Here is a 46,989-nt window from a genome sequence, read left to right as displayed (position 1 = left end):
GCAGCGGCGAACCTGGCCGTGCTGCTGCTGCCCGAGGCATGGGAGCACCCGGAGCCGGCGACGGCACGGGGCGATGCCAGACGCGAACCTGTGGCCGCGGCGGGCCAGGGTCACTCGGAGGCCGGCTCCAGGGCAGCGGACGGCAGGCAGCCGGAGGAATGCTGACCCGGTGTCGGCCCGCGCCGTTGCCTCAAAGAAGGCGCGCTGAACACGGACCCGCGCCCGCGTCAGCTGCGCCGGCCCCTCAGTGGCCGGCGCTGGCAGCGGGCAAGGCGGCCTCCGGCCAGCGCGCCCCGGCCGGGAACCCAATCCACCAAGCGGGCAGGGTCAGCGACGGCCGAACAGACCGCGACTCTTCCCCTGCCTCCTGGCGGTGGCGCTCCACTGGGCACCTGGTCCGGGCGAGGGATCAGCGGGCCGGTGTGATGGTGACGGGTACGTTCGGACAGCGGCCAAGGACCCCGGTGATCACGGCCTGCCCGTGGGTGTCGACGCTCAGGGCCCCAGCGCATCATTGTGGCCACCCAGCCGGTGACGTACTGGCAGCGATAGCCGGCAGCCGACGGAAGCCACGTGGACGGGTCCTGGTCGGCCCTGGACCGGTTCGAGGCAGCCGACACCGCGATCAGCGCGCGCTCGTCACCGAGGTCGTTGGCGTAGGCCTCACGTTCCTTCGCGCTCCAGTCGGAGGCGCCGGAGTCCCAGGCCTCGGCGAGCGGGACCAGGCGGCCGATGTCCACACCGCCCGGTTCCTGGATGAAGCAGTCGTCATACGCCGAGAACCAGGCTCCCCCGCTCAGCCGGCAGTTCGCCCCCTGCTCCGGGGCGACGACGGCTTCGGCCTTCAGCACCTCGGCGCGGGTTATCTGCACCGCCCCCCAGAACTGAGTCACATGCGTCACAGGTGCTCCTACTGAGGTTTTCGTGGTGGGGTCGGGTGGTGACGGTTCATGATCCCTGCGATATGCCGGTGGTGTGCGTTATCCGGAGGGTGGGGGCCTGACCGCTGAGCGTCGGGCATTTCGGGAGAAGATCCGGTTCCGGGCCGGTGAGAGGTTCGCGGCGGGCGAGAAGACCGCGGTGATCGCGAAGGACCTGCGGGTGAGTGTCCGGTCGGTGGAACGCTGGCGCGTGCCTGGCGCGAGGGCGGCATGGAGGCCTTGCGTTCTGCGGGCCCAGCCAATTCTCCGACCGTCACCGATGCGCAGTTCGCCGTGCTCGAGGAGGAACTCGGCAAGGGCCCGTCAACGCACGGCTTCGACGATGAGCGTTGGACTTTGGCCCGGGTCCAGACGGTGATCCGCCGGTATCTGAGGCTGAGCTTGTCGGTGGCGACGGTGTGGCGGCTGCTGAAACGGCATGGCTGGTCATGGCAGGCGCCTGCCCGCAGAGCACTGGAACGCGACGAGCACGCCGTCGAACTGTGGAAGAAGGAGGTGTGGCCGAGGGTAAAAGCCTCGCGGCGGCCCACGGGGCCCGGATCGTCTTCGAGGACGAGTCCGGATTCTCCATGACGCCGCCTCGCGCCCGCACCTGGGGCCGGCGCGGACACACCCCCGTCATCCGAGTGAGAGGCCGCTCCCGCCGCAGGACCTCGGTCGCCGCCCTGTGCTGCTACAAACCGGGCGTGCAAAGCCGTCTCATCCACCGGCCCCGCAACCACCTCCTCCTCAAAGGCGCCCGCAAGAGCTTCTCCTGGCAGGACTACCGCGACCTGCTCGTCCGCGCACACATCCAGCTCGGCGGCCCGATCGTGGTGGTCTGGGACAATCTCAACACTCACCTGGCGGTCGGGCTGAAACGCTACGAGTCCGAGCACGACTGGCTCACAACCGTCCGCCTCCCACCGTATGCACCCGACCTGAACCCCGTCGAGGCCGTCTGGTCACTGGTACGCCGGACCATGGCCAACACCGCCTCCGACACACCCGACGACCTCGACCGGCTCCTCCGCCGGCAGTTACGCAGGATCCAGCTCCGGCCACACCTGATCGACGGCCGCCTCACCGCCACCGGCCTGAACCTCACACCACCGACCCCACCACGAAAACCTCAGTAGGAGAGCACTTTGCCTGCCCGTCTCCTGCCCGCGCCCCTCACCAAGGGCGGCCGCGTCGGCATCGTCGCCGTCTCCGCTCCCGAACCGGCCGCCCACCCCGACGTCTTCGACCGGGGCCTGGACCGTCTACGCAGCCGCGGCTACGAGCCCGTCATCGCCCCGCACGCCGCCAACCGGGACGGCTACCGCGCCGGCAGTGAGACGCAGCTCGTGGACGACTTCCACGCCTTCATCGCCGACCCCGGCATCGACGCCGTGGTGCGCGCAGGTGGCGGCAAGACCGCCAACCGGCTGCTGCGCGGCCTCGACTACGAGCTGATCGCCGAGCACCCCAAGCCGATCGTGGGGGTGAGTGACCCGAGTCTGCTGCTGAACGCGATCACCGCCCGCACCGGCCTGATCACCTTCCACGGCCCCGCCGTGCTGTGGGACTTCGGCGCGGAGGAGCCGCCCGCCGCGACGGGAGACCACTTCGCCGCGGTCCTGGCCGGCGACGCCGCGTCCGCGCGCATCGACGCCCCGCTGACCTGGGCGCGCACCGGCACCGCTCGGGGGCATCTGGTCGCGGGCTGCCTGTCCTCCCTGCGCTGCCTGCTGGGCACGGTGTGGGAGCCGGACTGGAACGGCGCCGTGCTGGCGTGGGAGGACGCCTTCAAACCGGTCGAGCAGCTGGACCAGGCCCTGACGCACTTCCGCGACCGCGGTGTCCTCGACCAGATCGCCGGCATGGTCGTCGGCGAGCTGGTGAGCTGCGAGCCCTCCGGCGGCGTGTCAGCGCACGAGATGGTCATGGACCTGTGCGCCGAGTACGACTTCCCCGTCGCCTTCGGACTGCCCTTCGGGCACACCCCGCTCAAGCACACCCTGCCCGTCGGCGCGGAAGCTCTACTGGACTCCGACGCCGCCCGTGGCCTGACCATCACCTCGCCGTGGACCGCGCAGGGAGGTGAGGAGGGGTGACGATCGCCCCGGACCAACGGCGCCTGTACGGGACCCTGCTCAAGCAGTACCCCGCCGAGAGGGACCTGCTGCTGACGAAGGCGGACCTGATGCGCGCCATGCGCGCGTGGCTGCACGAGACCGGATACACGGAGGTGGCCGCCCCCGTCCTGTGCGCGGCCCGGGAGAGCGCACCGATCCCGCAGTTCTCCACCAGCCACCCGCTCACCGGCGACACGTACCACCTCAAGCACTCGGCGGAGGAGCACCTGCGTCGCCTGGTGATGAGCGTGGCCCGCGTGTACGACCTGAGCAAGGCCATCCGGGCCGAGCAGGCGGACGAGACCCACGCGATCGAGTTCACCATGCTGCAGACCGCCGCCCGGGACATCTGCCTGGACGACGGCTCAGGCTGGTGACCGAGCTGGTCCAGCACACCGTCCAGGCCGCGTTCGCGTCGCTGCAGACTCCGGGCGGGATCGACTTCTCCGTCATCCCCCGCCGCGCGGTCGACGACGCGCTCGCCGAGGCGCTCGGCCTCAGCCGCGCCCCGAGGGGGCCGAGCTCGTCGCGGCCGCGCAGGCCTGGCTCAAGGACCACGGCCTGCCGGCCAGTGACTCGCGCTGGGCGGTGATGGAGGAGTTCGTCAAGCACGCCGTGGAAGCCGCCGTCACCACCCCCGTCGCGCTGTACGGCTTCCCCTCCGAGCTGCGGCACAACTCCCGCGTCGACGCCCATGGGCGGGCCCAGCGGTTCTCCCTGATAGCGGCCGGCGTGGAGCTCTGCGACGGCGGGGTGAAGCTGCGGACCGCCGACGACTACCGGCCGATGGTGAAGACCAACATCGCCTTGCGCACCCAGATGCACGGCGTGCCGGCCGACGAAGGACCGGTCGACTTCTTCGCCGACATCGACTACGACCCGGCGGACGTCTTCACCTTCGGCCTGGGCATCGAACGGCTGCTGGCACTGTGCACCGGCCGGACCGTCTTCGACACCCTGACCTTCCCCTACCACTAGCCCAAGAGGACCCGACGTGCCCAAGCCCACCCTGCGCGCGGTGGTGATCACCGAAAGCCTCACCGGCGGAGCGCTCCCCGCGGCGTTCTCCGGCCTGGAGGACCGCCGCTACGCGCATCTGCTGGACGAGCAGACCCCCATCGAGATCATCGAGCTCACCGTGCCGGCCGACCGCGCGCCGGCGCTGGCGCTGGAACTGGCCGCCGTCCTCAAGCCGCGGCTGTTCTACGCGCACCTGCTCGACGGCGAGCGCATGCTGGTCGCGTTCCCGCACACCGTGGTCGCCATCCGGCGCGGCGATGCGGCGGCCATCGCCCACGCCCAGGCCGTGGGATCCCTCTTCGGCATCCCCGACGAGCAGATGCGCTTCGCCGAGATGTTCGACACCGACCACCCCGACGCCCCCGCACAGCCGGAGGCCACGGCCCGGTGACGTCTCACCCGTCCTCCAGTGCCCCGCTGGCCGTTGTCACCGGCGGCAGCGGGGCGCTGGGCACCGCGATCCGCAGCCGCCTGACAAATGACGGCTGGCGCGTCATCTCCACTTACCGCACCCGGCCGCCCGAGCCCGCCCCTCCCGTGGGGCACATCACCTGGGTGCGGTTCGACACCGCCGACGACACCTCCACCGGGGCGCTGCGCGAGGCCGTCGCCGCCCAGCCGGGCCGGCTGCACGCGGTGTTCGCCTGCGTCGGAGCGCCCTCCAGCAAGCGCCCGGTTGGCGAGACGTCCCTCAGCGAGTTCGCAGCGGTCCACGCGGCCAACGTCCTCAGCCTGGTGAGCACCTGGCACGCGGTGGCCGACCGCGCCCGCCGCGACAGCACCGCTGTCCTGGCAGTCGGCTCCGACGCCGGGCAGGCCGCCCGCGCGAACAACGGCCCCTACAGCGCGGCGAAGGCGGCCCTCGAAGCCCTCGTCACTACCCTGGCCAAGGAAGAGCACCAGCACGGCGTCCGGGTCAACCTGATCGCCCCCTCGCTCATCGACTCCCCCCTCGCCGCGCACGTCATGGCCCTCAAGGGTGTCACCGATCCCGACGAGTACTTCGCGCAACTGCCCTGGGGCCGGCCCCTGACCCTGGAGGAAGTCGCCGCGGCCTGCGTCGAGCTCGCCACCGCCGCGCACTGGTCCTACGTCACCGGTCAGGTCTACCCGCTCGGAGCGCTGCGCTGATGGTCGACCCGGCCCGGGCGCGCCAACTGAGCATCGTCCACGTGCTCCGCAGCCGCACCACCGTGCCCGCACGGGACCTCGCCAGCCGCTTCGGCGTCTCCGAACGCACCATCTACCGCGACATCACCGCTCTCACCGCCCACGGCATCCCCATCCAGGCCACCCCGGCAAGGTCGGCGGCTACCGCCTCGCACCCGAGAGCGCCCTCGACCCGCTCACCATCGACTCCGACCACGCCCTGCGGCTGTACGTCCTCGGCTTCCTCGACACTCCCGACCAGAGCGCAAGCGCGGAAGAACGCGCCCGCACCGCAGGCGTCAGCGACAGCGTCCAGGACGTCATCCGCCGGCTCGCCCAGCGCATCCACTTCGACACCGCCGACTGGTACTGGCGCGACGAAGGATCCGGCCACCTGCCCGTCCTGCGCACCGCCATGCTCACCGCGACCGCGCTGGAGGCCACCTGGCGCACCAAGGACGGCCAGCACAAGACCGGCCTGCTCAAGCCCTACGGAGCGGTCTGGAAAGCCGGCGAGTGGCACATGGTCGCCGCCCACCCCACCGGCGCCCCGGCCCGCTTCCGTCTCAACCTGGTCGACCGGCTCCAGCCCACCGACCTCACCTTCGCCTACCCCGAGGACTTCTCCGTCCGCGAGTGGTGGCAGCAGACCATGGAGGACTACGGGAAAGGCGACGTCCGCGTCACCCTGCGCGTGGCCCCCGCGGCCCGGGAAGAACTGCTGCGCCTGAGCCTGAAATCCACTTCCCGAGTACACGAACACGACGACGGCTCGCTGACGATCGTCCTGTTCGTCGACCGCTGGGAATGGCTCATCCCCCTGGTCACCAGCTACGGACCCGACGTCGAGATCACCGAACCGGCCGAACTGCGCACCGCCGTCGTCGCCCAGTTACGCAGCACCCTCGCCGTCTACGACCGCGCCGTCCCCACAGGCCCGGTCCCGCCGGACGGCCTCCCCCACGACGACTCCCGCCTCCGAAGCACCCACGGCCGCCACCCAGGAGCATGACGTGCGCCCCACCCGCCTCGACCACACCGACACCCTCGAACTGCCCGTCACCGGCGACGGCCCGTTCAACGCCCTGCACACCTTCTGGAAACCCTCCCACTACCTCACCGGCCTCGAAGCCCACACCGAAACCCGCAGCTGGCGCACCTTCCGCGTCGACGACCTCGTAGCCGGCGTTCGGCTGCGCGCCAAGGGCCGCACCGTGATCGCCGACGTCTACACCGACGGCGACTACAAGCCCGCCCACCGCGAGCACCTCACCCGCCGGCTCACCACGTCCTACGGCCTGGACGAGAACCTCGCCGAGTTCACCGAACTTGCGGCAGGCGTACCACAGATGCGCGACGTCCTGCGTGATCTGTCCGGCATGCGGCAGTCCTGCCCCGAGGACTACTTCGAGATCGCCGTGATCGCGCTGCTGCAGAACGTCACCATCCACCGCACCACCCAGATGTCCCGCAACCTCCTCGTCCACCACGGCCGCCTCGTCCACTTCGACGGGATCACCCTGCGCGCCTGGTTCACCCCCACCGAGATCGCCCGCGTCGCCCCGGAGACGCTCAAGGAGCAGGACCGGCTCGGCTTCCGTGCCAAAAGCCTGCCCCACTACGCCGCGTTCTTCCGCGAGCACACCACTGAAGACCTCCAAGCGGCCGACGACCTCGGCGAGGCCGTGCAGCAGATCAAGGGCGTGGGCCCCTACACCGCCGCGGTGATCGCCTCGCACGCCTCCCGGGACCCGGCCGCCTTCGGCATCGACGTATGGAACCGCAAGATCCTCGCCCGCCGGCTCCTCGACGCCGACGACGCGGCACCGGAAGCCGTCACCCGACGCCTGAACCAGCTCTTCCCCGGCCGCGCCGGAACCGCATGCCTGTACTTCGTCGAGCACGAGTACCTCAACGCCCCCGTCGCTCCACTTCTCGACCCGGACGGCATCGACGCCTGGAACGAGGCCTTGGAGAACCCCACGCCCTGACTCCCCCGACCCCGGTCAAGGGCAGCCGCGCCCGGTGCCGCTGCCTCCCCAGCCATGCCCTCACGACCGCAGGGCAAGTCCACGAACGGGTGACACGAAGCGTTCGAGTGTCTCCCCGCGCCCGTCGAGCCGCACTGAAGCGCCACCTACCCCTCAATAGAACTTTTGTCCATGATCTGCCCCGGTCCTGCCCGTTACGGGTCCATCCGGGGGCCGTTGTTAGAGCACCAGTACCCCTCGCGCACCCATCTGGAGGACCCCGTGAATCCTGTGCCCGCCCTCGTGAATCCTCCCGCCGCATTCGAACATCTCCAGCTTGCCGTCCCGCACCTGGCGCGGCCCCGACGCCGGGTTGACGCTCTTCGCAGCGCAGCACGACCGGATACGAGGTGGGGGGCATGAACGACATCAGTGATGCAGACGGCATCCGACAGAGCGCGGTCCCCGCCCCGCGCGGCGCCGAACTTCCGCTGCCGCCCGCCGCCGTGCCGGCCGGGCCGCACGAGGGGGACATCGCCGACGGCCTGGAGGAGACGTACTGGTCCGTGTACGACGGCGCCGCGTCCAAGGCCACGGTGGGGCAGATCCTCGCGCGTCTTCCGCGGATCGTGCGCCAGATCGGCCGGCTGGCCTGGGCGGCGGACCGGACCGCGACCCTCGCGGTCGTGGTCCTGCAGCTGGCGTCGGCCGCGATGACGGCGTTCGGGCTGATGGCCTCGGTAGCGGTACTGCGGGAGCTGTTCGCTGAAGGGCCCACGCCGGACCGGGTGCGGGCGGCCATCCCCCAACTCCTCGTCGTGATCGGCTTACTGGGCGCCCGGGCGCTCCTTGAGGCGGGCGTCGCCGTCGCGCAGGCCAGGGTGACACCGAAGATCCGCACCGCGCTGGAGTGCGATTTTCTCACCCTGACCGCCCATGTGCGGCTGGAGGTCGTCGACGACGCGGACTGGCACGACGAGGCCTATCGGGCCAACGACCGCGGCTTGTTCTACGCCCGGCAGATCGTCGGCCAGGTCGTCTCCCTGGCCGCCGCGCTGCTCGGGCTCGTGGGCACCGCCGGCGTCTTGGGCGTCCTCCATCCGGCGTTGCTGCCTCTGCTCCTGCTGTCCGTGCTGCCGGTCGGCGCGGCCGCCGTACGCACCGCCCGCGCCCGCTTCCACTCCTTCAAGCGGTGGAACACCCTGCAGCGCAGGGTGCGGGTCTTCTCCTGGCTGCTGCTGGAGCGGGACGCCGCCGCCGAGCTCCGCTCCGATACCGCCCAAGGTGCGCTGTTGGAGGAGCACCGCCGGCTGACGACTCGGATCGCCGAGGAGGACACCCGCCTGGGCGTGAGCTCGGCCGGGCTGAACCTGGCGGGCCGGGCCGTCGGCGGGATCGGCACCGGCATCACCTACACGGCGCTCGGCGCCATGCTGATCGCGGGCTGGCTGCCCCTGGCCGCGGGCGCGGGCGCGGTCCTCGCCATCCAGGCCGCCCAGTCCTCGCTGACCCGGCTCGTCGACGTCTCCCACCTGGTCTACGAGCACGCCATGTGGGTGGACGACCTGCTGGCCTTCCAGGAGCGCTGTCGCACCCTCCAGCCGCGCCGCAGCGGGGCGCCCGCCCCCGAGGCAGTGAAGACCATCACCCTGGACGACGTGTCCTTCACCTACCCGGGCAAGGACACCCCGGCGCTCAACGGCATCTCCATGACGCTGCACGCCGGTCAGACGGTGGCGTTCGTCGGCGTCAACGGCTCCGGCAAGTCCACCTGCGCACGGCTCCTCGCAGGACTGTACGAACCCCAGGACGGAGGCACGGTCCGCTGGGACGGCGTGAACGTGCTCGACATGGACGCCGAATCGCTGCAGGCCCGGGTGGGGTGCGTGCTCCAGGACCCGGTCCGGTTCCCGTTCAGCGCGCTGGCCAACCTGACGGTCTCCCGGGGCACCCTCACCGAGGCCGACCCGCAGCGGGCCCTGGACGCCGCGCGGGCCTCCGGCGCCGAGCAGGTCATCGCCGGACTGCCCGGCCGGTGGGAGGCGCTGCTGTCCAAGCGGTTCCGTGGCGGTCAGGAACTGTCCGCCGGCCAGTGGGCGAAGGTCGCCGTCGCCCGCGGCCTGTACAAGAACGCTCCCGTCCTGCTGCTGGACGAGCCGACCGCCAGCATGGACCCCCGGGCCGAGCACGCCGTGTATGAGGCGGTGCTGCGGGACAACCCGCGCCCCGATCAGATCACGGTTTTGATCTCGCACCGTCTGGCGAGCGTCGTCGCCTGCGACCGCATTTTCGTCTTCGACGGCGGCCGCATCACCGAGAGTGGCACCCACCAGGAGCTGATGGGCCTTGGTGGCGAGTACGCGGCCATGTTCACCCTCCAGGCTGACGGCTACCGCGCCGAGGCCGGGGAGGCGGCGTGATGCCCGACCACGTACACCCCCGTCCCGCGTCCGCGCCGGCCGGCGCCTGGCCGGAGCACTTCACCAGCCACCGACGGGGTACCAACTGCCCGATGTGCGCGAACGACTTCGCCGCCGACGACATCGGCTGGGGCCTTCTTGTCCGGCGTGGGGAGGTCAGCAACGCCTACCTGTGGCGTAGCGGTCATGTCCGCGGGTACGCCGTGATGATCTATACCGGCCGTCATGTGGCCGAGCCCACCGAGCTGGACGAAGGGGAGGCGGCCGCGTTCTGGCGCGACGTCGTCGCCCTGGGCCGAGCGGTGGAGGCGCTCTACGAGCCGCTGAAGATGAACTACCTGCTGCTGGGGAACCAGATCCCGCACGCCCACTGGCACTGCGTTCCACGCCGCGAAGCCGGCAGGGACCCGGCGGGCGGGCCGCTGCCCTTCGAGGCGCTCGATCTCGGGCGCCAGGACGAGGAGCAGCTGCAATCGGATGCCCGAGCACTGCGCCAGCTGCTGGCCGACGTGGACTGCCGGTCGGGGGTGCGGCGATGAGCGGAGCCGAGTCGGACGTGATGGCTGTGGCGGGGATCCTGCCGCTGTTCTACCGGATCATCCCGACCGCGGTCGACGAGGGTCCTGCGGGGACCGCGACCCGTAACTACGTGGCCCGGGACAGCGACGGTGGACGGTGGTTCGTGAAGGCCTACCCGGCGGGCACCGATCGGGACGCGGAGCGCCAGGCGCTGAAGCTCTGCCAGTTCGCGCGGCTCGGCGGTCTGCCGGTGCCGGTGGTGCGGCAGACCCTGGACGGTGACCTCATCGCGGCCGCCGGCGGGATGGCGGTGTCGGTCGCGGCGTTCGTCGAGAACGCGGAGACAGCGGAGGGCGGCCTGTCCGGCGACCGGTGGGCCGCGGTGGGCGAGACGGTCGGACGCCTTCACCGGGCCCTGGCCCGGCACCCGGCCGGGCCTCCGCGCCGTGTGCCTGCCTGGGAGGTCTGCGATGTGAAGGGGGCCCGGCAGCGCCTTGGACGGCTGCTCGCCCGCTTCGCCAAGAAGCCGCCCGTCTCGGGGTTTCCCGCTTGGGCGCAGGGGACCGCCGCGCAGCGGCTCGACGCACTGCCGGCCGTGGCGGCCATGGTCAAAGAGCTGCCAGCGTCCTTGACCGTGCAGACCGTTCACGGCGATCTGGCCTCGCCCAATCTCCTCCTGCGCGGGCAGCGGGTGGCGGCATTGATCGACTTCCGGCCGCCCGGTCACCGCAGCCCCGCCTGGGAACTTGGGCGGATCCCCCTCGACCCGCGCACGGTCCTGGCAGAGCCGGACTGGCCCACCGGCCTGGCCGACGCGATCGCCGCCTACCGGGCAGCCAACCCGGTGCTGCCGGCCGACGAGCTCCTCGCCGTGCCCCGGATCGCCGCCGGATACCTGGCGTGCTCGGTGTATCCCCTGTCCGAGGTCGTCGACGACCCGGCCGCGCTCACCCCGGAACTTGAGGCGTACGGCCGCAACCGGCATGCGGCTACGGCCGAGCTGCGCGACCGCCTGACGGAAGCCGAGGAGGTGCTCCATGACCTCCTCCACTGACCCCTCGCCCTCCCCCAGCGCCCGGCCACCAGCCGCGCATCTGGCTGCGCCCAAACCCGCGGCACCGGGGGATCTGCGGCACGACCGCTCGCCGGGAGCAGGCCCGTGAGAACGGACCCGAACCCGTCCAGTACGCCGCGATGCATGCCGCTCCCCCTACACCACACCCACGTCCTGCCCCGCACTTCCCGAGGTGATCACGTGCCGCCCTCCCGCTCCCACATCCGCGCGACCGCCGAGACCTATCTCGCCCGGCATGCCGGGGAACGCGAGGCACTGAACAGGCTGCTAGCCGTCCTCGACGGTGCCGGCGAGCCGTCCAGCCGCGCCACGCTGCCCGCGCACGTCACCTGCAGTGCGGTGGTCATCAACCGCGATCGCCGCGTGCTGCACATCCGCCACCGCGCGACCGGGCTGCTCCTCACCCCGGGCGGTCATGTGGAGGTGGGCGACCGTACGCTCCTTGCCGCGGCCGTGCGAGAAGTGTTCGAAGAGGCCGGTATCCGTCCCGGTGACCTCTGCCTGACGCCACAGTTCCTCGACGCGCCGATCGACGTGGACCTCCACGACATCGGCCCCAGTCCGGCCAAAGGCGAGCCCGCCCACCAGCACTTCGATTTCCGCTTCGTCTTCTACCTCGCGGCCGCGCAGCCGCCGATGCTGGCATTGCAGGATAAGGAAGTTGCCGGCGCGCAGTGGCTCCCGTTCGCCGATGTGCGCTCCCCTACGCTGCGGGTCAAGCTCCTGGACGCCGAGGCGGAGGGCCTCGACGGACAGCCGGAGCCCGTCAACGCCAGCGCCTTGATCCACGACAAGGCCGGCCGGTACCTGCTCCATCTGCGCGATGACCGGGACGGCATCTGGGAGCCGTGGACGTTCGCCCTCCTCGGTGGTGGACGTGAACCAGGCGACTCCTGTCTGGAAGCTACCCTGCGCCGGGAGCTCGCCGAAGAGGTGCCCGGCCTGGAACCGGCCGGCCTGACGCCGTACGCCGTGGAGGAGGCCGCCAGCGTCGACGGCCTGGCGGTGCCCATCATGGTCTACATGGGCTGCTGGAACGGGGATCCGGACGCGGTGGATCTCCGCGAGGGTGTCCTGCTGAAGTGGTTCACCGTTGACACCCTCGACCGGCTCCGGCTCAGCCCCGGACTCGGAGACCTGATCCGCCGCCACGCGGCCGAACACCCCGCCGTGGAAGAGCCTCCGGCCGTTGCTCGTCCTCTGCCTGGCGAGGCCCCGGCGGGGACCGTGCTGCACGTGGTCGGCGTCCACCTCCACCTGGAGCACGAGGGCAAGGTTCTGCTGGGGCTGCGGCATCCGGACTCGGCGTACGCGGGAAGGACGTGGCACGCCCTCGCCGGACACCTGGAGGCGGAGGCGGCGACCGCCGGTCTTGCCCGCGAGGCGTTCGAGGAGGCCGGGCTGGTCATCGATCCGGCCGACCTCGAGCTCGTCCACACGGTGCACACGGTTGACCGGCCCGGAGCCCGGCCGAGAGTTCAGCTCTTCTTCCGCCCCCGCCACTGGGAGGGCACCCCCGAGGTACGCGAACCCGACCGGTGCCTCGCCTGGGTGTGGTGGGACGCGAAGGACCTGCCGGAGCCGATCGTCCCCTACACCCGTGTCGCGATCGAGGGCATCCGGGCCGGCCGCTCCTACAGCGAGCTGGGGTGGGAGCGTTGAGCGGCTTCGCGGCGGTCGGAGCCGCCTGCGCTGGCCCTTCGCGGGGCGCGCGGGGCCGCCTGCTGCAGGCGTCTGGGGCCCGCTGCCTGACCGTCATGCCCGTTGCGCCGGCGCCCTGCTATCCACCGCGTCAGGATGAGGACCGTCGTGTCTGCTGACCTGTCCACCACGACAGGTGCCCGCCGTGCCGCGATGGTGGAGCGTCTCGAGGCCGACGATGTGCTGACCGATGTCCGGCTGCGTGAGGCGCTGCTGTCGGTGCCGCGGGAGGTGCTGCTTCCGCACGCGTACGTACGGGTGAGTGATCCGGGCGTCGAGCCGATCGCGTGGCGCCTGCTCGACGGCGCGCACCCGGACGATCGGGAGGAATGGCTCGACCTGGTCCACAGCGGTGAGTCGGTCCTGCTGCAGCGCGACGGGGAGCAGCTCGACGCGCTCGTACGCGGGCCGGTGACCGGCGGGAACATGACGTCGATGTCGACCTACGGCCAGGCCACCGTCGAAGCTCTTCAGACGCTGCAACTGTGTCCTGGGCAGCGGTACCTGGAGCTCGGCCCGGGTCCGGGGGTCTCTCTCGCGCTCGCCGCCGCCGTCACCGGCCCCCGTCTCTCCGTCGGCGTCGAACGGGACGGCCACATGGCCGCCTTCGCCCAGCACAACCTCGACCGGCTCGGTCTGGGCGCGACGGTCGTGGAGGGCGATGCTCTCGACGGGCACCCGGCGGGAGGAGCGTTCGACCGGATCCACTCCGGCATCGGCGTGCCCTGCGTCCCACCGGCGTGGGTGGAGCAGCTCGCGCCCGGCGGGCGGCTGCTGACGACGCTCACCACCCGCACCCCGAGCTGGCCCGGACAGCTCCTGGCCACCCGTACCGGGGGCGGCGAGATCGAGGCAGTGCTGCGCGGGCGGCCGAGTGGATACCGGCCCATGCTCGGCTACCGGTGGCTCAACGCCGTAACGATGCGGCCCCGGATCAAGGCCGACCCCGGCGTACCGCGACCGACTCGGCTCGCGCCGCCGCCGGACGACGCGTACGGCTTCTGGCTCGCGGCCGCATACCTTGCGCCCGGGCTCGTCCGCGACTTCCAGGCCGAGACGATGACGATCGCCGCCCCCGACGAGGACTCCTGGGCTGTCGCCGGGCCCGGCGAGGCGACCGTCCGCGTCCACGGGCCCCGGGACGTGTGGGCCGAGCTGGAGGACGTGCACGCCCGCTGGGTCCTGGCCGGACGGCCCCACAGGTACCGGGTGACCGTGCCGGAAGGCGGCGGGCCACAGCACGTCGCCTCCGGCACCGATCTGCGCGCCCTGAAGTGGGTCCTGCCTCCGCTCGCGCCGGTACCCCACCAACCCGCCGCCTCCTACCCGACCGAGCACCACACGGAGAACGTCCTGTGAGCCTGTTCCACGCCACGGCGGATGCCTACAGTCGGCACCGCCCCGGCCTCCCCGACGAAGCCGTCCACCTGCTCGTCGGCACCGTACGCGGCGTCCGCTGTCCGGCTCTGCTCGATCTGGGCACCGGGACGGGACAGATGCCGGCCGCCCTGCTGCCTGTCCTGCCGCAGCTCACCCGCCGGCCGGGAGGTGCCCGGTGAGCGGCGGCGAGCGGCACACGGTGCCGGTGGACGTGCACTTGATCGCCGTCCGCGAGGGGAAGAAGGGGCCGGAGATGCTGCTGTCGCGGCGGGCCGGCACCGTCTACGCCGCAGGGCACTGGCATTGCCCCTCCGGCCACGTCGACGGTCCCTTCGAGGACGTCGTCACCGCGCTCGTGCGCGAGACGTACGAGGAGACGGGCCTGGTGGTGGATCCGGACGACGTACGTGCCGCGGTCACCGTCCACCACCGGGCACCGGCCGGGAGCGCGCGGGTCGGATTCTTCTTCGAGGTCCGCCGCTGGTCCGGGACGCCGGACGTCAGGGAGCCCAAGGTGTGCGACGCCATGGACTGGTTCGCGTTCGACGCCCTGCCGGAACCGATGGTCGCCTACTGCCGCGCGGGGCTGGACGCCTATCGGGCCGGTGTTCCTGTGGCGTTGCACTTCCAGGAGCCGGGCGACACGATCGGGCACGACCCGGCTGTCGACCGGCTCCGCCTCGTGCCCGCCCCGGGCTGTGGTGAGCCGCGTCCTGGGCGGGAGGTGCGGGAGTTCACCGAGCAGGCGGTCGGCCGGATCACCGCCTGGACGGACGTGTCCTGGGCCCGGACCGCCAGCCGGGTGTGGCGCGCGCAGGGCGCTTCGGGCGGGGTGTGGTTCGTCAAGATCCACCAGAACGACCGTTTCCACGGCAGGGAGGCCGCGGCCCTGCGCGATTGGGTGCCGGGGCTCGGGGGCGCCGGTCCCCGGCTGGTGGCGGCCGACGCGACGCTACGGGCGGTCGTCCTGACCGCCGTCGAGGGCCGCCCGCTGCACGGCATGGTGCTGCCACCGGACGAAGAGCGGCAGATGTTCCGGGCCATCGGGGAGCTCACGGCCCGCATCCACGCCAGCCCCCTGCCCCCGGCATCGCCCGGGACACCGCCGGCCGTCCCGTACGCGAAGCTGGAACGGCACCTGGACGGGGCGCGGCCGCATCTGAGGCCGGGTGACGAGGAGTACGTGCGGTCGGTCGTGAAAGGTGCCGTGCGGCTGCCGCCGGTCGAAGCGGTGGTGACCCACGGCGATCTACAGCTCCGCAACCTGCTCCGGGCCGGTGATGGCACCCTGCGGGTCATCGACTTCGAGCGCAGCGAACCACAGTCCACCGTGCGGGATCTGGTCCGTCTCCTCGACTACTTCGACGGCCGGGAAGACCTCTATGAAGCGTTCTTCGCCGGGTACGGCCAGCGTCTCACGGAGCCGGAAGGGGCGCGCCTGCTGGTGGAGACGGTCCTGGACGCGGTGTCCGGCATCGCCTTCGGGAACAAGACAGGCGACCCGGAGCTGGTCGAACGGGGGCGCCGCACCCTTGTGCGCTGCCGCGCCGGCGCCGCTGCGCACGCTTCCCGCACGATCGACGGAGGTGACCCGCGATGATGCACAGCTCGGACGTACCGAGCACGGGGACAAGGCCCGTTCCGCGCCTGGGCACTGCGGACGACGTCGCCGAGATCACCCGGCTGCGCTCGCAGCTCGTCCTGAACGAACCCCTCGACGAGGAGTGGCTCGTCATCTGCCGCGACCAGCTCGCACACCGGCTGCAACCCGAGGGCGATGCGCGTGCCTACGTCGTCGACGCGCCGGGCGGCGGGCTGGCCGCGTGCGCGCTCGCACTGGTCCACCCCGTCCTGCCGGCCCCGAAGTACCCCAAGGGGCTGGCCGCCCGAATCCACGTCGTGGCCACCGAACCCGCCCACCGGCGGCGCGGCCTCGCCCGGGCGGCGGGGTCCGCGCTGCTGGAAGCGTTGGAGCGGGAGGGGGTCACGCTCTACGAGCTGCATGCGAGCAAGGAGGCCGCGCCGCTGTATGAGGAGTTCGGCTTCGCGCGCGATCCGGCCCTCATGCGGATGACGAAGCTCCAGCTCCCGCAGGTCCGGGGCGGGGGCGCGCGATGACCGAGGGATGGCTCTCGCCTGAGGAGTACGTGGCGGCGCTGCCGAAGGCGGTCGTGTCCGCCAGCGTGTTCTTCACCGACGAGCACGACCGGCCCGTGCACCTCCACAGCATCTACAGCCCCGAGCACCCCTGGCAGTGGCCCGGTGGAACGACGGAGGCGGGCGAACGGCCGTGGCAGACCGCGGTCGGCGAGACCGCCGAGGGGACCGGGCTGGTGATGTCCGGGCCGCCACGGCTGCTGGCGGCGGTGTTCAGCCTGCCCGGGCCCGAGTTCCCGTCGTCGACCGTCACCTTCGTGTTCGACGGCGGGCAACTCACCGGCAAGCAGCTCGCGAACATCGTCCTCGCTCCCGAAGAGCACGACGAGGTACGGGCAATGCCGCTGGAGCAGTGGCGGGCGCTGATGCCGGTAGGTGACTTCGACCGGCATGCCGAGGAGGCGGCACGGTGAGCACGGCAGCGTCAGCGCCGGACCGGGACGGCCGCTCCCTGCCCGCTGCGTACGCTGCCGCACCCCGCCTACTCCCTCATCACCCGCCGCCTGGTCTACCGGTGGATCGACGACAAGCCGGCCTTCCTCGACCGGATCCGGCGCATTCTCGCGCCCGACGGAGTCTTCTGGGTCGTCACCGAGATCGCCGGCCGCCGCACGACCACCAACCCGGCCCTCCAGAAGCTCGGGATCTCACCCCTGGACACCGAACTGCTGACGACCGGCTGGTCCCGCGTACGGACCGCCGACCTCGACGTCCTGCGCTGCTACGCCCTGCGGCCCTGACCTCCGTGAACAGAAGGAAGCACCTGGTGCCAGATATCGAAAATCGCACCCGACAGCCGCATCGCCCGCTCGGAGCCCGGGGCGTTCCGGCAGGAGGAGGCATCGTGGACGCGCTGGTGAACGATGCCCGTTTCGCCGTCACGACGTTCTTGGTGGTCGATTTTGAAGGCCTCACCCCGGCGGGACGGCCTGCCGAGCCGATCGAGGTCGCGGCGCTGGCACTGCGCCCTGTGGGCGACAGGTTGGTGGAGGTCGGCCGGTTCGAGGAGCTGATGCGGCCGCCCGCCGACGTTCCCGTGACCGCGCGGGACGTCCAGCTCAAGGGCATCACCCAGCAGATGCTCTCCACGGCACGTCCGGCCGCCGAAGTGCTGGCGCGACTCGACGCCCGCCTGACCGCGCCGCCGTACCGGCTGATCGCCCACCACGCCTCCACAGAGGCCGGGATCATCGGCCGGCAGGCAGAGCACTGTCCCGTACTCGCGGCGACGCCGCTGCTGGACACCCTGCGGCTGGCCAAAGCAGTGGTGCCCAGGCTCGGCTCCTACGGGCTGGACGGTCTGCTCGGCTACTACGGCATCCCCAAGCCGGCCGGACGGCATCGCGCGATGCCGGATGCCGAGTCACCGCCCAGGTGCTGGCCCGGCTGCTGGACGACGGATGCGCCGACGGACGCTGGAGCACCCTCCTCGAACTGGATGCGGTCGCCGGATTGCAGCCCAACCAGCGGCCGCACGCAGCCCCTGAAGCGGAGCAACGTGCCCTGTTCTGAACCAGCACCCCGGCAGGAAGGAACGCGATGCGGTCAACCGCTTCAGGGCTGGCCCGTAGAGCCAGCCGTGACAGTCCCCTGCCCGAGGCCGTTGATCAGACTGACGCGAGATGAGGTAACTGTCCATGACCACGCTGGTGTTCACCGCCCCGGACGCCGCCGAGGACGTCGCGCGGATGCGCCGCGCGTTCGCGACAGCGGCCCACGACTTCCAGGTCACGCCGTCGGGCCGGGAGGTATGGGGGTGGCAAGGCCGCACGCTCGGACGGCGCGCCGGCACGAGCTGGCTGCGCCTCGTCTCCGCTCCGTCGGAGAGGGCCGGTGGACGACTGTGGGAGGGCACCGCCCTCGCGGACACGGCCGTACCGCGATCGGTGCCGCGCCCCCGGCTGCGCAACCTCCTGGATTGGACGTGCGGCTCGTACGCGTACCGGGCCGAACTCACCGAACTCGTCACCACCCCGGCAGTCGTCGCAGGCAGCCCCGTACTCGACCGCGATCCCGGGCTGCCGGACGCCTGGTGGCGAGACCTGCGCGCCGCATCGCGCGCGCTCGCCGCAGTGCCGACCGACCGCGAGGCCGTGCGGCAATCCTGGATCGACCGCAACTTCCGCCGCTTCCTGGGCATCGACCCGCCACGGATCAGCGAGTGCACCACCGGGCACGCGGACCTGCACTGGGCCAACCTCACCGCCCCGACCTTGATCATCTTCGATTGGGAGGGTTGGGGCCACATGCCGGTCGGCTACGACCCAGGCCTGCTCCACGCCTACTCACTGACCGTACCGGCGGTCGCCGCGCGTGTGCGGCACGAATTCGCCGACGTCCTCGACACACCAGCCGGCCGGGCCGGGGAACTCGTCGCCCTCGGACAGCTCCTCCAGGCCTGCTCCCGGGGCGTCCACCCCCGTCTCGCCCCCCTCATCGCCCACCGGGTCGAGCACCTCACCGGCGTCCCCGTCCCCACGCCCTGACCACCGCACGGCTCTCGACGGCCTGGAGGAACCTGTGCCCAACCCACGCGTGGACGTAGTCGTGTTGACCTTGAACGACCGGCCGGACGAAGAAGCCGCCGCGCAGGCAACGCTCCTGGCGCAGAAAGGTGTCGACATCCGGGTGGTGGTCGGCAACGGCTGCAAACCCGAGGTCGTCCCGGCCGGCGCGCTCACCGTGTGCCTGCCCAAGAACATCGGTATCCCCGGCGGCCGCAACGCCGGCGCCCACGCGCTGCGCAACGCGGACGATCCGGCCGACTGGCTGTACTTCCTCGACAACGACGCGGCCTTCCCCCGCCCCGATGTCCTCGCCCGGCTCGTCGCCGAGGCCGAGCAGCACCCCGAAGCCGCCTGGGTGCAGCCCCGGCTGACCGGCCCGGACGATACGACAACGCCACGCTGTTGGGTCCCCCGGCTACGCGCCTCGGCCCCGGGGCGGCCGGGGAGGGTCACGTCGATGACCGAGGGCGTCGTCCTGATCCGCCGCGACGCCTTCGACGCGGTGGGCGGGTGGGAAAGCCGGATGTTCCTGTATCACGAGGGGTTCGATTTGGCCTGGCGGCTGAACGAGGCGGGCTGGAGCGGCTGGTACGCGGCGTCGATCCGCATGCACCACCCGCTCACCATCCCGGCCCGCCACGCGCTGTACCACCGGCTCGCCGCCCGCAACCGCATCTGGATCGCCCACCGCAACCTCCCCGCCCCGCTCCTCCCCCTCTACCTGAGCGTGTGGACGGCGATCACCCTGGTCCGGGCCATGTGCGGCGGCGGGCTGGGCGAGACGCTGCGCGGCATGCGCGAAGGCTGGACCAAGCGGCGCACGCAGCCGCGGCGCCCGATGAGTTGGCGCACCGTCTACCGGCTTACGGCGGCCGGGCGGCCGCCGATCATCTGACCTCCTCCCATCCACCGCCTCGAGGAGACCCCTCCGCCATGAACCACCCGTCCCTTCCCTCGCTGCTGGGGGTGTTCGCGCACCCTGACGATGAGAGTCTTCTAGCCGGTGGTGTGCTCGCGCAGCACCACGCCGCCGGCGCCCGCACAGCGGTCGTCACCGCCACCTGGGAACCCGACAGCCGCCGGGCGCCCGAACTCGCCGACGCCCTGGCCGTCCTGGGCGCCGGCGCCCCTCGCCTGCTCGGCTACGGCGACGCCCGCAATGCCGAGGCCGCGCCCGGCCGGTCCCGGCTCGTCGACGCCCCCTTGGACGAGGTCATCGGTCGGCTCGTTGCGCACATCCGCGACTTCCGCCCCGACATCGTCGTCACCCACGACGCCCTCGGCCAGCTGACCGGCCACCCCGACCACGAACGCACCCATCAGATCGCCCTGCTCGCCGTCGAAGCCGCTGGCCTTGCCCACCTGCATCCCGAAGCGGGCCCTCCGTGGCAGCCAGCCGCGCTGTACGCCGCCACGCACCCCGAGTCCGGCATCGGCCCGCTCCGCCCACTCCTCGAAGGGGTGGGAAAGAAGGTCCTCGCGTTCCCGGACTCGTACGTGACCACCAGCGTCGACGTCACCCCCTGGGCCGACGTCAAGTGGCGGGCGATCCTCGCGCACCGCGGCGAGGTCGCGCGCGAGCGGCCCCTGCCCGGCATCCTCGCCCGCCTCCCCGAAGACGACCGCGCTCAGATCATCAACACCGAACACTTCACCCGGCTCTCCCCCGGTCCCACGAAGGGCGCCCCGGACCGGCTGACCGTCTGACGCCCCGGCCGCGTGCCGAGCATTCACCGCTTCACCGCGCACGAGTAAGAACTCACTGATCGGAGAGAGATGCCTACGACTTCTGCACCCGATGAACGTCCCCGTGTGGCCAGGAAGACCTTGCGGCTGGCGGTCGCGCAGAGCACGGTGCCGGAAGACCCCACTGATCGAGGCACGCTGCGGGCGGCCGGGCAGGAGATCCGCGCGCTGATGGCCGAAGCCGCCGAGGCGGGTGCGCGGTTGGTGCAGTTTTGCGAGGGATCGGTCACCTACCCGAGCAAGCACGTGATGGCGGCCGGTCCGGCCGGTGAGCTGGTGCCGGCTGACTGGAGCCGTGCCGCGTGGGATGTACTGCGTGAGGAAGCGGAGTCGATCGCCGCGCTGGCGGGAAAGCTCGGCCTGTGGACGGTGTTCGGATCGATCCACCCCCTCACACCGCCGAACCGGCCGCACAACAGCCTCTACATCGTCTCCGACCACGGCCAGCTGGTAGCCCGATACGACAAGCGCTTCCTGTCACACACCGAGGTGTCCTTCCTGTACTCCCCGGGGCATCAGCCGCTCGTCATCGAGGTGGACGGCATCCGGTTCGGCTTCGCACTGTGCATCGAGGCCAACTTCCCCGAGGTCTTCGCCGAGTACGAACGCATGGACGTCGACTGCGTCCTGCTGTCGGTAATGGTCGACGACGCCCCCCGGGCCCGTGTCGCTCAGGCGTACGGAACGCTCTACAACTACTGGATCGGCTACGCCATCCCGGCTCAGTTCAGCGCAACGGCGCCGTCCGGGATCGTGGCGCCTGGCGGTCGATGGCTGGCGCGCTGCCCCGCGAACGGACATCCCGCCCTGGCGATCGCGGACATCGACCTCGACTCGCAGGACGAAGACATCACCATGGCCGTTCTCCGCGCCCGCCCCTGGCGGCGCTCGGCCCGAGCCGGACTCTACGACGAACGGACGCCCGTGGGTGACCCCCGCAGCGATGTTGGCACCGCGTTCTAAGACCGCCAAACCGCCAGATTCGCCAGCCCGGGTCGAAGGCCGGCCGCTAAACGACGGCCCCGACCGTCCTCCTGCAGCAGCCCGTGCCCCACAACGTGACAGGAAAGAGCAGAGATGACGACGACTTCCGCGCCCGACGAACGCCCCAGCGTCGCGATGAAGGACGAGGCGTACGGGGCACTGCGCGCCTCGCACGCCCTGTGGGCCGGAACCTCCGTGCTGATCACCAACCGGCGAGGGCAGGTACTGCTCCAGCGTGTGACCTACCGCCCCACCCGGCTGCTGCCCGGCGGTGCCCTCGACAGGGGCGAGTCCCCCGCCCAGGGCGCAGCCCGCGAGCTGGAAGAGGAGCTCGGCGTCACGGCGACGGTCACCCGCGGGCTGGCCGTCGACTGGGTCTCCCCCACTGGCCGGGCAACGCCCCCGGCCATGAACTTCCCGGGCGAACTCCTGCACGTCTTCGACGGCGGCGTCTGGGACGACGACCAGATCGCGGCGATCCGGCCCTGTCCGGGCGAGATCGACGGCATCGAGTTCGTCGAACCCGCTGACCTTCCCGTTCTGATGGCGCCCGACGACGCCCGCCGCGCCCTGTCCGCACTCCGCGCCCGCATCAACGGCGCCGGACCCGTCTTCCTGGAGGACGGGCTCCCGCTCGCCCCCACCGTCCTCGACCGAGTCGGCGTCCTGCACACCGCCCGGGCCCGCCACCACCTGTCCTTCCACCCCATGCCCGTCCCCGCCGACCTCCCGGTCCGCCAGTCCTGGGTCTGGGCCTTCGCACCGGACGGGCGAGTCCTTGTCCTCCTGGAACCCGACACCGGTGCAGCCGTCCTGCCCGGTGGCACCCCAGAACCTGAAGACGGCGGGGACCCCGTGGCCACCGCCGTCCGTGAAGCCCGCGAGGAGGCTGCAGCGGAGCTCGCCGGTGCTCGCTACTTCGGGTACCTGTCGGACCCCGACGGCCCCTGTGCGCGGGTCCGCTACGCCGCCATCCTCATGAGCCTGGACGCGTCCCAAGTCGATCCGGCTACCGGCCGAACCTACGTCCGCATCCTGGCCACCCCCGAGCAGGCCCTGGAGTTCTTCGACTGGGGACCATCCGCGGCGGCGGACCAACTCACCACTGCGCACCGAGCCCGCGTCCTCCTCGGCATCCCCAAAGCCACTCACCAGCCCGTCACCGAACTCACCGACCCGATCTCCTGGTAACTCCCCCCGCCTCCAACGAATCGAGAAGCTGACGAACGCCGCCCTCACACCAGACCAGCCCTCCGCCCAGCCTCAGACCGGGCGGCACCCAGAGCCCGCCCGACCCGAGACCACTCGGACCGGGCACTGCCAGTGCCGCCGCATCGCCTACCAGGTCCTTGGCGAACCAATCGACCCGCACCTGTGCGCCTGCCTCGTGAGGGAGGCGCACGAAGAGGCGGGACTGGTCATCGAACCGGCTGACGTCGAGCTCGTCCACACCGTGCACATGAGGGAACTGCCCACGGACCCGCCCCGCGTCCAGTTCTTCTTCCGCGCCCTCCGCTGGGAGGGTGAGCCGAAGCGGCAGGAGCCCGACAAGTGCCTGTCCTGGCGGTGGTGGAACGTCAGGGACTTGCCCGAGCCGATCGTCGACTAAACCCGAGCGGCTATCGAGGGCATCCAGGCGGGCCGGACCTACACAGAACTGGGATGGACGCGGTGACCGGATTCGGCTCCGTGGGGGCTGCGTACGCCGCGCACTCCGACAGCGTGCGGGGCCGCCTGCGTCACGACCTAGTGGAACGGCGGCTTCTCGCCGAGCTGCCGGCCGCGCCCGCTCGGATTCTGGACGTCGGCTGCGGGAACGGCGAGATGACGCTGCGCCTCGCCGCGGCCGGCCACCGGGTGACCGGCGTCGATCCGGCCGCCAGCATGCTGGCGGCTGCGGCCGACCGTCTCGCGGCCCGGCCCGAGCTCGCCGACCGCGTCCGGCTCGTCAACGCCGGCTTCGAGTCCCTCTCCTTGGACGGGGAGCCGTTCGAAGGGGTGTGCTGCCACGGCGTGCTGATGTACCTGGACGATCCCGGTGAGGCGGTCGCCCGTCTGGCAGGGCTGGTCGCGCCGGGCGGTCTGCTGAGCCTCCTCGCCAAGAACCGCCGGGCCATCGGCATGCGCGAGGCTCTCGTCGGCGACTCCGAGACCGCGCACCGGCTCATCGTGTCCGGAGCGGACCGGAGCGTGGGCAATCTTGGCCGGGAGACCCGCGGAGACGACCCCGACGCCCTCGACCGGCTCGCCGCCGAGCACGGGCTGAGTCCGCAGCCGTGGCAGGGCGTGCGGATCTTCCACGACCACTTCGACGACATCTGGGCTCCGGATCCGGCCGCGTACGCGGCGGCACTGGAGCTGGAGTGGGCCGCGTCCTCGCGGAGTCCCTACCGGGACCTGGGTCACCTCGTGCACACCCTGGCTCGCCGACCGGAGCGGAGCCGATCGTGACGCCCACCGGCACAGTCCATGACGCGGCCGCGGAAGGAGCGGCCGCCCTTCCTCTGCGCTCCCACAGGTCCTTTCGCGCGTACTGGGTCGGCGAGGCGGTGACCCTCGCGGGGTCATCGGTCCACGGCGTGGCGCTGCCGGTGATCGCGGTGCTGGAGCTGGACGCCTCCCCCGGCCAGGTGTCGCTGCTGGCCGCAGCGGCGACGGTGCCCGCGTTCGTTCTCGCGCTGCCCGCCGGGGTGGCCGGTGACCGGTACCCGAAGAGGAAGATCATGATCGGTACGGATCTCACCGCAGCCGCGGTGGTGTCCGTGGTGCCGGTCTGCTGGGCCGCGGGAGTCCTGTCCGTGCCCGTGCTCTACGCGGTCGCCCTGCTGATGGGGGCACTGACCGTGCTGCACCAGGCCGCGTCGATCGCCATCGTGCCCGAGATCGTCGACCGCGCCCACATGCATCCGGCGAACGCGCGGATCGCCGGCGCCTTCTCCCTGGCGGACACGGCCGGTACCTACGACGGCACCCTCGTCGTGGGCCTCCTCGGTGCGGGCCGAGCCCTGTGGCTGGACTCCGTCTCGTACCTGTTCAGCGCCTGGTGCGCTTCCCGGATCCGGCCCCACGCGGCACGACGGGCGGCGGCTGACCGGCCCGCGCGGATGGGCGACGCGATCCGCGAGGGGGTCCGCTACGTGATGCGCGATCCGATACAGCGTCCCCTCGTGTTGTCGCTCGCTGGTCTCGCGTACGCCGACGGGATCGTGACGACGTACTTCGCGTACACGCTGCTGACGCGACTCGACTCCGGCAGCACCGGTCTCGGCCTGGTGATGGGCGTCACCGCTGCCGGCGGCCTCGCGGGGGCGGTGGTCGCCACCCGTCTCGTGGACCGGTTCGGGCCGGCACGCGTGATGCTGACCGGGGTCCTCGCCTACGCCGTGTGCGGCGTGCCCCTTCTGGTCGCCCGGCCGGAACCGGTGTGGCTGGGCGTGATCGCGGCCGCCGGTGCGCTGAGGACGGCGGCCGCGGTCGCGGCGGGCACGACACAGCGGTCTCTGCGCCAGCAGTTGTGCCCGCCCGAGCTGCAGTCCCGCGCGCAGCAGACCTCGGTCTGGCTGGTCACCGGGCTGCGGCCGGCCGCCGCCCTGACTGCCGGCGCCATCGCCGCGGTCTTCTCCGTACATGCCGCGCTGATCGCCGGGACGGCCCTCTACCCGGTGCCGGCAGGTCTGCTGTGGGCCTCGCCGGTCCGCCGCCTGACCACCATGCCCACGGCTGCCCCCACTCCCGCGAAGGGCCCCGATCATGCCCCTTGACCTTCACGAAGCGACGAGCCGACAGCGTGCCGGCATGGTCGACCGGCTCGCGGCCGACGGCGTTCTGACCGACTCGCTGCTGCAAGATGCGCTGCTGCGCCTGCCGCGCGAGGTCCTGCTCCCCCACGCGTACGTCCGGGTCAGCGGACCGGGAGCGGACCCGATCGACTGGCGCCTCCTCGACGGCTCCCACCCCGACGACCGTCAGGAGTGGCTCGACCTGATCCACAGCGACGAGTCGATCCTGCTCCAGCGCGACGGCGAACCCCTCGACGCCCTCCCCCGCGGGCCGGTGACCGGCGGACACATGACGTCCATGTCCACCTACACCCCCGCCACTGTCGAAGCCCTCCAAGCCATGGAACTCGGGCCCGGACAGCGGTATCTGGAGCTTGGGCCGGGCCCTGGAGTCTCCCTCGCACTCGCCGCCGCCATCACCGGTCCCGGACTCGCCACCGGTGTAGAGCGGGACGGACACATGGCCGCCTTCGCCGGCCGGAACCTCGACCGGCTCGGTCTGGGCGCGACGGTCGTCGAGGGCGACGCGCTCGAAGGGCACGAGGCCCGAGCGCCGTACGACCGGATCCACTCCGGCATCGGTGCCCCCTGCGTCCCGGAGCCCTGGGTGGAACAGCTCGCGCCGGGCGGCCGTCTGCTCACGACACTCGCGACCGGCACACCGAGCTGGCCCGGACAACTCCTCGTCACCCGCACCGCGGCCGGCACGGTCGAGGCGGTCCTGAGGGGCCGGCCGCGCGGGTACCGGCCCTTGCTCGGCTACCGGTGGCTCAACGCCCTGGACCACCGCGCCCGCATCAAAGACGACCCCGGCACGGCACGGTCCACGGGGCTCACGCCGCCGCCGGACGACGCCTACGGATTCTGGCTCGCCGCCGCCTACCTCGCCCCCGGTCTGGTCCGGGACTTCCAGGCCGAGACGATGACCATCGTCGCGCCCGAGGACGACTCCTGGGCCGTGGCCGGCACGGGCGACGGCACCGTTCGAGTCCATGGGCCGCGTGATGTGTGGGCCGAACTCGAGGGTCTCCACACTCTCTGGGAGCAGGCCGGACGGCCCGAGCGGTACCGGGTCGACCTCGGCGACACCTCCGGGGTCCAGCACGTCACCTCCGGCGCGGGCTCGAAGGCCCTGTCTTGGACGCTTCCTCCGCTCGCCGCCGTGCCCGGCAGACGTCATGACCGCGCCTTCTCGGATCGCCGTCACGCTGCACGCCCCTGACCTGATTTATTGGGCAGGGGTGGTCAGCCTGCTCAGGCCCCGCCCCGAGGTCACCCTCGTCGACGCCGCCGGATCTGCCGTGGACACCCCGGTCGCGCTGGTCGTCACGGATGCTGTCGAGGAGGTGACGCTGCGCCTGCTGCGGGAGATCAAGCACACGAGCACAGGGCGGTCCGTGCTCGTTCGTGGCGGACATCGACGAGACGAAGCTGATCGACGCGGCCGAGTGCGGCCTCGTCGGTCTCCTGCGTCGCGCCGACGCGACGCCGGACCGCCTCGTCCAGCCGTCACCACGGTCGCTTGCGGTGACGGATATCTGCCGGACGACCTCGTCAACGGTGTGCTGGAGGCGTTCAGCCATCTGCGGGCGCGCCTGCCTGGCCCCGTCGAGCAGCGGCTGACCGAGCTGAGCGACCGAGAGGTCGACGTCCTGCGATGCCTGGCCTCCGGCCTCGATACAGCCGAGACCGTGCAGAAGGTCGGCTACGCCGAACACACCGTCAAGCACGTCCTCCACGGCCTGCAGACCCGGCTACAGCTGAAGAACCGGGCGCATCTCGTCGCCTTCGCCTACCAGCACGGCTACCTCTGACAGGCCGCCCCACCGCCACACCAGCCGCACAGCAACAAGGAGTTACGGGTGCCCCAGCCACCGAACCCTCTTCACCCCCAAGCCGTCAGCCCCGCTGTGCCGTCCGGCTGGCCCGAGACCTTCCTCCGCCACCGCGCCGGCGACGGATGTCCCATGTGCGCGAACGACTACTCCGCGGACGACATCGGCTGGGGCCTCCTGCTCCGCCGCGGTGAAGTGGCCAACGCCTACCTGTGGCGAAGCGGACGCCTGCGCGGCTACTGCGTGCTCATCCACCGCGGTGCCCCGCACGTGGCCGAGCCCACCGACCTGTCCAAAGCCGACGCAGCCGCCTACTGGCGCGACACCCTCGCTCTCGGCAGGGCCCTGACGGCCTTCTACGAACCGGTCAAGCTCGACTTCTCCACGCTTGGCAACGTCGTACCCCATCTGCACAGCCACATCTGCCCCCGGTACGCCGGTGACACCGACCCGGCGCCGGGCGGGCCGCTGCCCTGGGACGCCCTCGACAACGGGCGCCAGGACGCGGCACAGCTTCAGGCCGACGCCGCTGCGCTGCGGAAACTGCTGGAGGACGCATGACCACCCCACCGACGAACGAGCCCAAGGGGCTGTTCACGTCGACGGCGGCGGACTACGCCCGGCACCGCCCCGGCATCCCGCCGCAGGCCGTCGCGCTCCTCACCGACACGGTGCGGGACCCCAACCACCCGGCCCTCCTCGACCTCGGCTCCGGCACTGGCCAGGTGCCTGCCGCTCTGCTCCCGGCCGTTCCCCGGATCGACCGCGTGGACCTGGTCGACCCGGACCAGGACGCCGCCGCCACTCTCGAACCCCTCCTGAGCAGCCGCCCTGCCGGCTTCCACCCGCTGGCGGCCGAGGACTTCATGCCCCCGTTCGACGGCTACCGGGCGGACCTGATCACCTGCGCGCGGTCCTTCCACTGGATGGCACGCCCGGAGGTCCTGTCCATGGCCGACCGGGTCGCCGCGCCGCACGCGGTCGTGGCGATCATGGGCGACGGCAGCCTCTGGACCCATGAGTCCGCCTGGACGGCCGCCCTGCGGGAGCTGATCCAGAGCTACCTCGGCGAGTACCGGCGTGCGGGCACCCGCGGCGCCTACGCCGAACCGGGCGGCCGCTCCTACGGGGACGACCTGGCCGACTCGGCGTTCAGCGAGGTGAGCGAGCACCACTTCCCCCTCTCCCGCGCCTGGACGCCCGAGGACGTGATCGGCTACCTGCGCACCACCAGCTTCGCCCGCCCAGCCTGTTCGCCGACCGCCATCACGAGTTCGAGGCCGCCGCTCTCCGGTTGCTCCAGGAACATGCCGGCGGCGGCGTCCTGGAGGACGCGGTGTTCACCGTGCTGCTCGCGCGCCGCCCCGGCGGCGCTGCGTGAACGGCGCCCAGCGGCATACCGAGCCGCTTGACGTCCACCTGATCGCCGTGCGCGAGGACGCGGCGGGGCTTGAGGTGCTGCTGTCCAGGCGGGCCGGTGACGTGTACGCGGCTGGCTGCTGGCATCTCGTGTCCGGGCATTTGGACGGCCCGTGGGAGAACATGGTCACCGCCCTGGTGCGCGAGGCCCGGGAGGAGGCCGGAGTCGTCATCGACCGGGCCGATGTCCGGGCGGCCGTGACCGTGCACCACCGAGCCCCTGCCGGTGGCGCCCGGATCGGGGTGTTCTTCGTGGTGGATAGGTGGGAGGGCACCCCGGAGGTCATGGAGCACCATGTGTGCGACGCCATGGGGTGGTTCTCCTTCGATGCCCTGCCGGAGCCGATGGCGGCGTACTGCCGCGCCGGGGTGGATGCCTACCGGGCCGGCGCGCGGATGGCCGTGCACTTCCAGGAGCCCGGCGACCCGATCGCCTACGACCGGTCCGTCGACCGGCTGGTCCTGCTCCCTGAACCCGCCACGCGCGGCACGGTCCCGGACCAGGCGGTGCGCGCGTTCGCCGAGCAGGCGGTCGGCCGGATCACCGAGTGGACGGACGCGTCCTGGGCGCGGGAGGAGAGCCGCGTCTGGCGGGTACGCGGCGCCGAGGGCGGCGAGTGGTACATCAAGATCCACCAAAACGCCCGGTTCCACCATCGTGAAGTGGACGCCCTTCGCAGCTGGGTCTCCGGCCTCGGGGCGGCCGAACCTTGCACGGCGCCCTCCACCCGCCCGAGCAGCAGCGCCTCGTCTTCCACCGCATCGGGCAACTCGCGGCAGCCATCCACCACAGCGCCTCGCCCCGGCCAGCCGCCGACGGCCTGCCGCTGGCCAAGTTGGAGCGGCACCTGGCCGGTGCCCTGCCCCACCTCGCTCCCGGCGACGAGAAGTTCATCCGCGCCACCACCGAGAGGGCCGCCGGCCTGGCCCCCTTGGAGACCGTGCCCACACATGGTGACTTCCAGCTCCGCAACCTGCGCTGGGACGAGACCGCCGACGCTGGCTCTGGGCGCGCTCAAGGCGTCCATCGACCGCATGCCGGACCCGGCCGCCGCGCCGAGGCCGCCGCCCTGGAAGCCGAACTCGCCACCGTCCACGGGGTCCGGCACGCCATCGCGGTCTCCTCCGGCACGGCGGCGCTGCACACCGCCCTGGTCGCCTGCGGCGTCGGCCCCGGCAACGACACTTCCCGCCCAACAGCGCCACGGCCAAGGTGGGCACCCGGATCCTGGAAGGTCCTGAGGCGACGACCACCGTGCACACCACCTGGGACCCGGCGACTGCCCGGCTCAACAGCCGCATGTCCACCCGTTACAAGGGCGGCCACGTCGAGCCGTTCCACAGCTCTTCGCGCCTCTACACCCCGGAGGACCTCCGGACGGCGTTCGCTGAAGCCGGCTTTACGGTTCACGGCATGTTCGGCGCCGTGATCGGCACGATCCTCGTCATCTGTGCCAACAAGATCGCCCACCGGCTCGGTCATGAAGGGGTGTACCGCGGTGCTGACCGTTGAGACGACCACGGTGAAGGCGCGCCGCGTGCGCGCCGGCCGACCCGCACCCGCGGCGGGAGAACCGCGCCCGTCCGGCGCCCGGCCCCCGTGGATGGAGAAAACCACCCGGCTCGGTCTCGTCCTCAAGGGCCTCGCCCTGGTGATCATCGTGGACCTGGTGGCCTACCCCCTGCTCGGCGTGATCGGCACGAGCTTCGCCTCGCAGAGCGTTCCTTGGGTTCGGCGGCTTTCTCTACGGCCCGGGACGCCCATGTGACCGCCGCCGTCGACCGGCTCACGGCGTTCTTCACCACGCACCTGACCCGCTGACCGCCCCTGCCGGCCCGCGCCGCCCAGGTCGGCCTGCCGGAGGAGCCCGTGTCCGACAGAGACCACGGGCTCCCGGCGACGGGGACCGGCCGGGTCCTTTCGTCGCACGGCAGGACCCGCCACGCGGCAGGACCTGGCGACCGCGGGGCCGGTCAGCCGGTGGAGCGCTGCTCCAGCATGCTCCGTGCCTCGGCGACCACCGCCGGGTCGGTGACGAAGTGCGTGTCCTGCTCGGCGGACGCGCCGGCGGCGCCGAGCGGGATCCACGCGCCCCCGCGCCGGGGTGCGGCGCGGCGCTTGGCGGAGAGGTGGACAGCTGCCACGCCCGCGGCGGTCAGCGCCGGGATGTCGGAGGGGCGCACCCCGCCGCCCGCCATCACCTGCACGCCGGGCGCGGCCTCCACCATGGCGGCGAGGCGAGCGAGTCCCTGCGCGGCGGCCGGGGCGCCGCCGGAGGTGAGCACCCGGGTGAGCCCGAGGCCGGGCAGCAGCGCGGCGGTGGCGACGGGGTCCGCCGAGACGTCGATCGCGCGGTGCAGGGTCACCTCGACCGGGCGGCCCGCGTCGTGGGCCGCCGCGGCGAGGCGGGCGACGGCGGCGGTGTCGAGGCCGCCGTCGGCGGTGAGCGCGCCGACGACCACGCCGCTGGCTCCGGAGGTCAGTACGGACCGCACCTCGGCGACCATCAGGACGATCTCCTCGGCGTCGTGGACGAAGTCGCCCGGACGGCACCGGACCAATACCTGCACCGGCAGGCCCACGGCGGCGACCGCCTCGACCAGGGCGGCCGACGGGGTCAGACCGCCCAGTTCCAGGCCGGTGCAGAGTTCGACGCGATCGGCTCCGTGGGCGAGGGCGACCCGGGCGCCCGCGGGTGAGGTGACGGCGATCTCCAGCGCGGGCCGCCCGTCTGCGGGAACCTCGCCGGCGGCCATCGGAGCCGGCACCGGGTCCGCCCCGCCGGTGGGGGGCGGGGTCGCGTCGAGCGACCGGGTGTCGCGGCCGGTCACTCGTCGTCCCCGGTGAGCGGCTGGTCGGAGGCCGGGATGATACGGGCCGTCAGGTCCGGGTCGGCCATGTCGCGGTCGAAGGGGAACATGGGGCGCCGGATGCGGTGGTGGCCCAGGCGCACCAGGTCCTGGTCGACACCGCCCGGGGTGAGGGCCATCTTCCAGCCGACCGACATGTCGAACAGCTCCGGCTCCAGGTAGCCGATCTTCACGATCACGATGTCGGCGGAGCGCGGGTCGAGGCCGAGGTCGGTGAAGTCGTGCTCGTGGTGGTACGGCTTGCGCAGCTTGGTGAGGATCGCGTACACACTGCCGACGCGGACGACGACCTCGGTCTCGGCGTCCCGGTCGCCGTGCCGGATCGCGTGGACCACCCCAGTGAGGGTGACGGGCCCGGCGTGCCGGTCGTCCACCTCCGCACCGGCGGTGACGGTGACGGTCGCGCCGACCCCGGCGGCCACCGCGGTCTCGATCGCGGCGGGACCGGGCACCGAGGCGTAGAGGACCGTCGGCCCGTCCTCCTTCTGGAACTCCGGACGCTCCAGCAGTCGGGTCAGGCCCCAGGTGACGTCGCCGGCGCCGCCCGCGGTGGGGTTGTCGCCGGTGTCGCTGATGAAGTACGGCCGCTGGTCGGAGGCTAGGGCCTCGTCGAGGAGTTCGTCGTAGGTGCCGGTCGGGGCGACGAAAGCGAAGTCGTGGCGGGCGTCCCAGAAGCCCCGGGCGAGGCGTTCGGCCCCGGCCGAGACCGCCGCCGTGTCCTCGCCGGTGACGACCACGACGGCGCGGTTGCGGGGCTCGTCGGCCCAGGCGTAGCCGACCCAGATCGCGGCGTCCGTCACGCCGTCGGCTGCCTCGACCTCGTCGACGGCCGCGTACACGCTCTTCGCCGGTTCGATCCGGGTGGAGGTCTGCTCGCCGGCCAGCAGCACCGGCACCGGCACCCACGCCTTGACCGGGCGGGGGGCGCCGGAGACCAGCAGCTCGACCAGGTTGCGCACGGCGCGCTCCTTGGTCTCCATGTGGTCCTCGTGCGGGGCCATCCGGTAGCAGGTGATCAGGTCGCTGCGGTGGGCGAGTTCACGGGAGACGTTGCCGTGCAGGTCCATCGAGGTGGAGACGATCACCTCCGGGCCGACGGTGGCGCGGATGCGTTCCAGCAGCACGGCCTCGGCGTCGTCGATCCCCTCCACGGTCATGGCGCCGTGGATGTCGTACCACAGGCCGTCCAGCCGGGGCAGCGCGGCGAGGCGCTCGATCAGCTCGTCGGTGAGCGCGGTCCAGGCGGCGGCGGTGACGGTTCCGCCGGGCAGCGACTTGCCGACCAGGGCGCCGTGCCATTCGGCGGCCTCGCGCAGCTCCCGGCCCGGGGCGAGGAACGGGTACCGGTCGAATATCGCGGCACCGCGCGCGGGGTGGAAGGCGGGGGCCTCGGTACGGGCCGGGGAGAAGGTGGAGGACTCGATGCCGAGGCCGGCGACGGCAATGACCGGGCGGGCGACGGCGGTGCGGGTGTGCGACATGGCTCCTCGTGCGGGTGGGCGGCGTGGGGCGTGGAGTTGGCCTGGGATGTGCGGTCAGGGAAGCGGTGGAGGGAACGGGGACTGGGGGCGTGGGCCGGCCGGGGCGTGGGCCGGGCGCGGATTCGGCCGGCCCACGCCGGGCCCAGCGGGCGTCAGCTCCTCGGGAGAGGCGTGACGGCGGGGAACCGGGCCGGGCCGCCCACGCGGGCGGCGGAGCCGCCGGCCTCGCCCAGCGCGCGGGCCAGGGCGCGCTGCAGGGCGAACAGCCCGGCCCCGACCAGTCCGGCGTCGGCGCCCAGGACGGCCCGCTCGATGGTGAGGTGCTCGGTCACCAGCGGGTGGCAGCTCTCGTAGAGCTGGCTGCGCACCGCGGCGACGAACGGTTCCAGGGTGGAGAGGATGCCGCCGAGGTAGACGGCGTCCGGGTTGAAGAAGTTGACGTTGGCGGCGAGCACCTGGCCGAGGTGGTCGCCCGCCCGGCGGACGGCGCGGGTGGCCTCCGGGTCGGCGTCGCCGGCGAGCCGGACCACGTCCTCGGGACTGGTGACGTCCAGACCGCGTTCGCGCAGGATCCGCACGAGCGCGGCACCCGAGGCCACGGTCTCCAGACAGCCCGTGTTCCCGCAGGAGCAGGGGACGTCGGCGCCGCCGCCGTCGATGCGGATGTGGGTGATGTCGCCCGCGGCACCCGTGGCGCCCCGGTAGAGGTGCCCGTCGGCGATGACACCGGCGCCGATCGCCGAGCCGATCTTCACCGTGATCGACTGCCGGTGCTCGGCGGGCCGCACGCTCTGCTCGCCGACCGCCATGCAGTTGGCGTCGTTGTCGACGACGGCCGGGACCCCGAAGCGCTCCTCCAGCCAGGCAGCGACCGGGAAGCGGTTCCAGCCGGGCATCCGGGACGGCAGGACGACCGCGCCGGCGGTGACGTCCACCGGGCCGGGCAGGGAGAGCCCGACGCCCCTCAGCCGATCGCGGCCCCGCTGCTGGGCGAGGGTTTCCAGGTGCTCGGCGAGCCGCGGCAGCGCGGCCTCGGGGCCGTCGGCGATCTCGAAGGGCACGGTGGCGACGTCACCGACCTCGCCGCCCGGGAGCACCACACCGATCCGGGCGTGCCGGCCGCCGACGTCGGCGGCGACGGCGTACTCGTCGGTGCTGCCCGCCCTGAGCACCCTGCGGGGGCGCCCTCCGGTGGAGGACTGGGTGCCCTCCTCGGCGAGGAGTCCGCGCTCGACCAGCTCGGCCACGGTGAGGGAGATGGTGGAGGCGGCCGCGCCGAGGAGCTGCGCGAGTTCGGCGCGGGACGATGCCTGGCCCGAGGCGACGAGTTCGAGGACCCGCGTGGCGAGGGTCGCGCCCTTCGGCGCGGCGCCCCTAGGCGTGGGGCGCTTCGAGGTGGCGCCCTTCGACGCGGTGCCTTTCGCGGACACGCCCTTGCTCTTGCGGTCCCGTGCACTTATTTCAGTCATGTACGAAGTAACTTCCGCAGTATTGGGTGTGACGGAGACAGTACGCCCGTCCTGACGGGTGGGGAACAGCTCCGTGAAGAAAGTGAACCGTGCTGGTGCATCCTGAATACGCCTCAAAATGGTGCATATACACCGTCAGAGGCGTCCGGAGTGTGCGAGGGGACTTTCATCGAGATCGGAGTAACTTACTTGTTACTAATTCTTGTTTGTTTGTTCGGCGCGTCCGTCGTTGACTGTCGCCATGCACAGCGCCGATCCCGCGGCGCCGGTCCGGGTCCTCCCGGGACGTTTGCGGGTCCTTTCACTCTGAGGAGAGTCATGTTCCTTGCTCACACGGCGGCCGGCCGCCGCTGGGCCCTCGTCGCGGGTGCCGCCGTCATCACCGGCGCGCTGGTCACCGGCTGTTCCGGGGGTGGTACCTCGTCCTCCGGTCCGTCGTCGTCGGACACCGTCAACTACGCCCTCCCGGCAAACTTCACACCGAACTGGATCCTCCCGGTCGGCACCGCCGCACATCTGAACACGAACAACTCCTCCATATCCCAGGCCGTGTGGGAGCCGCTGATCGCGTACGACGGCTCCACCGGCAAGGTCGGCTGGAACAAGGCCAACTCGCTGGCCACCGACGCCGAGTTCGCCGCGGACAGCAAGAGCGTGACGATCACCCTCGGCAACCGCCACTGGAGCGACGGCAAGCCGATCACCTCCCGCGACGTGGAATTCTGGTTCAACCTCGTCAAGGCGAACAAGGCGGACTGGGCCAGCTACAGCCCGGGCAAGGCACCGGACAACTGGACCTCGTTCAAGACGGTCGACGCCACGCACTTCACCCTCACCTTCGACAAGGCCTACAACCAGGAGTGGATGCTCGCCAACGAGCTGAGCATGATCCGCACCATGCCGCAGCACGTCTGGGACAAGACCGGCGACTCCGGCGCCGTCTCCGACCTGGACCGCACCCCGGCCGGGGCCAAGCAGGTCTGGACGTACCTCAACAACGCGGCCAAGAAGATCTCCGGTTACGCGACCGACCCGCTGTGGAAGACGGTCAGCGGCCCGTACACCATCAAGTCGTTCTCGACCGCGGGCAAGGTCCAGCTGACCGCCAACGCGAAGTACGACGGCGGCGGCAAGGCCAACATCAAGAACGTCAACCTGCTGCCGTTCACCACCACGGACGCCGAGGAGAACGCGCTGCGCGCGGGCACCGTGGACTACGGCTACATCAACGCCACGGACCTGGGCCAAGAGGCGTCCTTCAAGGCCAGGGGCTACTCGGTCAAGCCGTGGAGCGGCTGGGCGATCACCTACATGCCGTACAACTTCAACAACCCCGCCATGGGCCCGGTGTTCAAGCAGCTGTACGCCCGCCAGGCGATCCAGATGTCGGTGGACCAGACCACCCTGGCGAAGGTGGTGTTCAACGGCAGCGCCGTCCCCACCTACGGCCCGGTCCCGCAGGGCCAGGAGTCGTCCTTCGTCTCCGCCGAGCAGAAGAACAACCCGTACCCGTTCGACACCGCCGCGGCCAGGAAGCTGCTCACCGGCCACGGCTGGACCGAGCAGGGCGGCACCATGGTGTGCACCCGCCCCGGCACCGGCGGCGACCAGTGCGGCGCGGGCGTCGACAAGGGCACCACGTTCGAGATGCAGGTGCTGTCCCAGTCCGGCTCGACCGTGACCGACAACATGATGAGCGCGCTGCAGTCGTCGTTCGCGAAGACCGGCATCAAGTTCGGCATCAAGACCGCACCGGTCAACTCCGTGCTGTCGCAGGCCGGGCAGTGCACCGCAGGTGACTCGGGCTGCAAGTGGCAGCTGTCCTTCTTCGGCACCGCGGGCAGCTGGTACTTCCCCGCCTACCCGAGCGGCGACTCGCTCTTCGCCACCGGCGGCGGCTCCAACTTCGGCAGCTACTCCAACGCCGAGGTCGACAAGCTGATCACCGAGACCACCACCTCCTCCTCGGACGAGGCGGTGCAGAAGTACAGCGCCGCACTCGCCAAGGACCTCCCCGTGGTCTGGCTGCCCGAGCCCGACTACCAGATCTCCGTGATCAGGAACGGCCTCGGCGGCTTCGCCCAGGACTCCCTCGCCAACTTCCACCCCGCCATGTGGAAGTGGACCAAGTAAGTCCGGTCCCTGCCGCACGGGCCTGCGGCACCCGGCCGGCGGCACCCGGCCGCCCGGCCGGCCCGCCCGCACCCCGCGCACACCCGCGTCACACCGGCACCCGCCCACCCGGCACCCACGCCGGCGCCCATGTCGCAGTGACGCCCCTGTCCAGGTGACGCCCGCGCGCCACAGAGACGAAGCGACCGGAAAACACATGAGTACTTCCTCGTACCTGATCAGACGCGTCCTGCAGGCCGTCGCCGTGATCGTCATCGTGACGATCGTCGTCTTCGGCCTGCTGCACGCCCTCCCCGGAGGCCCCGCACGCGGGATCCTCGGACCGCAGGCCACCGCCCAGCAGATCGCCCGCTTCAACCACGAACAGGGCCTGGACAAGTCCCTGCCCGTCCAGTACTTCTACTACCTCGGCCAACTGCTGCACGGCGACCTCGGCACCTCGTACACCCTCAACGAGCCCGTCTCCCAGCTCATCACCGAGCGACTGCCGAAGACCCTCGTCCTCACCGTGCTGTCGGCTCTGGTGGGCCTCGTCCTCGCGGTCCCGCTCGGCATGTGGCAGGCCGTGCGCCGCAACAAGGCGGCGGACTACGTCATCACCACGCTCAGCTTCATCGCCTACTCCACGCCCGTCTACTTCCTCGGTCTGATCCTCGTCCTGGTCTTCAGCCAGCAGCTCGCCTGGTTCCCCTCGCAGGCCCCGCAGGGCGAGACCCTGGGCCAGGTCTTCTCCGACCCGCAGGCCCTGGTGCTGCCGGTGGTCGCGGGCGCGGCCTCCATGGTCGCGGTGTTCAGCCGGTACATGCGCTCGGCCACCCTGGAGAACCTCTCCGAGGACTACGTCCGCACCGCCCGGGCGGGCGGCTCCCGCCCCGGCGCCATCCTGTGGCGGCACGTGTTCCGCAACTCGCTGACGCCCGTGGTGGCCATGCTGGGCTACTACGTGCCCGTGCTGTTCGGCGGTGCCCTGGTCGTCGAACAGCTCTTCAACTACCCCGGCATGGGGCTGCTGTTCTGGACGGCGGCACAGTCCTCGGACTACCCGGTCCTGCTGGGCTGCGTTCTGGTGATCGCCGTCGCCACCGTCACCGGCACCCTGCTCGCCGACATCGTCCAGCGGATCATCGACCCCCGAGTGAAGGCAGGCCGGGCATGAGCGCCGTCATCCAGCCGGACACGGTCCCGGCGAAGGCCGCCGCCTCGCGCGAGGCCTCCGGCGCACGGCTCGCCGTCCGCCGCTTCCTGCGCAACAGACTGGCCGTCGTCGGGCTCGCCGTCGTGGTCCTCTTCTTCCTGTTCTGCTTCGCCGGCCCGCTGGTGTACTCCACCGACCAGACCCACACCATGCTCCAGCAGGTCAACCTCGCCCCCAGCGGCTCCCACTGGCTGGGCACCGACGCCGTCGGCCACGACGAACTGGGCCGGCTGATGTACGGCGGCAAGGTCTCGCTCGTCGTCGGCCTCGCCGCGGGCGTCCTCGCCACCGTCATCGGCACGCTGTGGGGCGCCGCCGCCGGGTACGCGGGCGGCTGGATCGATGCCGTGATGATGCGGATCGTCGACGCCGGCATCGCGATCCCCGCGCTGTTCATCCTGCTCGTGGTCTCCGCCATCACCACACCGGGCCTGGCCGGACTCGTCCTCATCCTGGGCCTGGTGTCCTGGCTGGTGCCCTCCCGGCTGGTCCGCGCCGAGACACTGACTCTGAAGAACCGCGACTACGTCCTGACCCTGCGCGCCATCGGCGGCACACACGCCCGGGCGATCCTGCGGCATATCCTGCCCAACTCGGTCTCGACCGTCATCGTCGCCGCCACCTTCCAGGTCGCCGACGCCATCCTGCTCGTCGCCTACGTCTCCTACCTGGGCATGGGAGTCAGGCCGCCGCAGACCGACTGGGGCGGCATGCTCTCCGCCGGGCTCACCGCCGCCTACTCCGGCTACTGGTGGCTGATCCTGCCGCCCGGCCTGGCCATCATCCTGGTGGTGTGGGCGTTCAACGCGATCGGGGACGGACTCCGCGACGCATTCGATGTGAGGGGACGCGGATGACCGCCACCACCAAGGGCCCCGCCGCCCGTACCGCGGCGTCCGGCCCGATCCTCGAACTCGACGACCTCGGCGTCGTCTTCACCACCGAGACCGGCGAGGTGCCCGCCGTCAAGGGCGTCTGCCTCCAGGTCCGGCCGGGCGAGACGCTGGCCCTGGTCGGCGAGTCCGGCTCCGGCAAGTCGACCATCGCGCTCGCCGCGATGGGCCTGCTCGCCGCGAACGCCCGCGCCACCGGCAGCGCCGTCATCGCCGGCACCCAGATCGTCGGCGCCCCGGAGAGCGGCCTCGCCGCGCTGCGCGGCAAGACCGTCTCCATGGTGTTCCAGGAGCCGGCCACCGCGCTCGACCCGCTCACCCGGATCGGCAAGCAGATCGCCGAGGTGATCCGCAACCACCGCGAGGTGTCCGCCAAGGACGCCGCCGCCGAGGCCGTCGAACTGCTGCGCCGCGTCGGCATCCCCGAACCCGGCAAGCGCGCCCGCGCCTACCCCTTCCAGCTCTCCGGCGGCCAGCGCCAGCGCGTCGTCATCGCCATGGCCATCGCCAACGAACCCGGACTGCTCATCGCCGACGAGCCGACCACCGCGCTCGACGTCACCGTGCAGGCCGAGATCCTCGACCTGCTGCGCCGGCTCGCCGCCGAGACCGGCACCGGCGTGCTGCTCGTCACCCACAACATGGGCGTCGTCGCCGACTTCGCGGACCGGGTCGCCGTCATGTACCGCGGGGAGATCGTGGAGACGGGGCCGGTCGAGGACGTCCTGCTGCGCCCCGCGCACGACTACACCCGGCGCCTGCTGGCCGCCGTGCCCCGGCTCTCCGTCGCCGCGGTGGCGGACGGCACCGGCCGGCCCCCCGCGACCGCCCGGGCCCGTACGGGCGGTCCGGCGGCCGGGCCGTCGACCCCGCCCCCCGGCTCCGGCGCCCCCGGGGACCGAACCCCGGACCGGCCCGCGGGCGGATCCGCCGCCGGATCCGCGGCCGGCCCCGTAGCGAATCGCGTGGCGGAACCCGTGGTCAAACTGCGGGACGTCTCCGTGGTGTTCGGCCGCGGCAAGGCCGCCGTGCGCGCCCTCGGCGGAGTGTCCTTCCGGGTCGAACCGGCGCAGACCCTCGGCCTGGTCGGCGAGTCCGGCTCCGGCAAGTCCACCGCCGCCCGGGTGGCGCTCGGCCTCATCCCGCCCACCTCCGGCACCGTCTCCCTCTTCGGCGCCGACCTCGCCCGCACCCGCGCCCGGGCCCGCCGCGCCCTGCGGGCCGGCATCGGCGTCGTCCTCCAGGACCCGGTGGCCTCCCTCGACGCCCGGATGACCGTCGGCGAGTGCGTCGCCGAACCGCTCCGGATCCACCGCCGCGACCTGTCCGCCAAGGACCGGCAGGCCAAGGTCGCCGCCGTCCTCGACCGGGTCCGGCTGCCCCGCGAGGTCGCCCGGCGCGCGCCCCGCGAACTCTCCGGCGGACAGCGCCAGCGGGTCAGCCTGGCCCGCGCCCTGGTACTGGAACCCCGGCTGCTGGTCGCCGACGAACCCACCAGCGCGCTCGACGTCAGCGTGCAGGAAGCGGTCCTGGAGGTCATCACAGAACTCCAGGGCGACCTGGGCTTCGCCTGCCTGTTCGTCTCCCACGACCTCGCCGTCGTCCAGCACTTCGCCCAACGCGTCGTGGTGATGCGCGCCGGCCGGATCGAGGAGCAGGGCCCCACCGGGACGACCCTGCTGCACCCGGAAACCGACTACACCCGCCGTCTGCTGGCCGCCGTACCGGTGCCCGACCCGGTGGTGCAGCGGGGCCGCAGGGCCGAGCGCCTGGCCACCCTCGCGGCCGGCCGTACGGAGGCCCAGGCGTGACCCGACCCCTTCCCACCCCGCACACCCCGCAGGAACCGGCCATGCTCCCCACCCTCCGGCCGCTCCTCGCCGGCATCGACATCGGCGGCACCACCACCCAGGTGGTCCTCTGCTCCGACGACCTGACCGTCCTCGACCGCGCGGAGACCGCCACCCCCGCACAGGAGGGCGGCCCGGCCATGGTCGGCGCCGCGCTCGGCGCGCTCGCCCCGCTGCTGGCCCGTACGCCCGGCCGCCTGGTGGGCGCCGGGGTCGGTGCCGCCGGGGTGGTGGACTCCGCGAACGGCCGCATCCTGGTCGCCAGCGACTCCTTCCGCGGCTGGGCCGGATTCGCCGTCACCGCCGCGGTCGAAGAGGCCCTCGGCGTCCCGGCCTACCTGGACAACGACGTCAATGCCTTCCTCTACGGAGAGGTCTGCGGCGGAGCGGTGCTCGGCGAGGCCGACGTCCTCGGCATGACCCTGGGGACCGGCGTCGGCGGCGCCCTGTGGACCAACGGCGCCCTGTACGCCGGTCCGCACGGTGCGGCCGGTGAGATCGGGCACATCCCCGGCTTCGGTGACCTGCCCTGCTCCTGCGGCGGGCGGGGGCACCTGGAGACGCTGGCCTCCGGCCGCTCCATCGGCGCCCGTTACGCCGACCGCACCGGCCGCAGCCGCACCGCCCGCGAAGTGGCCGAGGCCGCCGCAGGGGGTGACGAGGACGCCCTCGCCGTGTACCGCGCGGCGGGGGCGGGCATCGCCCGGGCGATCGTGATCACGGCGGGCGTCGCCGACATCACCACGGTGGTCGTCGGCGGGGGCGTCAGCCGCGCCTGGCCTCTGCTGGAACCCGTCATCCTGTCCGCCCTGGCCGCCGACCCCCCGGTCAGCGGCCACCCCGTCCGCCTGGTCCGGGCCGCTCTGGCCGCCGACGCCGTCCCGGTCGGCGCCGCCGCCCGCGCCCGCCGGGAACTGGGCACGGAACTGAGGGCGATGGCGTAGGGCAAGCTGTAGGTGCTCGTGGTGGATGACGGTGTCGACCATGACTTCCCCGCCCGCGTCCGTGTACAGGGGCCAGTTAAACGCGTCGCGGAACTCCCCGGACTCGATGAACTCGCCGATGGGGATGCGGGGTTCCGTGCGGTGCCGGTGGAAGTAGAGCGAGACGACTTTCTCGTAGGGGCTGCGCTCCAGGCACACGGTCAGGTAGCGGTCCCAGGTGTCCGCTCCGAGCTGTTGGCGGATCTCGCGGGCGGGCATGTGGTTGTAGTAGCGCACTCCGGGGCCGCGGCCGGGCGGTACCGGCTCCCGGTCCGGGGTGTAGCCGGGGACCAGGTGATGCTGCGGTGCCCGGCCCCCTTCACCGGTTCGCAGGGCTTCGTCCCGTGGCGACATCGAGGTGATGATGTCCGCCTGGCCGGCGTGACGGGACAGGGCGATCTCCACCGAGGTGCCTGCGGTTTTCCTGGTGCGGACGAAGATGAGCCCGCTGTCGTGCATGACCAGCATGATCGGACCTCACTTTCCTTGCGGTCACAGCTCCGGCGGCAGGTAGCCGTCGCCGGCAGCCGCGGTGGTGGCCAGGGCGCGCCGGTAGGGGGCGGGTGCGAGGTCGTGGGCATGCCTGGCCGGGAGCATCGGGTCGACCAGGAGTTGGCGGCCCATCAGCACCAGGTCGCATGTGCCGTCGGCGAGCAGGTCGCGTGCCTGGCCCAGGGTGGTGATCTTGCCGACGGCCGCGGTGGGCACACCGGTCCTGTGGCGGATGGTGGCCGCGTACGGGGCCTGCCAGCACGGGCCGGTGGGGCGTGGCTCGGGCCGGGCGATGCCGCCGGATGTGCAGTCGATCAGGTCGGCGCCGTCTGCGGCGAGCAGCGGTACGAGCCGGACCGTGTCGTCGAGCGTCCAGCCGCCGGGCAGGAAGTCGCAACAGGACATCCGCACGATGAGGGGCAGTTCGTCGGGCAGCGCGGCGCGCACGGCCCGCACGGTTTGCCGCAGCAGCAGGGTCCGGCCCGCGAAGTCGCCGCCGTAGGCGTCGGTGCGGTGGTTGGCGAGAGGCGACAGGAAGCTGTGCAGGAGCCGGCCGTGACCGGCGTGGAGTTCCACGACACGGAATCCGGCGCAGGCCGCGCGCGTGGCCGCTGCCGCGAACTGGGCGACAGCTCGGTCGATCTGGTCGGGCGTCATTTCGGCGGGTGTGCTGTACCCGTTGGCGAATGCCAGCGGTGAGGGGCCGAGAGGCGTCCAGCCGCCGTCGGTCTCGGCGAGCGCGGCATCGGCGCCGTCGCCCCACGGGCGGGTACGGGCTGCCTTGCGGCCCGCGTGGGACAGCTGCAGGCCGGGCACCGCACCCTGCGCGGTGATGACCTCGGCGATCTGGGTCAGGGCCTGGGCCTGGGTGTCGTTCCACAGTCCGAGGTCGTCGGGCGTGGCCAGCCCCTCGGGGGCGACGGCGGTGGCCTCGACGAGGACCAGGCCCATGCCGACGGACCGCGTCTGGTAGTGCGGCAGGTGCCATCGGGGGGTCCGGCAGGTTGCCGGGTGCGGCCTGGTAGGTGCTCATCGCGGGCAGGCCGAGCCGGTTGCGCAGTTCGACGTTCCTGAGCCGCAGCGGTGTGAACAGCGGGTCCATGGGTGTGCGTGCCCTTTCTCGTTCAGGAGCCGGTCTCGGGCAGCCGTTCGGCGGCCGCGGCCAGCGCGTGGTCGTACGGATCCGGGTCGTCTTCGGGCAGCGGCTCGTACGCGTCCCGGGTGTCGATCTCCACCAGGCGGTCGAGGAGCCTGGCCGTGCCGGGGAAGCTGTCGGGGGCCGGGAGCACGACGCGCAGTCCGAGGCTTGAGGCGAGGTTGGGATCGGTGAACAGGGGCGTCTCGTGGAGCGGCCGGGCGGGCAGCGCCGCGCGCACGCCGGCAGCCCGCAGGGCCTGCACTACGGCGTCCGCACGGTGGCCGGGGGCGGCGCGCCAGTGCCACTTGTACAAGGCGCCTGCCGTGCGGCCGGCCGGATCGGGCAGCGGCGCCAGGGCGGGCAGATGCCGGGCGAGCAGTTCCTCGACGGCCGTCTGCCGCTCGGCCTTCGTCGCCAGGGTGTGCGGCAGGTGCCGCAGGTGATCGGCGACGAGGGCCGCGGCGACCGGGGCCGGCCGCCGGTTGTGGCCGAGACCGGTGACCGCCAGTGCCCGCAGCCGCTCATCACGGACCCGTTGAGCGGGAGCACGGGCCGCAGGAGTGGAAGGGCGGCCGCGTGGACGATGCCGGCACGGCGGTCTGGGGCTCGGTTGTTGCCGAGTGGTCGGTGCGGCTGACCGGTCCGGGCGTGGATCCGGGCACTGTCGAGCGACCGGACCGCTGCCAGGGCGGCGCGTATGGGCTGATGCACCTGTGGCCGCCGCCTCCGGCGCGTACGCCATCCCTCCGGCGCCTGCGTGCCGCGTTGGTCGACGCGCTCGGCGCCGACTGTCATCTGTGCGGTCTGTACCCCGGGGCGATGGTCGACCACGACCACCAAACGGGCCAGGTGAGAGGACTTCTGTGCGCCTTCTGCAAATCGGGTGCTGGAGGAGTGTCCGCACGTGACGGACTGTCCCAGGGCCGACTATCTGCTCGTGCCTCCGGCAGCTGAGCTGAACCTCATGTACCCGGCCGGCCAGCAGAGGCGGCCCAGGGAAGCCACCCGATAGCGGGTGATCGAGCAACTCGGGTTCGATCCCTTCGAGGGGCTGTACCCGCCTCCGTAGACGGGCCCGGCTGATCGCCGGGTGTCAGCGTGCCTGAGCGCGGGCCTGGTAGTGCTCTTGCAGCTGGCGCAGCATGACGCGGCAGTACTCGGCCACAGGCCGGTGCTGGTCCTCATCGATGATCAGAGCGACGGTGTGGACGCCGTCGGCTCCGGGGACGGCCGCGCGGGGCTGGGAGGCGCGCAGGTTGGGCCAGTAGCGGCCGTGCGCGAACCCGGAGGCTGGCCGCCAGGCGGCGCCCACCTTCACGGCGGTCAGGCCCGCGGCGGGCGCGGCGGTGAGCAGGATCTGGTGGGTCCCGGGCCTGGTGAGCGGGGCCAGGCCGATTTGGTCGGCGAGGGCGCGGATCTCGGCGCGGCGCTGTGCACCGGTCATGCCGGTCTGGGACGGGTGGTGGCCGGTGTCGGTCTCGTGCTGCTGGCGGTTGCGCATGTCCTTGTCCCACAGGGACAGTGCGCGGCGCCGGCGCTCTGGCCGGCCGGGGCCGTCCCGGAGCCACAGGGCGGTGGCAAAGTTCTCCAGGGCGCCGCGCAGCAGCGTCCAGGGGCTGGTCGGGTCGACCTCCCCGGCCGCCGTCAGACGGCGCAGTGCGGCGGCGTGGGCCAGGCCAGCGGTGTAGGAGGGCGGATCAAGTGCGCGGCCGCGTACGGGCCCAGGGGAGCGCTGGCCGGATCGGGTGCGGGCAGCTGCCGGTAGGCACCATCAGCGCGGGCCTGCTCGATCGCGCCCATATCGGCGTGACTGCCAGCGTCTACGCCCACGTACGACTCCGACCCCAGCGCGACGTCATCGACGCCCTGGGCCACACGCGCGGAGGCCAGGACTACGACGCTGACGACCCACCTGCCGCAGCCGTTGACGTTGCCGTCAGCGTTGCCGTCAAACGCCTCGGGGCCCTGCTGGAATTCAGCAGGGCCCCGGCCTTCTGTCACCCCGGAATCTGACGCGCCTCTGAGTGAACTCAGAAATGCTTCAGGAGTTCGCGTGCGCCTCGCTCCATGCGCGTTCGAACTCTTGCGGCGTGATCACCTCGGCAGTGAATTCTGGTTGACTGGAGATCTCCTCCAGAGGCGGGAAGGGAACTTCCGAGAGGCCGACCGTTGCGGTTTCATTGCTCTCGTCTGCCCATTCTGATCGACCGTCCCGATAGATCTGCACCTTCCGAGTTTCATATCCATCGTCACCAAGCTCGCTGAGATAGAGCACAGGATCATCGGCGAAGTTGTGATCCCAGGCGACTTTGACGTATCTCACCTCTAGTTCCTTCCAGAGCTTCGAATGCGGCCGGTGAGATCAAGTGACGCATTATTTGGGATCACAAACACCCCTGGCCTACCTTCCACTACTTCCAGCCCTCTGACGTCGATTTCGATGTAGTGAGTGAACTTACGCCCCGCCCACGGGACCCGCAAAAAAGCCGCCGAGAGCTGTCCGAGTGTCTTCGTCCCGGGTTTGATGTCCGTCAGGTACTGACCATCCCCATACCGCGCATCCTTCGGGTTGTTTGCCTTAAGTGACGGGCGCAGCTCACCGCTACCAATGATGCTGTCGTGACCGGCCTCGTTCGTGTAGTGGTAAAGAGTTGTGGGGCAGCCACCCGAATTGTGAACGAGTACCGGCGTCTCCCCCGCCAGCACATAGTACGTGTGCAGGTCGCTGACGGTGAGGTTGTACATGTTCGCGGAGCCGGCACGCTGCTTGACGGTGGTGATCCGCACATGCCTGTCGGAAGTGGTGTTGAGCAGGTGACCGGCCTTTAGCTTGCCAGCCTGTACCCAGGTGTGGGTGGTGTCGTCCCAGAAGGGGTGCAGGGAGGTAGTGCGGAGTGTCCGGACCTTCCCCTTGAGGTCCTGTACCTGCACGTCGATCAAGTCGTCGTCATGGTTGACGAACGCTGCGGTTACTTTGCGTGAGCCCTTGTGTTTTCCGTTTTCGGGGTCACCGCTCTCGACCCGGTCGCCCGGCTTCACCTTGACGATGGGCTTGGATGTGCCGTCGGCGAGGAGGACGAGGGTGTCGGGGTCGAAACTACATGGGCCGCCTTCAGCCGACGTGCCTCGTCGTGCCCCCCGGGCAGCTACCCGGCCTCCCTGTCCATTTCCAGTTACCAGGCCGGCTTCCGCGCCAACCGCGAATGTATCGGAGGGGTTGGCCCAGTATTTCCCGCAATCCCAGACTTTCTCGCAGGAATACATCATCCCCTTGACTCGCGTGTAGTCGGCTGGGGTGACGCTGCCGTCATCGCTCGGGGCCAGACAATAGAAGTCACTGGATCCGCAGTTGTAGTTGACCCACTCGATGAACTTTGTGGCGACTTCGTTGACATGGGGGTTGTCGGCTGGCATGTAGACGCCCGGGTAGATCTTGACGTGCCACTCGTCGTCGATCTTGGCCATGCTGTTCGAGTCGCCATTGGCCGCAGCAGGCAGAGGCCCCGTGTATCCCGCCCCGCTGAAGTGCGGGGCGCCCACTCCCCCGGCACCGCGCGGCGCCTTCTTCACGTACTCCTTTTTGTGGCCGTTGGTGCCGGTGCCGCCGATGGGGTAGCCGATGCCGCACTGGTCGGCCATGCACAGGCCGGACGGATCGCTGCTGGTGACGGGACTGTTGTTGGCGTAGGCGTAGGCGTTCAGGCTCTGCGGGTCGGCCGGCGTCATAAGACGTCATCTCATTTGGCTCGTTCGGTAGTCTGCGGGTGTGGGGATCGTTGAGCG

46 protein-coding genes and 6 pseudogenes are annotated in these 46,989 nt (G+C 71.6%); 42 read left to right on the top strand and 10 right to left on the bottom strand.

Annotated features, from left to right (window positions below):
* Window positions 1-227 precede the first annotated feature (227 nt).
* Window positions 228-740, bottom strand: coding sequence for an HNH endonuclease family protein (locus IE273_RS45425; RefSeq protein WP_373309488.1), 513 nt, complete (start codon window positions 738-740; stop codon window positions 228-230).
* A 235-nt stretch (window positions 741-975) separates the two neighbouring features.
* Between IE273_RS45425 and IE273_RS45500 the strand changes: the two are divergent.
* From IE273_RS45500 to IE273_RS45415, 7 genes and pseudogenes are all read left to right on the top strand, one after another.
* Window positions 976-2,059, top strand: a pseudogene (locus IE273_RS45500) (IS630 family transposase).
* A gap of 9 nt (window positions 2,060-2,068) precedes the next feature.
* Window positions 2,069-3,019 carry a S66 peptidase family protein gene (locus tag IE273_RS40080; RefSeq protein WP_189820027.1) on the top strand — a complete coding sequence of 317 codons (951 nt, stop codon included), beginning with the start codon at window positions 2,069-2,071 and terminating at the stop codon, window positions 3,017-3,019.
* Complete coding sequence (locus IE273_RS40075) at window positions 3,016-3,417, top strand: amino acid--tRNA ligase-related protein (protein WP_189820026.1); 402 nt, start codon at window positions 3,016-3,018, stop codon at window positions 3,415-3,417. The genes IE273_RS40080 and IE273_RS40075 overlap by 4 nt, the downstream gene beginning before the upstream one ends.
* Before the next feature lie 214 nt (window positions 3,418-3,631).
* On the top strand, window positions 3,632-4,018 hold the full coding sequence (locus IE273_RS40070) for a hypothetical protein (RefSeq protein WP_189820025.1): 387 nt from the start codon (window positions 3,632-3,634) through the stop codon (window positions 4,016-4,018).
* 16 nt (window positions 4,019-4,034) lie between these two features.
* Entirely contained in the window at window positions 4,035-4,451 is a 417-nt protein-coding gene (locus tag IE273_RS40065) for a hypothetical protein (protein ID WP_189820024.1), read from the top strand.
* Complete coding sequence (locus IE273_RS40060; protein WP_189820023.1) at window positions 4,448-5,191, top strand: SDR family NAD(P)-dependent oxidoreductase; 744 nt, start codon at window positions 4,448-4,450, stop codon at window positions 5,189-5,191. The genes IE273_RS40065 and IE273_RS40060 overlap by 4 nt, the downstream gene beginning before the upstream one ends.
* Window positions 5,191-5,301: pseudogene (locus IE273_RS45415) on the top strand (HTH domain-containing protein); the annotation flags it as partial. The gene IE273_RS40060 and the pseudogene IE273_RS45415, both read left to right, overlap by 1 nt.
* 2 nt (window positions 5,302-5,303) lie before the next feature.
* On the opposite strand, the gene IE273_RS40050 reads toward IE273_RS45415, so the two are convergent.
* Window positions 5,304-5,603: a hypothetical protein gene (locus IE273_RS40050; RefSeq protein WP_189820022.1), complete on the bottom strand. Its 300-nt coding sequence runs from the start codon at window positions 5,601-5,603 to the stop codon at window positions 5,304-5,306.
* A 21-nt stretch (window positions 5,604-5,624) separates the two neighbouring features.
* On the opposite strand from IE273_RS40050, the gene IE273_RS40045 reads away from it, so the two are divergent.
* The 28 genes and pseudogenes from IE273_RS40045 to IE273_RS44355 all read left to right on the top strand — a co-directional run bounded on the left by IE273_RS40045 (window position 5,625) and on the right by IE273_RS44355 (window position 30,470).
* The gene (locus IE273_RS40045; RefSeq protein ID WP_189820021.1) at window positions 5,625-6,221 is read left to right on the top strand and encodes a WYL domain-containing protein; all 597 of its coding nucleotides are present in this window, start codon (window positions 5,625-5,627) and stop codon (window positions 6,219-6,221) included.
* A gap of 1 nt (window position 6,222) precedes the next feature.
* The gene (locus IE273_RS40040; protein WP_189820020.1) at window positions 6,223-7,200 is read left to right on the top strand and encodes a DNA glycosylase family protein; all 978 of its coding nucleotides are present in this window, start codon (window positions 6,223-6,225) and stop codon (window positions 7,198-7,200) included.
* Between the two features lie 398 nt (window positions 7,201-7,598).
* Window positions 7,599-9,599 (top strand): ABC transporter ATP-binding protein, encoded by a 2,001-nt coding sequence (locus tag IE273_RS40035; RefSeq protein WP_189820019.1) that lies wholly within the window; start codon window positions 7,599-7,601, stop codon window positions 9,597-9,599.
* Window positions 9,599-10,138 (top strand): HIT family protein, encoded by a 540-nt coding sequence (locus tag IE273_RS40030; protein WP_229888063.1) that lies wholly within the window; start codon window positions 9,599-9,601, stop codon window positions 10,136-10,138. The genes IE273_RS40035 and IE273_RS40030 overlap by 1 nt, the downstream gene beginning before the upstream one ends.
* Window positions 10,135-11,172, top strand: coding sequence for a phosphotransferase enzyme family protein (locus IE273_RS40025; protein ID WP_189820018.1), 1,038 nt, complete (start codon window positions 10,135-10,137; stop codon window positions 11,170-11,172). Before IE273_RS40030 ends, IE273_RS40025 begins: the two co-directional genes overlap by 4 nt.
* Before the next feature lie 201 nt (window positions 11,173-11,373).
* Entirely contained in the window at window positions 11,374-12,855 is a 1,482-nt protein-coding gene (locus IE273_RS40020; RefSeq protein WP_189820017.1) for an NUDIX domain-containing protein, read from the top strand.
* Window positions 12,856-13,002: 147 nt separating this feature from the next.
* Window positions 13,003-14,253: a protein-L-isoaspartate O-methyltransferase family protein gene (locus tag IE273_RS40015; protein WP_229888062.1), complete on the top strand. Its 1,251-nt coding sequence runs from the start codon at window positions 13,003-13,005 to the stop codon at window positions 14,251-14,253.
* A complete protein-coding gene (locus IE273_RS40010; protein ID WP_189820016.1) occupies window positions 14,250-14,453 on the top strand; it encodes a hypothetical protein in 204 nt (67 codons plus the stop codon). The genes IE273_RS40015 and IE273_RS40010 overlap by 4 nt, the downstream gene beginning before the upstream one ends.
* Window positions 14,450-15,874 carry a phosphotransferase gene (locus IE273_RS40005; RefSeq protein ID WP_189820015.1) on the top strand — a complete coding sequence of 475 codons (1,425 nt, stop codon included), beginning with the start codon at window positions 14,450-14,452 and terminating at the stop codon, window positions 15,872-15,874. The genes IE273_RS40010 and IE273_RS40005 overlap by 4 nt, the downstream gene beginning before the upstream one ends.
* On the top strand, window positions 15,871-16,392 hold the full coding sequence (locus IE273_RS40000; protein WP_189820014.1) for a GNAT family N-acetyltransferase: 522 nt from the start codon (window positions 15,871-15,873) through the stop codon (window positions 16,390-16,392). The genes IE273_RS40005 and IE273_RS40000 overlap by 4 nt, the downstream gene beginning before the upstream one ends.
* Entirely contained in the window at window positions 16,389-16,844 is a 456-nt protein-coding gene (locus IE273_RS39995) for an NUDIX domain-containing protein (RefSeq protein ID WP_189820013.1), read from the top strand. The genes IE273_RS40000 and IE273_RS39995 overlap by 4 nt, the downstream gene beginning before the upstream one ends.
* A pseudogene (locus tag IE273_RS45020) lies at window positions 16,841-17,734 on the top strand (3'-5' exonuclease); the annotation flags it as partial. The gene IE273_RS39995 and the pseudogene IE273_RS45020, both read left to right, overlap by 4 nt.
* A 334-nt stretch (window positions 17,735-18,068) precedes the next feature.
* Window positions 18,069-18,917 (top strand): hypothetical protein, encoded by an 849-nt coding sequence (locus IE273_RS39985; protein ID WP_189820012.1) that lies wholly within the window; start codon window positions 18,069-18,071, stop codon window positions 18,915-18,917.
* A 61-nt stretch (window positions 18,918-18,978) separates the two neighbouring features.
* On the top strand, window positions 18,979-19,833 hold the full coding sequence (locus tag IE273_RS39980; RefSeq protein WP_229888061.1) for a glycosyltransferase family 2 protein: 855 nt from the start codon (window positions 18,979-18,981) through the stop codon (window positions 19,831-19,833).
* Between the two features lie 38 nt (window positions 19,834-19,871).
* Entirely contained in the window at window positions 19,872-20,645 is a 774-nt protein-coding gene (locus IE273_RS39975; protein ID WP_189820011.1) for a PIG-L deacetylase family protein, read from the top strand.
* Window positions 20,646-20,750: 105 nt separating this feature from the next.
* Window positions 20,751-21,647, top strand: a complete 897-nt coding sequence (locus IE273_RS39970; protein WP_229888060.1) for a carbon-nitrogen hydrolase family protein — start codon at window positions 20,751-20,753, stop codon at window positions 21,645-21,647.
* Between the two features lie 114 nt (window positions 21,648-21,761).
* Complete coding sequence (locus IE273_RS39965; RefSeq protein ID WP_189820009.1) at window positions 21,762-22,859, top strand: NUDIX domain-containing protein; 1,098 nt, start codon at window positions 21,762-21,764, stop codon at window positions 22,857-22,859.
* A 196-nt stretch (window positions 22,860-23,055) separates the two neighbouring features.
* Window positions 23,056-23,277, top strand: a complete 222-nt coding sequence (locus IE273_RS39960) for an NUDIX domain-containing protein (RefSeq protein WP_229888059.1) — start codon at window positions 23,056-23,058, stop codon at window positions 23,275-23,277.
* Between the two features lie 53 nt (window positions 23,278-23,330).
* Entirely contained in the window at window positions 23,331-24,119 is a 789-nt protein-coding gene (locus IE273_RS39955; RefSeq protein WP_229888058.1) for a methyltransferase domain-containing protein, read from the top strand.
* A complete protein-coding gene (locus IE273_RS39950) occupies window positions 24,116-25,429 on the top strand; it encodes an MFS transporter (RefSeq protein ID WP_229888057.1) in 1,314 nt (437 codons plus the stop codon). Before IE273_RS39955 ends, IE273_RS39950 begins: the two co-directional genes overlap by 4 nt.
* Window positions 25,419-26,669, top strand: coding sequence for a methyltransferase domain-containing protein (locus IE273_RS39945; protein ID WP_229888056.1), 1,251 nt, complete (start codon window positions 25,419-25,421; stop codon window positions 26,667-26,669). Before IE273_RS39950 ends, IE273_RS39945 begins: the two co-directional genes overlap by 11 nt.
* On the top strand, window positions 26,626-27,261 hold the full coding sequence (locus IE273_RS39940) for a helix-turn-helix transcriptional regulator (RefSeq protein WP_189820006.1): 636 nt from the start codon (window positions 26,626-26,628) through the stop codon (window positions 27,259-27,261). The genes IE273_RS39945 and IE273_RS39940 overlap by 44 nt, the downstream gene beginning before the upstream one ends.
* Window positions 27,262-27,414: 153 nt before the next feature.
* Entirely contained in the window at window positions 27,415-27,843 is a 429-nt protein-coding gene (locus IE273_RS39935) for an HIT family protein (RefSeq protein WP_189820005.1), read from the top strand.
* Window positions 27,840-28,694, top strand: a complete 855-nt coding sequence (locus IE273_RS39930) for a class I SAM-dependent methyltransferase (RefSeq protein WP_229888055.1) — start codon at window positions 27,840-27,842, stop codon at window positions 28,692-28,694. Before IE273_RS39935 ends, IE273_RS39930 begins: the two co-directional genes overlap by 4 nt.
* Window positions 28,660-28,989: pseudogene (locus IE273_RS44370) on the top strand (NUDIX domain-containing protein); the annotation flags it as partial. The gene IE273_RS39930 and the pseudogene IE273_RS44370, both read left to right, overlap by 35 nt.
* Before the next feature lie 422 nt (window positions 28,990-29,411).
* Window positions 29,412-29,825, top strand: a pseudogene (locus IE273_RS44365) (phosphotransferase); the annotation flags it as partial.
* Window positions 29,826-29,956: 131 nt separating this feature from the next.
* Window positions 29,957-30,214: a hypothetical protein gene (locus IE273_RS44360; protein WP_229888054.1), complete on the top strand. Its 258-nt coding sequence runs from the start codon at window positions 29,957-29,959 to the stop codon at window positions 30,212-30,214.
* Window positions 30,201-30,470, top strand: coding sequence for a hypothetical protein (locus tag IE273_RS44355; RefSeq protein ID WP_229888053.1), 270 nt, complete (start codon window positions 30,201-30,203; stop codon window positions 30,468-30,470). The genes IE273_RS44360 and IE273_RS44355 overlap by 14 nt, the downstream gene beginning before the upstream one ends.
* Window positions 30,471-30,675: 205 nt before the next feature.
* Here IE273_RS44355 and IE273_RS39905 read toward each other — a convergent pair whose 3' ends face one another.
* From IE273_RS39905 to IE273_RS39895, 3 genes are all read right to left on the bottom strand, one after another.
* Window positions 30,676-31,458: a copper homeostasis protein CutC gene (locus IE273_RS39905; protein ID WP_189820031.1), complete on the bottom strand. Its 783-nt coding sequence runs from the start codon at window positions 31,456-31,458 to the stop codon at window positions 30,676-30,678.
* Window positions 31,459-31,529: 71 nt separating this feature from the next.
* Window positions 31,530-33,053: a M81 family metallopeptidase gene (locus IE273_RS39900; RefSeq protein ID WP_189820004.1), complete on the bottom strand. Its 1,524-nt coding sequence runs from the start codon at window positions 33,051-33,053 to the stop codon at window positions 31,530-31,532.
* Between the two features lie 152 nt (window positions 33,054-33,205).
* On the bottom strand, window positions 33,206-34,522 hold the full coding sequence (locus tag IE273_RS39895; RefSeq protein WP_189820003.1) for an ROK family transcriptional regulator: 1,317 nt from the start codon (window positions 34,520-34,522) through the stop codon (window positions 33,206-33,208).
* A gap of 318 nt (window positions 34,523-34,840) precedes the next feature.
* Between IE273_RS39895 and IE273_RS39890 the strand changes: the two genes are divergently transcribed.
* From IE273_RS39890 to IE273_RS39870, 5 genes are all read left to right on the top strand, one after another.
* Window positions 34,841-36,655 carry a peptide ABC transporter substrate-binding protein gene (locus IE273_RS39890; RefSeq protein WP_189820002.1) on the top strand — a complete coding sequence of 605 codons (1,815 nt, stop codon included), beginning with the start codon at window positions 34,841-34,843 and terminating at the stop codon, window positions 36,653-36,655.
* Between the two features lie 196 nt (window positions 36,656-36,851).
* The gene (locus IE273_RS39885; RefSeq protein WP_037855442.1) at window positions 36,852-37,811 is read left to right on the top strand and encodes an ABC transporter permease; all 960 of its coding nucleotides are present in this window, start codon (window positions 36,852-36,854) and stop codon (window positions 37,809-37,811) included.
* The gene (locus tag IE273_RS39880) at window positions 37,808-38,707 is read left to right on the top strand and encodes an ABC transporter permease (protein ID WP_189820001.1); all 900 of its coding nucleotides are present in this window, start codon (window positions 37,808-37,810) and stop codon (window positions 38,705-38,707) included. The genes IE273_RS39885 and IE273_RS39880 overlap by 4 nt, the downstream gene beginning before the upstream one ends.
* On the top strand, window positions 38,704-40,554 hold the full coding sequence (locus tag IE273_RS39875; protein ID WP_189820000.1) for a dipeptide ABC transporter ATP-binding protein: 1,851 nt from the start codon (window positions 38,704-38,706) through the stop codon (window positions 40,552-40,554). The genes IE273_RS39880 and IE273_RS39875 overlap by 4 nt, the downstream gene beginning before the upstream one ends.
* 41 nt (window positions 40,555-40,595) lie before the next feature.
* Window positions 40,596-41,537 (top strand): ROK family protein, encoded by a 942-nt coding sequence (locus IE273_RS39870; protein ID WP_189820030.1) that lies wholly within the window; start codon window positions 40,596-40,598, stop codon window positions 41,535-41,537.
* A gap of 531 nt (window positions 41,538-42,068) precedes the next feature.
* Here the strand turns inward: IE273_RS39870 and IE273_RS39865 are convergent.
* Window positions 42,069-43,019 (bottom strand): oxidoreductase, encoded by a 951-nt coding sequence (locus IE273_RS39865; protein ID WP_189820029.1) that lies wholly within the window; start codon window positions 43,017-43,019, stop codon window positions 42,069-42,071.
* Window positions 43,020-43,192: 173 nt separating this feature from the next.
* Window positions 43,193-43,519, bottom strand: a complete 327-nt coding sequence (locus tag IE273_RS44350; protein ID WP_229888052.1) for a hypothetical protein — start codon at window positions 43,517-43,519, stop codon at window positions 43,193-43,195.
* A 392-nt stretch (window positions 43,520-43,911) separates the two neighbouring features.
* Between IE273_RS44350 and IE273_RS45410 the strand changes: the two genes are divergently transcribed.
* Entirely contained in the window at window positions 43,912-44,160 is a 249-nt protein-coding gene (locus tag IE273_RS45410) for an endonuclease domain-containing protein (RefSeq protein ID WP_373309486.1), read from the top strand.
* Between the two features lie 139 nt (window positions 44,161-44,299).
* Here IE273_RS45410 and IE273_RS39850 read toward each other — a convergent pair whose 3' ends face one another.
* A complete protein-coding gene (locus IE273_RS39850) occupies window positions 44,300-44,707 on the bottom strand; it encodes a hypothetical protein (protein WP_189819997.1) in 408 nt (135 codons plus the stop codon).
* 281 nt (window positions 44,708-44,988) lie between these two features.
* Here IE273_RS39850 and IE273_RS45560 point away from each other — a divergent pair.
* A pseudogene (locus IE273_RS45560) lies at window positions 44,989-45,132 on the top strand (site-specific integrase); the annotation flags it as partial.
* Between the two features lie 115 nt (window positions 45,133-45,247).
* On the opposite strand, the gene IE273_RS39845 reads toward IE273_RS45560, so the two are convergent.
* Window positions 45,248-45,529 (bottom strand): DUF6881 domain-containing protein, encoded by a 282-nt coding sequence (locus tag IE273_RS39845; RefSeq protein ID WP_189819996.1) that lies wholly within the window; start codon window positions 45,527-45,529, stop codon window positions 45,248-45,250.
* A gap of 2 nt (window positions 45,530-45,531) precedes the next feature.
* A complete protein-coding gene (locus tag IE273_RS39840) occupies window positions 45,532-46,932 on the bottom strand; it encodes an HYD1 signature containing ADP-ribosyltransferase family protein (RefSeq protein WP_189819995.1) in 1,401 nt (466 codons plus the stop codon).
* Window positions 46,933-46,989: the final 57 nt, after the last annotated feature.

Origin of the sequence: Streptomyces olivaceoviridis, from assembly GCF_014650115.1 — a bacterium.
In the GTDB taxonomy this organism is placed as follows: domain Bacteria; phylum Actinomycetota; class Actinomycetes; order Streptomycetales; family Streptomycetaceae; genus Streptomyces; species Streptomyces olivaceoviridis.
This window is presented reverse-complemented; position numbering and strand designations above follow the sequence as displayed.

Coding starts and splice junctions, on each gene's coding strand:
- IE273_RS40070 (WP_189820025.1), top strand. CDS start 3,632: ATGGAGGAGTTCGTCAAGCACGCCGTGGAAGCCGCCGTCACCACCCCC.
- IE273_RS39905 (WP_189820031.1), bottom strand. CDS start 31,458: ATGGCCGCCGGCGAGGTTCCCGCAGACGGGCGGCCCGCGCTGGAGATC.
- IE273_RS39945 (WP_229888056.1), top strand. CDS start 25,419: ATGCCCCTTGACCTTCACGAAGCGACGAGCCGACAGCGTGCCGGCATG.
- IE273_RS40035 (WP_189820019.1), top strand. CDS start 7,599: ATGAACGACATCAGTGATGCAGACGGCATCCGACAGAGCGCGGTCCCC.
- IE273_RS39850 (WP_189819997.1), bottom strand. CDS start 44,707: ATGCGCAACCGCCAGCAGCACGAGACCGACACCGGCCACCACCCGTCC.
- IE273_RS39935 (WP_189820005.1), top strand. CDS start 27,415: ATGTGCGCGAACGACTACTCCGCGGACGACATCGGCTGGGGCCTCCTG.
- IE273_RS39985 (WP_189820012.1), top strand. CDS start 18,069: ATGACCACGCTGGTGTTCACCGCCCCGGACGCCGCCGAGGACGTCGCG.
- IE273_RS45410 (WP_373309486.1), top strand. CDS start 43,912: ATGCACCTGTGGCCGCCGCCTCCGGCGCGTACGCCATCCCTCCGGCGC.
- IE273_RS39930 (WP_229888055.1), top strand. CDS start 27,840: ATGACCACCCCACCGACGAACGAGCCCAAGGGGCTGTTCACGTCGACG.
- IE273_RS40030 (WP_229888063.1), top strand. CDS start 9,599: ATGCCCGACCACGTACACCCCCGTCCCGCGTCCGCGCCGGCCGGCGCC.
- IE273_RS39900 (WP_189820004.1), bottom strand. CDS start 33,053: ATGTCGCACACCCGCACCGCCGTCGCCCGCCCGGTCATTGCCGTCGCC.
- IE273_RS39975 (WP_189820011.1), top strand. CDS start 19,872: ATGAACCACCCGTCCCTTCCCTCGCTGCTGGGGGTGTTCGCGCACCCT.
- IE273_RS39870 (WP_189820030.1), top strand. CDS start 40,596: ATGCTCCCCACCCTCCGGCCGCTCCTCGCCGGCATCGACATCGGCGGC.
- IE273_RS39940 (WP_189820006.1), top strand. CDS start 26,626: ATGACCGCGCCTTCTCGGATCGCCGTCACGCTGCACGCCCCTGACCTG.
- IE273_RS39865 (WP_189820029.1), bottom strand. CDS start 43,019: ATGGGCCTGGTCCTCGTCGAGGCCACCGCCGTCGCCCCCGAGGGGCTG.
- IE273_RS39965 (WP_189820009.1), top strand. CDS start 21,762: ATGACGACGACTTCCGCGCCCGACGAACGCCCCAGCGTCGCGATGAAG.
- IE273_RS39840 (WP_189819995.1), bottom strand. CDS start 46,932: ATGACGCCGGCCGACCCGCAGAGCCTGAACGCCTACGCCTACGCCAAC.
- IE273_RS39875 (WP_189820000.1), top strand. CDS start 38,704: ATGACCGCCACCACCAAGGGCCCCGCCGCCCGTACCGCGGCGTCCGGC.
- IE273_RS39880 (WP_189820001.1), top strand. CDS start 37,808: ATGAGCGCCGTCATCCAGCCGGACACGGTCCCGGCGAAGGCCGCCGCC.
- IE273_RS39885 (WP_037855442.1), top strand. CDS start 36,852: ATGAGTACTTCCTCGTACCTGATCAGACGCGTCCTGCAGGCCGTCGCC.
- IE273_RS40000 (WP_189820014.1), top strand. CDS start 15,871: ATGATGCACAGCTCGGACGTACCGAGCACGGGGACAAGGCCCGTTCCG.
- IE273_RS39995 (WP_189820013.1), top strand. CDS start 16,389: ATGACCGAGGGATGGCTCTCGCCTGAGGAGTACGTGGCGGCGCTGCCG.
- IE273_RS39890 (WP_189820002.1), top strand. CDS start 34,841: ATGTTCCTTGCTCACACGGCGGCCGGCCGCCGCTGGGCCCTCGTCGCG.
- IE273_RS39895 (WP_189820003.1), bottom strand. CDS start 34,522: ATGACTGAAATAAGTGCACGGGACCGCAAGAGCAAGGGCGTGTCCGCG.
- IE273_RS40025 (WP_189820018.1), top strand. CDS start 10,135: ATGAGCGGAGCCGAGTCGGACGTGATGGCTGTGGCGGGGATCCTGCCG.
- IE273_RS39955 (WP_229888058.1), top strand. CDS start 23,331: ATGGACGCGGTGACCGGATTCGGCTCCGTGGGGGCTGCGTACGCCGCG.
- IE273_RS40045 (WP_189820021.1), top strand. CDS start 5,625: ATGCTCACCGCGACCGCGCTGGAGGCCACCTGGCGCACCAAGGACGGC.